Raw genomic sequence first — 57,671 nt, forward strand, 5'->3', positions numbered from 1 at the left:
GACTTCACTCGCCGCTTCCATAATATCGATAGTGATCCCCACGTCCCAATCGCCTTTGGCTGAGCCATCGCTGCGCTGAATAAACGGTTTTAACTTCACCTCAAAACCTATGTGCTTTAGTGCGTCTTGAAATTTCAATTGCCCATCGTCGCCCTTATGGATGGCATAAGCCACGGCCAACGCTATATCACCTTCATAACCTAAGTGCTGCCACAGTTTACGATAATTAAATTGGCGACCATAGGCTTCGCGGCAGGTGTAATAGATGTTTTGTACATCGACAAATAAAGCGATTTTCTTCACAGAGTACTCACGTCAGTAGCAGCTAAGGCATGACTATAACACAGACTGGTGTGGCGGTTTTGAAAGGCGCGAAAGTGTGAACTTTACTGAGTCATTTCCAGCGCGAGCATGTTCTATGTACTTACATTTTACGCTCATAATGCCAATGAACCGTTTGATTTATCAGCATTGCGACTTCATATACTACTGAAAAATAATCCCTTTAATGCCAAGTTTAACCAGCGTGCCTAAACTCAGGCTATGGGCAAAGATTAACGCAGGATTGAATCGAGCAGGGAAATCACTTGAGTACCTTAGCGGCCTTGATGATGCTTTTGATATTCGCCCGGTGACATGCCGCTGAGTTTTTTAAAGTAACGGCCCATATGGCTTTGATTAGCGAAGCCATTATTGAGGGCGATATCGGTCAAGGATTGCCTTGAATGACTTAAGCTTTGTTTGACCTTTTCGATGCGCACTTGCAGCAAATACTCCTGCGGCGTCATCGCAAATTGGCATTTAAACATGCGGCAAAAATGGTACTCGCTAAGCTGGGCAATCTCGGCCAGTTCAGACAAGTAAATCTGCCGATGTGAATGGCAATAAATAAACTCTTTGATCGCTTTAGCCACTTTAGGTGCTAGCCCGCCCTTGATTGGCCCCACCGACAAATTAAAGCCGGAACTTTGTAGTAACGTCACCAGCACAGTGTCGGTTACCTGTTCCATCATCAGATGGTTATCACTGGTCTGCCAATTGAGCCCGGCAACTTGATGCCGAAATAGCGCCTCTAACCTCGGATTATCGACAAAGGTCAGCTCAGGTAAACGCACTTGGCGTGGATCTTTATCAAAGACTCGCACGGCCAGTTTCTTCAGATGTTCATCGCTAAAATACAAATGCATAAATTGCTGCGGTTGCCCCAGTTGCCAATGGCTTTGGCAGCCTTGGGGCATAAGGCAAAACTTACTGGGCGCGCCATAGTCGGCCTTGATATCGGTTCTGTGGGTTTCGTAGCCGCCATCCAGATACATGCTCAGCGTGTGTTGTGTGTCGTTTTGGTAATACAAACGCTCGCCCGCATTTTGATAATGGGCCCAAGATAAATCCTCCGTAATCACTTGTTTGCGAAGACAGGTTTTAGCTGATTTATCAAAACTGGTGTATTTGGGCTCCATGGGGTCCTTGTTTTCTCACTGGCTAAGTGTTTTATCTGTCCAAATTATCGCACTTATTAACGCCGCTCAACGTTCGCTCGCGATTAAAACCGCAATATCGTGTTATGACCCACAAGATGGTGACATAAGGATGAAAGCCATCGCTGTATAGTTCGCCTAATTAAGTATTTTATGAAGGTGAGGGGGACTCATTATGGCTGCTGTGATGTATTTGCTGATGATCTTTGTGTGGGGTTTTTCGTGGATTGCCATTAAGTGGCAGCACGGTGAGGTGGCGACGGAAGTCTCGATTTTTTATCGCTTCGCGATAGCGAGCCTGTTGATGTTCGCCTTCGGCTTTGCCTTTAACAAGCTGCAAGCGGTAAAGCTTAGGCAGCATCCTTGGTTTGCACTGCAAGGTGTGTGTCTATTTTGTTTGAACTTTATCGCGTTCTATACCGCAACCCATTATATCGCCAGCGGTTTAACGGCGGTGATTATGGCCACTGCGCCCATTTTTAATGCGATACATGGCCGCATTTTTTACGGCACGCCCACTACCCGCAACTTTTGGTTAGGAGTCAGTGTCGGTCTGGGGGGCATTATCTTACTCTTTGGCGCCGATTTGCTCGCGACTCAGTGGTCACAAACCTTAGTGTGGGGCTTACTGTTTTCGCTGCTAGGTACGTGGTTTTTCTCGATTGGCAATATGATCAGCATGCGTAACTCGCGCGATAATGTGTCGCCTTTTACCTCGACAGCATATGCCATGTGCTACGGCAGTGCGGCGTTACTGCTGATCATCTGGTTTAAAGGTTTAAGCTTTAGTTTACCGCTCACAACGAGTTATCTTGGCAGCCTGTTCTACTTAGCCGTTATCGCCTCTGTGATTGGCTTTACCGCTTATTTGATCTTGGTTGAGCGAATTGGCGCTAACGCAGCGGCGTATCTGTTGGTGATAACCCCTGTGGTGGCGCTTAGTGTATCGAGTGTGTTTGAGGATTATCACTGGACTTGGTATTCAAGTGTGGGACTCTTGCTGGTCGCGCTCGGTAACATGTTAACGCGCCGCCAACGACCGCTTGCTTGGTTTAAGTCTTCTACCACGCCAGCGCTGAAAGCCTAACGTCGCAGCTAGCGTCATGATGCACATGAGGAAAGGCTCGATTCGACGATTGTAAGTCAGTCGAGCCAGTACTTATTTGAAATATTGTGCCGGTGTGGTGCCGGTATATTGCTTAAAAAAGCTGATAAAGGCACTGTCACTGGAAAATTGTAAATTAAAGCCCACCTGCGCCACCGATTTCCCCGCTGCTAATTGTTCAATGGCCGAGAGTAAACGCCATTGCTGGCGCCATGCTTGATAAGCCATTCCCGTCTGTGCGCTAAAAATGCGGCTAATTGTGCGTTCACTGGCTCCGATTTCTACTGCCATATCCTTAAGATTAGCTGGCGGTTTTTGGTGTAGCTGCAGTTGCGCAAGCCAGGTTTTTAAACGTTTATCCTGTGGGAGGGGTAAAGCCAGATTTTCTTCCGCGGCGTTGCCCAATTCTTCGCAGAGCAGCAAAAAGGCATTGTGCTGAGTGCTTCTTGGTTTGTCCCAAGGCCAAAACGACATAGTGTCGATTAACGCTTTGAGTAGCGGGTTTACATGAAAAATAGTGACTTTATCGGGTAATGAAGTGACGGTTTCTGGTTCAAAGTAGAGTGAGCGATAGGCAACCACATTACGCATGGTGACGCTGTGCTTAACACCAGCTGGCAACCAAGCCGCACGCGTTGGCGGTAACACCATTTGAGTCTCGGCTAGGGTGAATCTCATCACGCCTGTGGGAGCGTACAGCAGTTGCGCCTTTCTGTGGTGATGTACTCCCGAGTCGTGTTCGCCCATATCTGCGGCAATGCCAATGACCAGATTATCCAGCTGGTCTGGATTAAATTGCTGTTCAGGTAGAATAAAGGCCATTTTGTCCTATTTTTGATGTTTTTTGTCTAAGTGTTGCTAATGGACACATTTGGATTTTATCTATACTGCGCCATCTTTGACAAGTATGGAGCGACATTTCGGTAAACCAACTCATTTGGATGACTGAAATGGACTAAAAATCATGAATATAAAACCACCATTAGGGCTCGTTGTGCTGCTAATGATGTTTCCGCAAATTATGGAAACCATTTATAGCCCTGCTTTGCCTAATATTGCAGAAAACTTTGCTGTGTCGGTTGCCGCTGCATCGCAAACTTTATCTGTGTACTTTATGGCCTTTGCCATCGGCGTATTTTGCTGGGGCCGCTTAGCCGACATTATTGGTCGCCGTAAAGCTATGCTCGCGGGATTAGTCTGTTATGCCATTGGCTCAGCATTAGCCTTGATGGTTAGCGACTTTAGCCTGTTGTTGATGGCCCGCGTATTGTCGGCCTTTGGCGCGGCAGTGGGGTCTGTGATTACCCAAACTATGATGCGTGACAGTTATAGCGGAGAGGAATTAGCGAAAGTATTTTCTGTAATGGGTATGTCACTTGGAATAAGCCCAGTTCTCGGATTGCTATTGGGCAGTATTCTCAGTGCGTATTGGGGATATCAAGGGGTGTTTGTCGCACTCATGGTCTCTGCAATCGTGTTGTTATTTTTGTCGGTAAAATATCTACCCGAAACTAAACCCGCACATACTCAGAAAATCGCGATAGGCGAGTTAGCGATTAAGATGCTTACCGATAGTGGGATTATTAACAACACCTTGTTGGTGGCGGCGTTTAATCTGATGTGGTTTAGCTACTTTTCACTGGCGCCATTTATGTTTGAGGCGCAAGGGTTATCGACGCTTGCCTTTGGTACCAGTGGCTTACTGTTAGGCTTTGGTACATTCCTTGGCAGTTATGTTAATAAAATAATGCTCGGTCGAGGCCACACTGGTGCACGACTGGTTCGCTTAGCCAGTGCTATTGCACTTGTCGGTGGATTGGGGATTTGGCTGATCCAATCGACCTTTATAGGGCTGAATAATGTTTACTTTTTAGCGCCTATGCTATTGATTGTGATTGCTTACGGTATCGCGATTCCGAACATACTCAGCTCGGCTCTGGCAAACTACCGCACCTATGCGGGCTCTGCTGGCGCACTCTTCGGACTGTTTTATTACATTCTGTTGGGACTGGGTTTAGGCGGCACGGGAATCGTTCACCATTTAGGTATGGTGATTACGTTAAGTGCACTGCTTTGTGTTGGATTAGGTTTACATTTTGGCTTAGCCAATAAAGTAAAAAATGCTTAAGACGTAAATGAGAAAAAGCCAAGGCACTGAGTGCCTTGGCTTTTTTTATGTGATTATTTACATTGATGAGTAGGCGTGAAGAGTTAGGCTTTAGGTGCAAGCTCCTGTTGTTTTGCCGCCGCCTCTTGGGGCGCTAACTCTTGTGCTTTAATTGCCGCTTCAAGCTTAGCTTCAACATAACCCGGTGAATGGGTCGCTGCCGAGATTAATCGATACATGGCAGGAATGACGAGTAGGGTCACAAAGGTGGCGAATGCCATACCGAAGAACACTACAGTACCCACAGCGATACGACTTTCTGAACCTGCGCCCGTCGAGAAAATTAACGGCACAGCGCCCACTAAGGTGGTGAATGCTGTCATTAGGATTGGCCGCAAACGACGGGATGAAGCGTCGATAATGGCTTTATCGAGTTCAAAGCCGCGGTCACGCAATTGGTTAGCAAACTCAACGATAAGGATACCGTTTTTGGTCACCATACCAATCAACATGATCATGCCGATCTGGCTGTAGATGTTGATCCCTTGACTTGTGAGTAGTAGACCTAAGAAACCACCAAACACGCCCATTGGCACAGTAAACATCACCACTAATGGGTTGATGAAACTCTCAAACTGCGCGGCTAAGACTAAGTAAGCGACCAGTAAGGCCAGACCAAATACGATGAAGATACTGCTTTGGTTTTCCTTAAAGTCTTTGGATTCGCCCGTGTAACCAATGGAAATATCTTTAGGCAATAATTCAATGGCTTTAGCATCAAGAAACTTTAAGCCTTCACCTAAGGTGTAACCTTCACTGACGTTAGCCTTGAGGGTGATCGATTTTTGCTTATTGGTGTGACTTAATCTTTGTGCCGAAGCAATCTCTTCGATATGGGTCACGGTATCAAGCGTCACTAATTCGCCTTTACCGGAACGCATGTAGATTTGGCTAAGATCGCCAACGTTGTTAAAACTGTTTTCATCACCGCGCAAGTACACATCGTACTCTTCGCCGCGATCCACATAGGTGGTTTCGGTGCGACCGCCGAGCATGACTTCTAAGGTTTGCGAGACGTCATCGACACTGATCCCCAATTCCGCTGCGCGCTCTTTATCAACCGTCACGATAAGCTCAGGCGTGGTTTCGGCGTAGTCTAAGTCGGCACCTTCCATCATAGGGCTGGCGTTGGCTTCTTCTTTGAGCACCTGCGCCCACTTAAACAGTTCGGCATAGTCCGAACCACCAAGCACAAATTGCACCGGTTCACTCGATTGGCCCCTAAAGCCTGGCATCATAGGGCGAACCATGACATCGGGAATGTCTTTCAATGCTTTGCTAATAATCCCAAGCGCTTGCTGTGCGGATTCGGTGCGTGTGCCCCAATCTTCAAGCTGCATGATCACAAAGCCTGTTTGATCGCCCGCACGGCCACCAAACGCGGGGGCTTGTACGCTGAAGGAGCGCAGCACACCTTGACCCAGCAAGGGCATGAGTCTGTCTTCGACTATGTCCATGTTGGCTGTCATACGGTTATAACTGGTGCCTTCGGCGCCTTTAACAAAGGCGAACAACACACCGCGGTCTTCCTGCGGCGCCAGCTGTGACGGCACTTGTTGCATTAACCAAGCACTGCCGCCGATACAGGCGAGAATAACTAAGGGCGCGAGTAGACGAAGTTTAATCGCCCGAGTAACGGCGACGCGATAGACGCTTTCCATGCGGGCAAAACCGCGATCGACCCAACGATTAAAGCGATTCGGTTTGACGTTGGCTTTAAGTAACTTGCTGCTCAGCACGGGCGTAAGTGTCAGTGCTACTAAGGAGGAAAACAGTACCGACACCGCCAACATCACGGAGAACTCGGTAAACAAGAGTCCAACCATGCCCTCCATAAAGGAAATCGGCAGGAATACCATGACTAATACCGCCGTGGTGGCGACAACGGCAAAGCCTACTTCGCGGGTGCCTTTATAGGCGGCGAGTAACGGCTCTTCGCCTTTTTCGATATGGTGGAAAATGTTCTCGACCACCACAATCGCATCATCGACCACTAGACCGATGGAGAGGATTAACGCCATTAATGTCAGTAGGTTAATCGAATAACCTAGCATGTTAGCGGCGATAAATGCCGAGATTAACGATACCGGAACCGTTACCGCAGGGATGAGTGTCGCCCGCGCTTGTCCGATAAAGATATACAGCACGAGTACCACTAAGGCGCCCGTGACATAAAGGGTGCTATACACCTCGTTAATCGAGCGGTCGATAAATACGGTAGAGTCGAAGTCGACCACTAGGCTAGTGCCTTCGGGCAGGAAGTCTTGTACGCGGTCGACTTCTTGGTGCACTTCTTTGGCTACGAGCAATGGGTTAGCATCGGACTGGGCAATAATGCCTAAACTGATGTTAACGATACCATCGCTTTTGAAGGTCGAGTTTTCGTTTTGTGCGCCGACAGCCACATCGGCCACATCTTTTAAGTAAATAGGCGTGCCATCGCTGGTGGTACGCACCACAAGGTAGTCAAAATCCTTTGGCGTGTAGTACAAGCGTTTGGTACGCACCGACATCACAGTAGTGTCGTTTCGCACTTGGCCGCCGGGTGTTTCGATGTTTTCTTTGCGCAGCGCGTTCGTTATGTCGGTGACTGTGACATTGCGGCCCGCCATTTGCTCGGGTCTGAGCTTGACGTACATGACCTTGTATAAACCGCCGGAAATACTGATGGAGCTCACGCCACTGATAAGGCTGAATCTGTCCTCTAACACGCGCTGGGCGTAATCCGTTAATTGAGTGCGGTCCATCACACTCGAACTTAAATTAACATAGACGGAGGGCTCGCCCGAACCGTTGTCTTTGGAGACAACAGGATCTTTCGCATCTTCAGGCAGCCTGCGCTGGGCGCGGGCCACAGCGTCACGCACATCACTTACGCCTTCGGTTAAGTTCCACCCGAGGAGGAATTTCACTGTGATACGCGAGCTACCATTACGGGTGGTCGACGTGATTTCGTCGATACCACTGATCCCCGTTAGTTCATCTTCTAGGGTTTTAGTGATCTGGCTTTCCATAATGGCCGCCGACGCACCCGAGTAACTGGTGCTAATGGTGACCACAGGGCTTTCGACGTCGGGCATTTCCCGTATCGACAATTTAGAGAAGGAGACTATGCCGAATACGCACAGCAGTAAGCTTAAAACGATGGCAACGACAGGGCGTTTAACCGAAACATCGGATAACCACATTATTTAGTCTCCGTAGCTTTTGGGCTTGAAAGCTCAGCCGCACGGGTAGATGCCTTGGCATCTAGCGTCACTTCATTGATTTTCAGGCCATCGCGCATATTCACTAAGCCTTGTACGACGACTTTGTCACCTATGTTCAAACCGTTTTCAATCAAGACTTGGTTATCGATACGCGCACCTAACTGCACTTCGGTGCGGTTGGCGATGTGATCGGCGCTAACCACGTACACGTAACGTTTAGTGCCTGAATATTCAAGGGCTTGTACTGGCACCATAGGTGCTGAAATTGCAGGGAACGTGATAGTGGATGACATCATCATGCCGGGTTTTAAGCGATTTTTTGGGTTGTCGAATTGCACCCGCACTTTAAGGTTTAATGTTTCTTCATTGACGCGTGGATCGATAGCGACAACTTTGCCAGTAAAGGTTTCATCCGGCCAAGCACGGCTGGTGGCCGCCACTTGCATTCCTATGCTCAATTGCGACAGGAAATGCTCTGGCACTTGTAAGTCGAGGCGCATGCTAGATAAATCATCCAGCGACATTAATTCAGTGCCTATGCTGACCATCTTGCCTTCGCTGAAATTAATCAGACCCGTATTGCCCGCAAACGGCGCAATCAGCGAGTGGTAATGTAAATCCGCTTGGGCTGAAGCTAAACGTGCTTGGGCGATATCCACACTGGCTTTTTGTGCGTCAATTTCGGTTTGGGTGATGGCGTTACGGCTGATCAGTTTTTCAAATTCTTTGAGTTTACGTTTTTCATCGTTGAGAAACGCATTGGCCTCGGCGACGGCGGCTTGGGTTTTCATATCATCGAGTTCGATGAGCAACTGGCCTTTTTTCACCGCTTGGTTTGAGGTCACGGCGACTTGCTTAATCTTACCTGTGACTTGCGGCGCGATGATCACTGCGCGTTCGGCAGCGAGTTTGCCGATAAGCGAGATAGATTGTGCTAACGGATATTCAACGACTTCCCCCGTGACCACTGGAACGGTACGCATAAGGTGGGGAGCGCTTTCGGGTTTGGCTGCTTGAAGGACATCACTAAAACTCACCGCTGTGGCGATAACCGCAAGCAGGGCAATGGCAATAATGGTTTTTTTCATTGTAATTATTATCTCGCGCAAAGGCAGTTGAAAAAGGTGATAGCTCTAATGGGGCTATTCTAGTGAATAACCTACCTGAGTTGGGTAAAAGTTTGTAAAGGTAAGCAAACGAAAATGAAAGAAATTGTGTTTTTTGAGCCTTGAACACAATTCAACGCGGCTTTTGCGGTTTTTTTGTGCAAAGGGCCAGTGAGAGAAGACCCACGTGTGCTAGGGATGGATCTCAGTACGCGTTTTTTCGACTGGGGCTTGAGTCGTTTCAACCTGAGGATATTGGCTTAAAATGGAAGCTAATCGACCATCGCTGCGCATACTTTCTAAGCCTTGATTAAAATCCGTTACCAACTGCTGATGATCTGTCACGGCCAGAGACACCCCTAAGTGAAATACCTCTGTCGCTATGGGTTGACCGACTTGTTCAAAGGCATCGTCATATTCAGCGGGGCCTTTCTTGATTAAGTATCTGGCTAGGTTATGGCCAATCAAGACTAAATCAATACGCTTTAAAAATAGCTTCTTGAGGTTCATTTCATCCGAATTACCTTCTTCGGTGGTGAGCCCTGCGGCGAAGATTTCGGGTGGATTAGCGTAACCGCGACCTATGCCAATCGTGTAGGGCTTGAGCTCAGAGAGCTGGCTGAAACTCAGCGGCGCATCTTTACGTTTATAAAACACGATTTGTACGGGTTGGATTGGCGCAGAATATTGGGCCCATTGCTCACGCTCTTTACGATACCAGAGTCCAATAATGCCATCGGCTTGGCCTGTTTTAACGAGTAGGGCTGCGCGAGCGAAGGGATAAAACTTGAGGCTGGCATTGTAGCCTTGGCGTTTAAAGGCTTCTTTGACCACTTGGGCGACGCCGCCCTGTTCGGGTAAAGCATCGGCATAAAAAGGAGGGTAATTAGTGGCGACTAAATGGAGTTCTCGACCCGCAAATGCGGGCTGGATAAAGCCGAGCATAAACAAGTAAAAGCCAGATAATGTGAGTAATTTTTTCCCCATTTCTACTCCAGCACTTAGGTGAGTCGCACTTGGCTTGAGTATAGTCAGAGTTAATAAAAACTGGCGAACTTATGGACATTAAGATGCGTGCATGTTGAGAGCCATGCAGATTAAGAACGCTACAGATTTAGAACCATGGTGGGCGCCTGTTTTACCCTTACTTATTTATTCCTGAGCGCCCTCGCTTATTCATGCATTAGGGCGCCAGGGCATTCACGATTAGGGCGAAGGCATTAGTGAGGCAGGTTATAGCGAAACCTGCTCACCCTGATACAGACCGCGGGTGAGTTTGCCGGCGTCAATAAGTAACAGTTCACCGGATTGACCATTCTTAATGCTGCTGTCTATAGCAATGATTTTATTGTGATAGAGGCCAAGCACTTGCTCCTGCGATGTGTGTCCAACGACAATATGCTCGACCTTGAAATAGTTCAGTATGCTATCGATATCCGACTCTTTCAGTTCATCTTTAAAGTAACCACGATACCAAGTTGGACCATTGGTAAAAAACAGAAAGTTGAGTAAATCATCTTTCTTCAAATCGGCTTTTTTATCATCTAAATGCTGACGAAATAGTTGGTTAGCCTCGCTGATATGTAATTTACGCTCGACCCATTCAGGGCTGATGCCGCCGTGCATAAACAAGATATTATTGATTTTGACTAAGGTGTGTTTGCTGCGAAGCCACTGGCCGATTTCGGTGTCTTTGTTGTAGAGCCCATCGTAGTGGCGTTTGAGTAAATCTGCCGAGACTTGATAGCGTTCGTTGACGTAGCGTAAGTCGCCGCGAAACACCATTTGCTCGTGGTTGCCCATGAGTAGATGTAAGCGCCCGCCCGCAGCTTGAGCTTCTTGATCTAAGGCATATAAAAACCACAATACTTCATTGACTTGATGGCCACGGTCAAACATGTCTCCCGTCATCACCATATGACCGTCATCAAAGGCCCAGTGGTTATCTTTGTCGATAATCTTATGGGCTTTTAGTAAGTTAATCATCACATCAAATTGGCCGTGCACATCGCTAAGGGCGACAACTTTACTTACATGAGTAAAGGTATCGGGCTCAACCGTGGCCGCTAGTGTGTGAAGATGGGGCTCTGGTAATTCACCGCAACTGGCAGGGCGGGTTAATTGCGCCTTCGCAATCGGCGTTTGTTTAAGCTCACTCTGGCAAATCCAATAGGCAGTGTCTTTTTGAGCATCGTTTAAAAACACATAAGGGCCATCGGTGACCGAGTTAGACATTGATATTAAAGCACTGGAGTCCGGCATTGGAGCGCCAACGTCAGCAGTTGCAAACACGGGTTGACTTGTTAAGGCTGTCATCGCGATCGTGACGAATATATTGGCGATGAATACAGGTGTGGCAAGTTTGCTTGTTAGCAATTTCAGACTACGAAGTGACACTGTGCCTTCCTTGATAATTGTAATAGTAACGGTGGTTTATGGTTGCAATCACCGCAGAAATTTTGCCCAAGTGAGATTCCTATCTTGCCAATCTGCAGGCTTAGGTTTAATGGTGATGTAATAAAAATGTAACTTACTTTGTTGACTATAACTTATCAAGTAAATCAGAGCACTAGCCAGTAAGCTATAAGTCCTACAGTGATTAAAATATTTAAATAAAGATAGAGTTTTATCAATCTGGAAGCATTTTGACTGTGTTTTAGGTTTTAAAGTCTTAGCTTTAGGCTTTAAATTCAAAGTTTGTCAGTGATCAAGTTAGTGTCTGTTCAGTCGCGCTTCTTTTAAATGCTTAGCGGTTAGTGACTATTTATCTTAAAGCCCGAGTAAAACTTAGCATCGATGAGATGATGTTTCGGCTCTGAACAGGGTCACATATTAATCCTCATTTTTTAATCAACAAGTTCTCCCGCATATTCCTTTAATCACATCAAGTTGATGTGATGATGACCCTTTTGCTTAAACGCTTTAATATCAGAAGGATGCTCAAAGAGTGAACGCTATTTCAGTCATGCGGGAAAATATGTCCATACAAAATGGAAAAGTGCACAGGTCAATTCCTGCATATGAGGTAAGCATATGGAGATGATGAGTGTAGGATATTGACCATTCCAACTGTTGTTACATTGTTATAAATATCAATCGCTTGTATTTTAAGCTGTTGCTGTAACTCGGTTGTTTAGCGGGATAGCTTAACACAAGGCATATTTTGTAACCGATTAGCGTGTTGCAAATGTGTTTCTTGGGTGGGTCATAGTTAAGTTATTGGTTTGTTGAGTAAAAATCAAGCTGTAGCCATTAAGATTTCCTTTTAGAATTGCGCATCGACGACTACTTAGTCGTTGGATTGAACTGCCTTCTAGACAGTTCACTTTATTGGACTCATTTTCATAGGGAATCACATGAAAAAAATCAGTTTTTTGGCTTCTGCAATCGCCTTAGTTCTTAGCGGTTGTGGTGGTAGCGACGATACTCAGGTTGCTGAACAAACCTTCCAAGTTAAAGCTATTGATGGTTACTTAAGTAATGCGGAAATTTGGGTGGGTGATACTTGCAGTACTAAGGTTGCCGTAACCTCTGCTGACGGCACTGCCGAGCTGCCTGTTAAATATCAAGACCAAAAACTGTGTGTTAAAGCTGTCGTTAATCAAACAATGGATAGCAGTCGCGGTATCGTCACTAACAACTTTGAACTTCAGGCCCCAGCAGGCTCCGCAGTAATTAGTCCAATGACTGATTTGGTCGTTGCCCAACTAGCTGCCAATAGTGGTATGACAGTTGAAGCTGCACAGCAGGCGGTTGTTACCAAGTTTGGGGCACTGGGTGCTAATGCTGACGTTTTGTTTGGTGATTATATTGCAGAAGCCGCTAAAGGCAGCAAAACGGCGCAAGGGATCACTGTTATTGGTGAAACTTTAGTTGATGAAAATGTCAACATTGACGGCTACTTGGCTGAGCTTATTAAGGTTGTAGCAGATAAAGTTGATTCCGATGATGCTTCTTTAGCTGACTTCGATCCTGTCATTGGTAAAGATGGTTCAGTTTCTGTTAACCACAGACCTCATATTGTGTTATCCACAAGTGAGCAAGACAAGCTAGAAGCGATTAGTGTCGCTTTAGGTGATGCAATTGAGCCTATCCAGTTGGCTGAAGCTTTCGCTGATAGTGATAATAATACGTTCACTCTGAGTGTGTTGCCCGAAGGCGAGGCTAAATTAGCCGAATTGGGTCTAGTATTTGATGCAAGCACTGGCATCTTGTCTGGAACGCCATTAAAAGCAGGCGAGATTGAACTGCAGGTTTATGCAACTGACATTAATAATGCGCGCTCATACCCTCTGGATATTGAGATTGAAGTTATTACTTCGAATAAAGCGCCTACTGTTGATAGCAATGAGAAAGTCGAGATCACTGCAGATCTGGCTAAGTTAGCGCTGATAACGGGTACAGCTGTTGATTCTGTGATTGAGCTAGATGAATTGTTTGATGATGCCGATAGCGATACCCTGAGCTTAACGGTTAACGCTAATATTCCTGGTTTAACCTTAGCAATTGTTCAGCAAGATGATTTAACAGTGAAAGGCAAGCCAACTGCCGCTGGTGATTTTGTTATTACCGTAACGGCTAACGATGGCAAAAATGCCCCTGTAAGCACAGAGCTTAAAGTTAGCATTGCTGAAAATCAGGTAACCCCAGAGCCAACTCATCCATTAGAAGGCAAGACTTGGTACAGGTTGGAACATGGCAACTATGATGGAGTTGAAGGGGATAATCTTAATTATTCTCGCGTTTGGTGTGACAGTTTCCGTTACCAAGACGGTAAGATTTTTGTTAATGCGCGTACCCCTGAAAACCGTACCACTTGTAGTGCAGCCAATCTTGAATTGACGGGTTCTAGTTACAAAGTTGAAGGTGACAAGCTGGTTGGTTCATACCGTTTTGAAGCCGATGGTCTGGTTAGCGAGGAGTTATTTGAGTTTGCTGTTCTTAAGTCAAATGATGATATTGCAACTGGCGCTAAGCTGATGATGTACACAGTTACTCGCAATGAAGCCACTAAGCGTGAACGTGAAATGTGGTTTAGTAATAAGCGTGACGTTGAAGCACGTATTGGTATTAAGTCAGATGATAAACCTCTGAAGCGTGAATTTCCGATGTATTTACCCGCCGCGTCAGCCAATACTGACAAATTAGGTAAAGTCACTGTACAAATGTATAAGCCAAATGCTTTACCACGTGTAGATGTATTCTTTGATAATCACAATGGCGAGTTTACTTGTAAGAGTGTTCGTGAGTTTTATGGTTCTGTAACCATAAGTGGTGATAACTTCGATGGGCCTTTACATCAGATGTATCAACCAGTCTCAACATCTTATTGTTCTGAAAACGATGGTACTGTTATCGGCTGGAACTTGCCGCCGTTAGCTGTTAATACCGTCTATAGCATCATACTGTTACCTAAAGCCAGTGAAGCCGAATGGATTGAGCCTGTGTACTTAAATGTTAAGTGGACTGGCGAAGGTAGCAACGAGTAATCCTCACTTATAAAGTAAATATTTAGAGTTATATTCAGCACCGCTTAACGAAGTTAAGCGGTGCTTTTTTGGATAAGTGGCTCAATAGAATGCTTAAGTCAGCGGCTATTAACTTCGGAGAGGGGCGTTCAGATACTATTTTTACAGTGATTTTACTGGTTTTTATGCAATGTAAAGTCCGTACTATACTGTTATGCTTCATAAGCTGCTGATAAAGAATCAGAAACCCCAGTCAAACGCGAGTAGCCGTATTTATCGTGTCCTCGTTTCGCTATCATGATCTGCTATAACGAACGAAATTTAATCTCGAAATGCCAATCGTCCTTGAAAACTTATAAAAACCTCTAATTGTGGTTTTTCTTTGTTCTTGATAACTCTGCTTAAAAATTAAAAGTTCATCAATTAAAAGCATATTAACTAAGACGCGATCAATGACGACTACTCACATTAGCATCAAGATTGCGACTCAAATTGCGCTTCAAGATGGCTTAACCACTGGGCGGGTTGGCCGTAGAAGCGGTTGATATTAATGGCGGTGATGTTGCCGTCATCACCCTCTATAGCCATCGAAGGGAAACCTTGGGCACCTATCAGATTCAATAATGCTCTGGACTCAACGATATGCTCATACAGCTTGTCTTCACCTTGGGCATAATGCTGCGCAAAGCTCATAGGGTCGAGCCCAAGTTCAGCGGCTAAGCTTGCGAGATTACCTTCATCACTGGCGCTGTGACCATCGCGGTAATGGGCCAGTTGTACTGAGTGTAGATAGGCCAAACTGTCGCCGCCCATAGCATCGACTGCGAGCATGGCTTTAATGGGGGGCGCCGAGTCGAGTACGACTGTGGTATCGCGCAGCAGACCATCGAAATAGTTCTCACCAAAAGGCTGTCCGGTTAGCTCGGCAATGCGCAGATCGTGGGGCATAACATAGTCGCGCCAGTTGGCATCGATTTGTTTGCGTCTTGGGCCTGTGAGCATACCGCCGCCGTGGAGCTTAATGGTAAAGCCAGCTTTGGCTGCAGCATCGAGTAACGGCGCTGCGGCATAACACCAACCACATAAAGGGTCGATAATCGCGTGCAGAGTACGCATTTTGGCCGCTGGTGTGCTGTTGGCCGTGCTAGCAGAATGAGTTGTTGGGTGAGTCATAGTATTAAACCTTGTGGCTTAAGTTCGTCGTTACATTAGCGACTTAAGCCCTTTGAAATCATCGATTAAAATCGTTAGTTTGGTACCGTTATTTAGGTGCAGTTATTTAGCTAAAAAAATGGCACGCAATCGAACACGTGCCTGTCTTTAACTGTTTGCACTTAACTATCTTTTACACCTAACTAGCTGTACCTCATCGCCGAGATAGGTATGGCTGGACTTACATAGGCCAGGTCATTTCGCCCATGTAAACTTTGGCACTGATCTCAAGCCCTGCATCGGCTGGCATTTGTGGGTATAGCGCCAGCATCTTTTGGATTAATTCGGCTGAATCTTTCGAGGCTTTTGCTGCGACTTCAAAAGCTTTTACATAGTCACGGGTAAAACCGATGGCGCGGGTATCAAATCGCGCTTCGCCTAAATAGTGTCCTGGGATCACTGTGGTCGGCAGCAGTTTTTCCATCGCATCTAAATGAGTGAACCATTCCTGACGCTCTGCGGTAGTTTGAGTGTCAGCCATCCAAACATGCGTGTTATCAAATACTTCTACGCCACCTGTAATGGTTTTTGCCGATGGCACCCACAGGAAAGTGTGTTTAGGGTGTTTATCATTGAAACCTTCGATAATCACTTGCTCACCGTCGATAGTGAAAGTGTCGCTGTGAATCGCCTTAGGTAACACTAATTCACTTGGCGCATTGTCCTTTAAAATCGGACCCCAGTAGGCGAGCTTGCCTTCCATTGAGGCTTTAATGGCATCGACTGTGGTTTGAGTAGCGACGATTTGTGCATCGGGGAAATTCTTTTTAATCACGGCTAAACCGAAATAAAAGTCAGGATCGCTATGACTGATATACACCTGAGTCAGTTTTTTACCGCTGGCCTTAATGGTATCAACCAAGGTTTGGGCATCGTTATTTTGAAATTGTGCATCGACTAACATCATTTCGTGTTCGCCGCTGATAAAGCTCGATGACACGGCAAAGATGCTGTTTTCGCCCGGATTAAAATGGCTCACTTGCAATGGTGCCGCATTGACCGCGCCGAGTCCCGCTAGCAGTAAGGTAGCGGCTAGACTGATTTTAGACGAGGCCTTCAATGTGGCGTTAACTGTGTTGCGTATAGCATAGGTCGATGTGTTCATTTTTGGCTCACTTATAGTCACAGGATGAAAGAGTAAAAAGGTTCGATTTAGCATTCATTGATTTGCAGCTGCTGCAAAAAGTGAGTTAAGTATAGGTTGCAATAATCAATAGATAAATGCGAGTATCTGCCCATGTTTGTTGCATTAATCGGACGAATAGCCGGATGTACTCTTAGTGATTATTCATGTGGGGCGCGAGTATGTGAGTGAGCCTTCGAGTGATTGAACGTTATTGATTGAACGTGAGTGGAGATAAATCATGGACAGACTCGAAGCGGCTAAGGTGTTTGTCACTATTGTCGAGCGCGGCAGCATGGTCAGCGCCGCTAATGCCTTAGATATGTCGCGTTCTATGGTGACCCGTTACTTGAGCGAAATGGAAGAATGGTCCGGCGCTAGATTGTTGCATCGTTCGACGCGCAGTCTCAGCTTAACGCCAGCGGGTGAGCAAGTGCTGGATTATTGCCATCGACTGCTCGAACTGGCGAACGAAGTGCCAGCGGTGAGTCATGCTTCGGTGGCGATTCCGCGCGGATTATTGCGCATTAGCTGCTCCCAGTTTTTGGCGCATCAGATTTTAGCGCCCGTGGTGCACCAATACTTAGCCAGTTATCCGCAGGCGAGTGTGAATATCCACGTGAGTAGCCAAACTGTCGATCTGGTCGCCGAGCGGATTGATCTGGCGATTCGCATCACCAATGAACTCGATCCCAATCTTATCGCAAGGCGCTTGGGGGAATGTGAATCTGTGGTGTGCGCTGCACCGAGTTATCTTGCCGCGCGTGCCGCCGTGCTGCATCCCGAAGATTTGACCCAGCATAATTGCTTAACCTATTCCTACTTTGGCGATGTGATGTGGCGGTTTTATCAAGCCGATGTGGCTGCGAAACAGGCTCAGGCGCTGAACTCCGATCCTAAGTTAAACCAAGGTCAGGCGTTTAATGTGCCTGTGAATGGTAATTTTAGCGCCAATGATTCTATGGTGGTGCTCAATGCTACGCTGGCAGGTGAGGGGATTGCTATGCAACCGCTGTGGGCGGCGAGACCCTATTTAGATTCGGGTCAGTTAGTGCCATTGTTAACTGAGTTCATGCCGCAGTCACTGGGTGTATATGGCGTATATCAATCCCGCAAACACATGCAACCCGCACTCAGGGTGATGATGGACATGCTGGTGGCTTATTTTGCCAGTTTGAAAAGCTGAGTCGTTTTATCGGAACTATTCGACAGCATCCAATAAAAACAAGTCGATAAAGCGAGTCCAGAAAAACTATTCATAAAAACTAGCTCATAAAAACTTCCCCATAAAAAGCATCCAATAAAAAGGAGCGCAGATCCTTCGACCTGAGCTCCTTTTTGGCTTAATCACTTTATGCCGTGTTGGTTATTTTTAACTTAGCCCACTAGGTCTGCAAATAACCGCAATCGCCATGGATGGCGTGAATGCCATTTATGCAGGAGCAATAAAGGGCCTTGCCTAAAGTGCGTTACATTCCCGCTGAATCCTGCATCTTCAGGTTGTTTGGGTATATAAGTGCTAAAACGACTACTTAATCATGCGCTTGTATTTCAAGCGGTGTGGCTCAACCACATCGGCGCCATAGGTGTTTTTCAACCATGCCGAGTATTCTGTGTAGTTACCTTCGTAGAAGTTCACTTGGCCTTCGTCACGGTAATCCAGAATGTGGGTCGCGATACGGTCGAGGAACCAACGGTCATGCGAAATCACCATAGCGCAACCTGGGAATTCCAGAATCGCTTCTTCCAGTGCGCGCAGGGTTTCAACGTCTAAGTCGTTGGTGGGTTCGTCGAGGAGCAAGACGTTACCGCCCGCTTGCAGCAGTTTGGCTAAATGCACGCGGTTACGTTCACCACCCGACAAGGTGCCGATGACTTTTTGCTGATCGCCACCACGGAAGTTGAAGCGGCCCACATAGGCGCGGCTCGGGATTTCCATGTTGTTGATACGCATGATGTCTTGACCACCGGAGATTTCTTCCCAAATGGTGTTCTTATCATTCATCGAATCGCGGAACTGCTCAACCGATGCCAGTTGCACAGTATCACCCAGCTCAATACTGCCGCTGTCTGGCGTTTCAGCGCCGGATAACATGCGGAACAGGGTTGATTTACCCGCGCCGTTGGCACCGATAATACCGACGATCGCGCCCTTAGGCACAGAGAACGACAGATTGTCGATGAGTACGCGGTCACCGTAAGATTTGGTCAGGTTATTCACTTCAATAACCTTGTCGCCTAAACGTGGTCCGGGCGGAATAAACAGCTCGTTGGTTTCGTTACGTTTTTGGTAATCGTTAGTGTTCAGTTCTTCAAAGCGCGCCATACGGGCCTTGCCTTTAGACTGACGGCCTTTGGCGCCTTGACGTACCCATTCCAATTCTTTGGCAATGGTTTTTTGACGAGCGCTTTCGGTAGCCGATTCTTGCTTCAGACGGGCATCTTTCTGCTCAAGCCATGAAGAATAGTTACCTTCCCACGGAATACCTTCACCGCGGTCGAGTTCTAAAATCCAGCCAGCGGCATTGTCGAGGAAGTATCTGTCATGGGTAATCGCGACCACAGTACCTGCATATTCCTGCAAAAAGTGCTCAAGCCACGCCACAGATTCAGCATCCAAGTGGTTGGTTGGTTCGTCCAGTAACAGCATTTCTGGCTTTTCAAGCAGCAAACGACATATCGCTACGCGGCGACGTTCACCACCGGATAACACTTCGATTTTTTCATCCCAATCCGGCAGACGCAGGGCGTTGGCGGCGCGCTCAAGGACGTACTCTAAGTTATGGGCATCTTGGGCTTGGATAATGGCTTCGAGTTCGCCTTGCTCTTTTGCAAGGGCGTCGAAATCGGCGTCCGGCTCGGCGTAGGCAGTATAAACGGCATCGAGGCGAGTTAGGGCATTTTTTGCCTCTGCAACCGCTTCTTCAATCGCTTCACGCACGGTTTGATTCGGATCGAGTTTAGGTTCCTGCGGCAGGTAACCGATTTTCAATCCCGGCATTGGGCGCGCTTCACCTTCAATTTCGGTGTCGATACCCGCCATAATGCGCAGTAGTGTCGACTTACCTGAACCGTTGAGGCCGAGTACGCCAATTTTGGCGCCGGGGAAAAAGCTTAAAGAAATATCTTTAAGGATCTGCTTCTTAGGCGGAACAATTTTACCCACCCGCAGCATGCTGTAAACAAACTGAGCCATTTTTCTCTATCTTAAGTGACTAATGATGCGGCTAATTCTACTCGATTGCGCGCCGAACTCAACTCGACAATGAGCCAAGTTCAAGCTAAATCCATAGGAATTTCATGTTTCAAATACTGGGATTGTGGTCGCGTTCCGAGTAGAATACCGCGCAACCCTACCTATAAGAATTGGCAGCTGGAGTAAGCAATGCTGAAAAAAGATATGAATATCGCAGATTATGATCCGGAACTGTTTAAGGCAATTCAGAATGAAACTCTGCGTCAAGAAGAGCATATTGAGCTGATTGCTTCTGAAAACTACACCAGTCCACGCGTGATGGAAGCGCAAGGTTCACAGTTAACCAATAAGTACGCTGAAGGCTATCCAGGCAAGCGTTACTACGGTGGTTGTGAGTATGTGGACGTAGTTGAAACCTTAGCGATTGAACGTGCTAAAGAATTGTTTGGCGCAACTTACGCTAACGTACAACCTCATTCAGGTTCACAGGCAAACAGCGCTGTTTACATGGCATTGTTAAAACCTGGCGATACCGTACTGGGCATGAACTTAGCCCACGGTGGTCACTTGACCCACGGTTCACCCGTTAACTTCTCTGGCAAACTGTACAACATCATTCCTTACGGTATCGACGAGTCTGGCAAAATTGACTACGACGAAATGGAACGTCTGGCCGTAGAACATAAGCCTAAGATGATGATCGGCGGTTTCTCTGCCTATTCTGGTATCGTTGACTGGGCAAAAATGCGTGAAATCGCAGACAAAATAGGTGCTTACCTATTTGTCGATATGGCGCACGTTGCCGGTCTTATTGCTGCTGGCGTTTATCCAAACCCAGTACCACACGCACACGTTGTGACATCAACGACTCACAAAACCTTAGCGGGTCCTCGTGGTGGCGTGATCCTGTCTGCTGCTGACGATGAAGACTTGTACAAAAAGTTGAATTCAGCGGTATTCCCAGGCGGTCAAGGTGGCCCATTAATGCACGTTATCGCCGGTAAAGCGGTTGCGTTCAAAGAAGCACTAGAGCCAGAATTTAAAGTGTACCAACAGCAAGTTGTTAATAACGCTAAAGCTATGGTTGAAGTGTTCCTTGAGCGCGGTTACAAAATCGTCTCTGGCGGAACCAGCAACCACTTAATGTTAGTTGACCTGATTGGTCGTGACTTAACGGGTAAAGAGGCCGATGCCGCCTTAGGTAGCGCTAACATTACCGTGAACAAAAACTCAGTGCCAAACGACCCACGTTCACCCTTTGTGACCTCAGGTGTGCGTATTGGTACGCCAGCCATTACGCGCCGCGGCTTTAAAGAAGCGGAATCGAAAGAGCTGACTGGCTGGATTTGTGACATCCTTGATGATGCAAGCAATCCTGCTGTGATTGAGCGTGTTAAGGGCCAAGTATTGGCACTGTGTGCACGTTTCCCTGTTTACGGCTAATTTGCTGACGCATCTACGCTAAGTAGATGACTGGCTGAGAGTGATCGCTTGCTGACTAGGTAATTACATGAGGTACTTACATCAGGTACTTAGCATCCGATAGTTAACCTCAGCCCATAAATAGGATAAAATCCCATGGCCGCATCAAGCGGCCATTTTTATTGGTAAAATCTTAGGCTTAAATCCATTGCGTTTAGCTGAGATTTTAACAGGTAAAGCCATTAACGCTTTACTCACATTCACTGGCAGGAGGCTCAATGCATTGTCCATTTTGCAGCGCGACAGATACTAAAGTCATCGATTCTCGATTAGTGGCAGAAGGCCATCAAGTGCGCCGTCGCCGAGAATGCACCGAATGCCATGAAAGATTTACCACCTTCGAAGGCGCCGAATTAGTCATGCCTAGGGTGATTAAGCGCGACGGTTCACGCCAACCCTTCGATGAAGAAAAACTCCAAGGTGGCATGCTGCGTGCCGTTGAAAAACGCCCCGTGTCTATGGATGAAATCGAGCAAGCACTCAGCAAAATCAAGTCCACCCTGCGCGCCACGGGCGAGCGGGAAGTGCCGTCTGAAATGGTCGGCAACCTGATGATGGAGCAATTGATGAACCTCGATAAAGTCGCCTACATACGTTTCGCTTCTGTGTACCGCGCCTTCGAAGACGTCTCTGAATTTGGCGAAGCCATCGCCAAACTGCAAAAGTAGTCATTCAGCTTTTGTCGCCTAAAAAGGCAGACATGCAGTTGCTAAAAGCATGAAAAGACAGGTTTTATAAGACAGGTGAAAGCCGAAACCTTTAATAACAGGGTTGAACATGAGCTTGAACATAAGTTGGTCCGTACTCGATACCCAAATGATGAGCCGCGCGATTCAATTGGCGCGTAAGGGCTTTTACACCACAAGACCCAATCCCAGTGTGGGCTGCGTTATCGTTAAAGATAACCAAATTGTCGGTGAAGGTTATCATCAAAAAGCGGGTGAACCCCACGCCGAAGTGCATGCGCTACGTATGGCTGGCGAACACGCCCGCGGCGCAACGGCCTATGTCACCTTAGAACCCTGCAGCCATTATGGGCGCACGCCGCCCTGCGCCTTGGCACTGATCAATATTGGCGTTAAACGTGTAGTCGTGGCGGTGGAAGATCCTAATCCGCAAGTGGCTGGTCGCGGTATTCAAATGCTGCGTGACGCCGGCATTGAAGTGGATGTGGGATTACACCGCGATGAAGCCTATGCCTTGAATTTAGGTTTTATGAAGCGGATGGAATCTGGATTGCCCAGAGTCACAGTAAAATTAGCCGCGAGTCTCGATGGTAAAACCGCGCTGTCGAATGGTGTGTCTAAATGGATAACTGGCACAGAATCCCGCCGCGACGTGCAGCGATTACGCTTACGTTCCTGCGCGCTGGTGACGGGGATCGAAACTATATTGGCAGACGATCCTTCGCTCAATGTGCGATATCAAGAACTTGGTGGCTTAAAAGACAGTCTAACCGAGGCGCAATTACTGCAACCATTAAGAGTGATACTCGACAGCCGTGCCCGTTTGCCGTTATCGGCCGCATGTTTGGCTATCGTATCGCCCATATTGTTGGTCTCGACCGTGGCTTATCCCGCAGAGTTTCAAGCACAATTACCCTCCCATGTGAGTTGCCTCCTGTTACCCGCAATTGCAGGTCGTGTCTCGCTTCCTGAACTATTAAACTATTTAGGCCAAAGTTGTAATCACGTGCTGGTGGAAGCGGGTGCAACCCTAGCGGGCGCTTTTTTAGCAGAGGGGCTTGCCGATGAGTTAGTGCTATACCAAGCGATGAAAATCCTCGGTGGGCATGGGCGTAATCTGTTGCAATTGCCCGATTATCAAACCATGGTGCAAATTCCTGCATTAACTTTGGTTGATGAGCGCAAATTAGGGCCAGATACCCGTTTAACCTTGAGCGTTAAGCTTGATAGTTCTTTATTTAATTAAGTGAGTTAACCATGTTTACTGGGATTATTGAAGCCGTCGGCACCCTGCGCAAACTGGAGCGTAAAGGCGATGATATTCGCCTGACCGTGGCGAGTGGCAAACTGGATTTAAATGATGTGCGCTTAGGCGACAGTATTGCCACTAACGGTGTGTGCTTAACGGTTGTGCAGCAATTGGCCGACGGTTATATGGCCGATGTATCAGCGGAAACCGTGAGTCTAACCGGTTTTGCTCACTATAAAGTGGGCACTAAGGTGAATCTTGAAAAGGCCGTCACCCCAACCACACGTTTAGGCGGACACATGGTCAGCGGCCATGTCGACGGTATTGCAACGGTTGAGCAACGCTTAGTGCGTGGTCAAGCTATCGAGTTTTGGTTAGCCGCCCCCGCAGAGCTTGGGCGTTATATTGCCCACAAGGGTTCCATCACCATTGATGGTGTGAGTCTGACGGTTAACGAAGTGGATGGCAGTCGATTCCGCTTGACCATAGTGCCGCATACCGCGGGGGAAACTACCTTAGTCGACCTACAAGCGGGTGATAAGGTGAATATCGAAGTGGATTTAATCGCCCGTTATCTAGAACGCTTGATGAGTTTTGATGGCAAAGACAGCAAGAGCGGTGGCGTCACCATGGAAATGTTAGCCCGTGCTGGGTTTGTGCGTTAGTGCACAGGAGCAGATTATTTAACTTAAGCTTATCGGCAGCTTAGGTTATTTAGGTATAGAATTTCATAACAACAGCAAAATCATAAGGTCCTACAATGGCGCTGCACAGTATAGAAGAGATCATCGAAGATATTCGTCAAGGCAAAATGGTTATTTTGATGGATGACGAAGACAGAGAAAACGAAGGTGATTTGATCATGGCGGCCGAAATGGTCACGCCAGAAGCGATTAACTTTATGGCGAAATATGGCCGTGGACTCATTTGCCAGACCATGACTAAAGCCCGTTGCCAGCAGTTAAATCTGCCCTTAATGGTGACGAATAACAACGCCCAGTTCTCGACTAACTTTACGGTATCTATTGAAGCAGCCGAAGGCGTGACTACCGGTATTTCGGCCCACGACCGCGCGGTAACGGTAAAAGCGGCCGTGGCTAAAGAGGCTAAAGCGTCTGATTTAGTGCAACCTGGGCATATCTTCCCGTTAATGGCACAGGACGGCGGCGTATTAACCCGCGCAGGTCACACTGAAGCCGGTTGTGATTTAGCCCGTCTTGCGGGACTTGAGCCATCGGGCGTTATCGTTGAGATTTTGAACGAAGACGGCACTATGGCACGCCGCCCAGATTTAGAGATTTTCTCCGAGTTGCATGGTATCAAAATCGGCACCATCGCGGCATTAATTGAGTATCGCAACACCAAAGAAACCACGGTTGTGCGTGAAGCTAAATGCAAACTACCGACCCGTTTCGGCGAGTTCGACATGGTGACTTTCAGAGACACTATCGACAATCAACTGCATTTTGCCTTAGTCAAAGGTGAGGTGAAGAGTGATTGTTTGGTGCGCGTGCATCTGCAAAACACCTTCAACGATTTACTCCATTCAGAGCGCGATCAGCAACGCAGCTGGCCACTCGAAAAGGCGATGGAGCGTATTTCAGCAGAAGGTGGCGTATTGGTTTTACTAGGGAATCAAGAACATCCCTGTGAAATCCTCTCTAAGGTGAAAGCCTTTGAAGCCGAAGATCAAGGCCAAGCGCCTGCTTCTGCAAAATGGCAGGGAACGTCGCGCCGTGTGGGTGTGGGTTCGCAAATCCTCGCTAGCCTTGGCGTGACTAAGATGCGCCTGCTCAGCTCGCCTAAACGTTACCATTCACTTTCGGGCTTCGGCCTTGAAGTGACTGAGTATGTGGCGGACTAAAACCCAAAGTTACACTGAAGTAAAATTAACAATTTCTGATAATTTGCATAGGGCTCTGGGCAATTGGCTGTGATATCATGTCGCCACTTTTCGCCCCGAGCTGGGTGCTTTAGCTAAATTAGGTAAGATAATGAACGTAGTTCAAGGTAATATCGAAGCGAAAAATGCCAAAGTTGCGATTGTAATTTCGCGTTTCAACAGCTTTTTAGTTGAGAGCTTGCTTGAAGGTGCACTTGACACGCTGAAACGTTTTGGCCAAGTCAGCGACGACAATATCACTGTTGTCCGTGTACCAGGTGCGGTTGAGTTGCCGCTAGCTGCGCGTCGCGTAGCTGCCAGTGGTAAATTCGACGGTATTATCGCATTAGGTGCGGTGATCCGTGGTGGTACTCCTCATTTTGATTTTGTTGCAGGCGAATGTAATAAAGGTCTAGCTCAAGTTGCTTTAGAATTTGATCTGCCTGTTGCTTTCGGTGTTTTGACCACAGATACCATTGAACAAGCTATTGAACGTTCAGGTACCAAAGCGGGTAACAAAGGCGGCGAAGCTGCTTTAAGTCTGCTTGAAATGGTCAATGTTCTGCAAGAACTTGAACAACAGTTGTTATAGTAGGAAAAATAATGAAGCCTTCTGAGCGCCGCAAGGCCCGCCGTTTAGCCGTTCAAGCCATCTATTCATGGCAACTAAGCGGGAATAATATTGCCGATGTCGAGCATGAGTTTTTAACTGAACAAAGCCTCGACGGTGTTGATGTAGCTTATTTTCGTGAGCTATTTTCAGGCGTTGCAACGAAGAAAACCCAATTGGATGAGCTGATCATCCCGCATCTGGAACGCCCGATTGATGAAGTGTCTCCAGTAGAGAAAGCCATAGTTCGTTTAGCGACCTATGAGCTGACTTTCCGTAAAGATGTGCCATATAAGGTCGCGATTAACGAAGCGATTGAGTTGGCAAAAGCTTTTGGTGCGGACGAGAGTCATAAGTTTGTGAACGGACTGCTCGACAAACTGGTTGCACGCAAGTAATAAAGACAAACGGTATCTTAGGATACCGTTTTTCATTGCTAACAAAGGTGGCCGATGTAAGTCGTGCCAAACTGTACAGTGAAAGAATTCCAATTAATTGAATGTTATTTTAGCAACCGCGGCCCCACTCGCCGTGATGTGAAGCTTGGCATCGGTGACGATTGCGCTTTAGTGCAACCCGCAGAAAACAAGTCGATTGCTATCTCCTGTGACACCTTAGTCGAAAATGTCCATTTCTTCCCCGATATGCCTCCTGCTGCCTTAGGTTACAAAGCCTTAGCGGTAAATTTATCTGATCTGGCTGCCATGGGCGCTGAGCCCGCGTGGATGACGCTTGCCTTGACGCTACCCGAAGTCGATGAAACTTGGCTCAGTGGTTTTAGCGAAGGTTTATTTGAAGCGGCCGATTACTATGGCATCGCCTTAATTGGCGGCGATACGACTCGTGGCCCACGGGCGATTAATATCACAGTACACGGCCAAGTCCCACAGGGTAAGGCACTCACGCGTCATGGTGCTAAAGCCGGTGATTGGATTTATGTCACGGGCACGCTCGGAGATTCGGCCTTAGGTCTGGATATCATTCGCGGCGCGCAACAGGCCAGAGCTGAGCACAAAGAATTCCTGATCAATCGCCATTATCGTCCAACACCAAGAGTCTTAGCGGGCCAAGCTTTGCGCTCGCTAGCCTCCAGTGCTATCGACCTTTCCGACGGGTTTATCTCGGATATCGGTCATGTGCTTAAGGCTTCGGCAGTTGGTGCGGTTGTAGATGTTAATTGCATCCCGCTTTCGCGCGCGATGCAAGATACCGTCAGCGAGGAGCATGCCTTAGGTTATGCACTGACAGGCGGCGAAGATTACGAATTGTTGTTCACCGTTCCTGAGGCGCAAAAAGGCGCGCTTGAGACGGCATTAAGCCATGCAGGAGCAAAGTTTGTTCGTGTTGGGCAAATTTGTGCGGGCAGTAAGCTCAAGTTACAACTCAATGGTGAGCCGTTTACGCCGCCGTATCATGGTTTCGAGCACTTCTAATGAAATGGTTGTCAAAGGATCAGGCGTTAACGCGCCTGTCATTAAAAAATCCTGTCCACTTTTTGGCACTCGGTTTCGGTAGCGGACTCGCCGCTAAAGCGCCCGGTACTTTCGGTACCATAGCTGCTATTCCTCTCTATTTACTGATGGCGCCATTACCGCTTGCTTGGTATATCGGCTTAACTTTAGTCAGTGTATTTGCAGGATTTTATATCTGCGGTAAAGCGGCACATGACATGGGCGTACACGACCATGGCGCGATTGTGTGGGATGAAGTGGCTGGACTGTTGATCACTATGATAGCGGCACCTGCGGGCTGGATTTGGCTGTTAGTGGGCTTTGGTTTATTTCGCTTTTTTGACATCATCAAACCTTGGCCAATCCGTTGGCTCGATGCCAAAGTCGAAGGTGGTTTTGGCATTATGATTGATGATGTCTTAGCGGGCGTATTTGCCTTTATCTGTCTGCAAGGGCTAGTCTGGTGTGTTAGCTAACATGATAGCTAACTTGGCATGATAGTTAACATGGCCAACAACTAACCCTTAACTTTTGATTTCGCATTTTTCTGATTGAAGCTTGATTGAAGGGATTAGCTGAACATCCCTTATCCCTTTTCTGCTTGATTCTACTATTGCAGCAGTTCCCTTGCGTTCGCTAGGGTATTGCTAGTGATAGTATCGCCACCTAACAGCCTTGCAAGTTCTTGAATACGCTGCTCACGATCGAGCGACTTCATTGTAGTTTCTGTACTGCCCGCCTTATTAAACTTATCGACGAACATGTGTTGATGACCATTGCCCGCAACTTGCGGCAAGTGAGTCACGCACAGTACTTGGGTCGATTCCCCTAAGCTGCGTAACATGCGGCCAACCACTGCGGCGGTGGGGCCGGAAATCCCTACATCCACCTCATCGAAAATCAATGTTGGCGTGGCAACTTTCTTAGCGGTAATCACTTGGATCCCTAAGCCTATCCGTGAAAGTTCACCGCCAGATGCGACTTTCGAAATCGGTTGTAAGGGTTGGCCAGGGTTAGTGGTTACCATAAATTCGATATTGTCACTGCCGTTGGCTGACATTTGCTCTGGGTGGAAATTGACTTCGATAGTAAATTTACCCTTAGGCATATTCAGTTCGTGGATTGACTGAGTCACGAGTTTGTCGAGTTCTTTGGCATATCTAGCGCGGCTTTGGCTGAGTTTTTGTGCGTTGCTAAGGTAAGCGGCTCTACTGGCATCGACCTGTAGTTGAATTTCTTCGAGCTTGCTTTCGTCACTGTCTAAGGTGCTCAGTTCTGCCTTTAATGCCAAATGATGTTCGGCTAGTTTATTTGGGCTGACATGGTGCTTACGCGCCAGTTGCATGGCTTTTGATAGCCGTTCTTCTAAATAGGCAAAGTGGGTTGGATCGAGTTCAAGCTTACTCAAATAGTGCTGTAATTCGCCTGCGCTTTCTTGCACTTGGATTAAGGCATCATTGAGCATAGTGTTGATATTGCTTAATGCAGGATCGTAGCTTTGCAGATCTTCGGCGAGGGAAACGACTCGATTAAGCAGCGATTCTATATTGTTCTCTTCGCCTTCAGTGAGTATATCTAAGCTCGCCTGACAGGTATCAATCAACTCAGTGCCATTGGCAAGACGTTTGTGCTCTTGCTCAATTTCATCGAACTCATCGACTTTAAGATCAAACTCATCAAGTTCTTCTACTTGATATTGCACTAATTGCTTACGGGCAATACGTTCATGCTGGGAGGCTTCGAGTTGTTTTAGATCGGCCTCAATTTGCTTGCAGCGTTGAAAGCTGGCGGCAACCGTATCGATAAGTAATCTGTGGTTGGCATAACTGTCGAGCAGGGTGAGTTGATGTTCACTTTTTAACATTGCATGGTGCGCATGTTGACCGTGAATACCGATAAGCAACTGACCCAGTAATTTGAGCTGCGTCAGTGGCACTGGATTACCATTGATGTAGGCGCGCGAGCGGCCATCGCTACCAATAGTTCGACGTAGGATGCACTCATCATCGAGTTCAAGATCGTTATCTTCTAACCAACGTTTTGCCAGTGGAATATCATCCAAGGAAAAGCGAGCGCTAACCTCGGTTTTATTAGCTCCTGGGCGAACACTGCTGGCATCGGCGCGATTGCCTAGGCACAGGCCTAGCGCATCGATGGCGATCGATTTACCTGCACCAGTTTCACCTGTGATGCTGGTCATACCGGGGCGAAAATCCAGTTCTAAAAAACGGACGATAGCGAAGTTATTAATGCTGAGTTGGCAAAGCATAGTGAATTCCTGTCGAAAAACATACCAAACCACTGTATTGATAAACAGTATATACTGATTTTATATACAGTAAAGTGGCTTGGGTAAATAATCGGCATTATCGGCAGTAAATATTTTTAATTAACTGATTATGCATGGGTTCTTACTAAGCTTTCTAAGATAGGCAAACTGAAGAAAGTAACTAAGGTGCCAAATAGAATGCCCTGAGCACTGGTAGAAGCCTGAGTGTTATAGCGCTGGGCGAGCAAGTACACGCTAGCGGCTGTGGGTAGTGCGCTCAAGATCACGCCCATGATCAGGTAGTCGCCGCTCACGCCAAAACGGCTAAGCATAAAGTAGACGAGTGCCGGTTGGACAACTAGCTTGAAGAGGTTGATAAGGCTCAGTTCGATAAAATTCTTGGGGCTAAATACGCTGCTATCTTTCTGGTATCGCATCGCTTTGGCGAGCACCATACCGATGGCAAACAGCGCGCACGGGCTTGAGGTATTGCCAATTTGCTGGATCATGAGCGCCAGCCCTGAGGGCAGTTTTATCTCTAGCGCCGAAATGCCGACGCCAATCAAGCTACCAATAACGATAGGGTTTTTACCGACCGCCATCGCCATTATGACTAAGGCGTGGTGTTGTCTTTGGGTGTTAGTGGCCAGTTCCATCGAGACTAAGGCGACGGCAAACATCAGCACGGATAATAAGCTGGCAATCGCGGCGGCAACTAAGGCACTTTGCTGCTGCGGGAATAAGATGATAAGCAGTGGAATACCAATAAATGCCGTATTACCAAAGGTGGCATTGAGGGCTCGAATGGCGGCAACCGCATGCTGTTTAGGGTTAGCGATCAGCGAGAGCCCAAGGCAGACAAGATAAGTAATCACCATAGCCGTGCTGTAGCCCGCAATAAATCCCCATTGCAAAATTTCATCAATCGGCTGCTGGGCGAGGGCGATAAGCATGATCGCAGGGAAAGCAATATAGTACACATACTGGTTTAGCACTTGATCCGTATCGACGGGCAAGAGTTTTAATTTTTGCACTAGTGTGCCGAGCAACATGATCCCGAAGACGGCAAACAGAGGGGTTAAAATGGTCATTTCCCTCACTCATCCTTACGATTAAATTTTAATAAACTCAGCCACCACCGTCATTTCTACTATCGTTATGATTTTAGGTGGGCGTTTGCCTTTTTTATGTCACGTTAGAACCAGAACTAGCGCCAGCGCAGTAAAACTCGCCACAAAATAACATATCATTTCAGTCTATGGCTATTGCGCTATGGTCGTATAAGTGGATTAATTGATGTTTAAAACACAATGACTTAGCGTACGCTGTGATTGTTGATGACTTTATATAGTGCCTAAAGTGGGCAGCTAGAACAGAATTAGGACATGCAATGAGTGATGATTTAGGCGCTGAACTACAACTTGTCTATCTTTTTGTGCATTTAGTCAATGCGGGCAGTTTTTCACAGGCGGCGAAGGAGCTTGATATGCCCATTGCCACAGTGAGCCGCAAGTTAGCTAAGTTGGAAGAGAAGCTCGATAAGCAGCTTTTTATGCGCAGCACCCGCAAGTTACGATTGACGGAGGAAGGGTTGGCACTCTTTCAACGCTACCAGAGTGTGGTTGCCCAATTTGATGAACTGAGTGGTGCGGGCAGCGATAAACCCGAGGGCACCCTGCGCATCGCCGCGCCAATTTCGATTATTTCCATCGTGTTTATTCAAGCTTTGAATGAATTTGGCCGACTGTATCCCGATATCCGTTTGCACATTTCCCAGAGCAATGAGTTAGTCGATTTGATTGATAAGGGCATAGATGTGGCGATTGTCGGCGGGGCTCAGCCTGATTCTTCTTGGGTGTCGAGCACCTTAGGTGAGCTGGATTATTGCCTGTTTGCCACGCCAGAATACTTGGCTCAGGCACCTAAACTTGAGCATCCCGATGATCTCGAAGCCCATCAACTGATAAAAGTCTGGCCGCTGTTTAATTGGCATTTAAAGCATCCGAGCGGTGAGTCTTTCTATTTTAATGGTCCAACTAAGCTGACTCTCACGGATTTGCACGGTGCGATTCAGGCGACCTTAGGCCATGGCGGGATCTTGTATGGTCCTGAACTGTTTGTAAAACAGCAGATTAAAGAAGGGAAACTTAAAGTATTATTGCCAGAATGGATTGGCGAGCAGAGGCGGATTTCGATTTTATATCATCAGCGCAGCCAGCAGCCGCTAAAGGTCAGAGTCTTTATTGAGTTTATGCAGTCAAAGGCGCCAGAGTTATTCTCTATGCGTTGATTTAACGAGGGGAACGGATGCTTAACGTCTTTTAGGTTTTACCGTGTTTTTGCTCATGGTATTTTGCGTTTGTTTCGCGTCCTGCAGGCTGGAGCGTGTCGCGGGTAATATGCCGAGTTCCAAGAAGTATCCCACTAAACGCCGCAGTTCGAATAAAGAGCCGATACGCTGTTGATCTTTGATGGTCAGTTTCCAACTGTCGGTTCGTCCTTCGCTATTGGTTAAGACAAATCCTTGATAAACAATCTTTTTCATTGGAATAGCTCAATATTGGCTGATGGAACTTGCTAGCTTTGGTTTTACTCGTTTTGGGCTTGCTTGAAAGTGATTGCAGTCGAGCTTAGAGGCTTATTGTTTAGAAACATTATTTAGAAACATTATTTAGAAACATTATTTAGAAACATTATTTAGAAACATTATTTAGAAACATTGCTTAGACATACTGTTTAGAAATAAGGGTGCTTGAGTTACCCCAAGCACCCCATCAATTAAGCGACGCTGATGCCGATATTAGATACGCCCGCTTCGATAATGTCTTTGCGTAAACCTTTGACCAGTTCCGCCGTGATCTTTGGATTTTCTTCGATAATTTCCAGCAGAGAATTTTGTAATTCTTTCTCTTCTTCCATGACTTCATGGGCAAAAACAAAATCATCTAATGCTTCATCGACTAAATCGACATCGCTGATGGCTTCGATATAGTTAGCCACTGTGCTCGATGACAGTTTGCTGATATTGACGATATCTTCTTCAATCTTGCCTTGAATCGCACCCAGTAAGGTCGATATGGCGACCACAGCGTCCATGGCTGGATAGACGCCATAGGCTTCAAAATCAGCGGGTTCTGGGGTGTTATCTTCAAGACGTTGCAGATGCACATCGATATTGAATTTAAGCTTAGGATCGTACAGGGATTGCCACATTAGCTCTAATGCAGTGCTTAACACTGCAGGGTCACCAAACTCACAGACTTCGGAAAACAGTTGATAGTTGGGCAACATGCGTTGGCAAAGTGCAGTGGCGAAGAGTTGTTTTTGTGGCAGTGTTAACGCCTTAAGACGTTTAAAGAAGCCCGTTTTTTTGGTCATCTGTTATTTCCGCTGATAGCTGTGATATCACTTGATTTGCCGCAGATTCTACCTTAGTTAACTCATCAAGTAACTCTAGTATTTCGGGTTCGAGATCTTCGACCGCTGTTTCACGTTTTAGCGCCGATTCTATTTCTTGGCATAATCTTTGGGTTGTTGGCACGCCGCAGTAGCAGCTCGCACCATGAAGTTTATGGATAGTACTGAGCATGACGGGATGATCGTTTTGACTCAGCGCCGTCTGAATTGTCGTCACGGTTAGCGGCAAGGAGTCGAGCAACATTCTCAGCATGTCTAAGGCGAGGTCTGCCTTATGATTGGCTTGGGTTAAGCATAAATCCCAGTTCAGCGTATGCAGGTCAAAATGGGTGAATTTGGGGCGAGTGATCCAGCGATGGATAACGTCTTTGAGCGCCGCTTCATCAATAGGTTTCGGTAAATATCCATCCATGCCACTGCCTAAGATCAGCTCGCGTTCTTCGGCAATCGCATGGGCCGTCACGGCAATAATCGGCGTGTTACGGTTCATCGAGCCTTGGCGAATTTGCTTAGTGGCGCTGATACCATCTGTGCCTGGCATCTGAATATCCATAAAAATCAAATCGAAGGTGCGAGTCTTCGCCTGTTTAACTGCTTCATCGCCACTGTTGACCGCAACTACCGTTGTCACTAACTCGCTGAGCAAGGTGTCGATTAGCTTTAAGTTAGCAAAGTTATCATCCACCGCCAGTACGGTTAAGGATTGGCGCGCCGCCGGCGTGGCTATGGTCACTGGGGCTATGATGTCGTATTCCATCGGTGGATAGAGTAAGTTGCGGGCAAGTTGATGCTCACTGACGGGCAGAGACAACACCACATCGGCATTCGGGCGGATAAATTGGGTTAAGGCATCCTGTTCTTGGCAATCGTATAGCACCACAAGACAATCGGTTTTGGTCTTCGCCAAGTTAAGTGTACTTACCAGTTGTCCTGCATCGCTAAATCCATGGCAACTCAAGAGAACATAGTCGTATGGCGCTTCGGCCGTGTTGAGTGTGGTCAGCAAGCTTGGGATATGCTGATGGTGAGTCACTTTGGTATCCCATTGATTCAATTGGCGACTCAAGACAGCATGAGTCAGCACTCGGGGCTCATAAAACAGTATGGTTTTGTCTTTGAGTTTTTCGAGCGGCAGTGAGTCACCGATTTGGAACTGACCTAAGCCGAGCGGCAAACTGAACCAGAAGTTTGAGCCTTTCTCTGGGGATGAGGTAAAGCCAATTTGGCCGCCCATTTGATTCACTAAACGCTTAGTGATCACTAAACCTAAGCCTGTACCGCCAAAGCGGCGGGAAATCGACGAATCGGCTTGGCCAAAGGCTTGGAATAAAAAGTCTTGCTGGCTTTCATCGATACCGATACCAGTATCGACCACATCACAGCGCAGTACTACTTGTTCTTCCGACTGGCTTTGCAGTTCGATTTTGACCATCACGCTGCCAGAGTCGGTGAATTTAATCGCGTTACCGACCAAGTTATTGATGATTTGGCACACACGCATTGCATCGCCATTCACATTGTCGGGTACGTTAGGAGCGATATCGACGACGAGTTCTAGGCCCTTCGCCTGAGCGCTGCCCGAGATTAGCGTGATGGTATCGCCTATGGTTTCTCTTAGACCGAAGGGCATGTTTTCCAACACCATTTTACCGGCTTCGAGTTTAGAAAAATCGAGAATATCGTTGATGATGCCCAGCAGGTTAGTGGCGCTGCGCTCAATGGTTTTGATGTAATCCACTTGGCTCGAATGCAAAGGGGTTTTCACCAATTGCCGTGCAAAACCAATAACCCCATTGAGCGGCGTACGTAACTCGTGGGACATGTTGGCTAAGAATTCTGATTTAATTCGGCTGGCTTCTAGGGCGCGTTTTTTCGCTAAATCTAACTCGACGTTTTGGATTTCAATCTGCTCTAAGGTTTCCCGCAGATCCGAAGTCGCTTGGTCGATATTTTGCTGCATCTCATCATGGTATTCCGACAGCGAACCTGCCATGGCATTGATGCCGCGTTTGAGTAAGTCGAGCTCACCAATCAAGTTGCCATCTAAGCGGGCGTCCAACTTACCTTCACGGATTTTAGCGACGACGCGCACCATTTCAGTAATGGGCTGAGTGACGTTTTTCACCAGCCGGAAAGTGAACAACAGGTTCAACTGCACCCCGATCAACACGATTATAAAGGCGGCGACGGCGGCTCTATGTTGCTCGAGCAAGGCGCGTTCTTTATTGATGATGATGGAGATATAACCTAACAGCTGACCATCGTCGGTTTGGATATCGTAATTTGCGGGAGCGGCGCTGGGCCCGGTGGAGAAAATCGGTGTCCGTAAAATCAGGCTGTCGCCCACATGCTCTATTTCGGTTTTATGCAGTGTGTTAAGCGCTTCTTTGTAGCGCATAATTTCAAAATCTTTGTGGTAATGCGAGGTCACAAAGAGCTGATTATTGGCATCGAAAATCGCGATGGATTTCACTAAGGTGGATTTGTTGAGCTGCGCTGCGGCGAGTAAGCGTTTGGTCGCCTCGCGATCATTGGCCACTAAACCTATTTCACTGGCAATCGACAGCGGCTCGATAATATTGCTGCCCTGTTCGACGAGCGTATCTTCGAGCTCATAAAAACGGTTTATGGTAAAGTAGCTGCCCAGAAGGATACCGACCAAGATTGTTGGCGCGAGCGCCAGTACAAGAACCCAAGAACGTAGGCTGTATTTGGTCATGTTGTTGACTGGGTTCATAGCAGCGGCGGTGTTTCCTGTGACAGAGACTAAGATAATTTTATAAGACTGCCAGAAAGAGGGCGGTCTTTGCCAGTATTTTATTGATTTAGAGGCCGAAATGGCGCAATTTTTTAAAGCAAAACCAAATAGTTCCAAACAGTTGTCGGCTAAGTTATCGCTGAGCGTCAATCAGCTCGATCACTTAGGGGCAGGTATAGCACAACATCAAGGTAAAGTCGTGTTTATCCCCGGCGCACTGCCCGATGAAACCGTGACGGTACAGCTCACCGAGCAAAAGAAAAATTATGCCCGCGCTAAGTTAATCAAAGTCGATACACCTAGCTCGGAGCGCGTCGAGCCCGAGTGTCCACACTATCACACCTGCGGCGGCTGCGACTTACAGCATATGTCATTATCGGGCCAGCGTGAGCATAAAGAAGCGGCGCTGCTGGATATTATGGCTAAGTTTGCCGGCGCCGATGGCGGCGCGTTATCGCCCGCATTAACGGGGGAAGGTTGGCATTATCGTCGCCGTGCCCGTCTTGCGACTTTATTTGATAAAAATACCAAACACTTAAGCTTAGGTTTTCGTGCTGCTAGTAGCAGCCACGTGGTGCCTATCAGTCAGTGTCAGGTGTTAGCTAAGCCGTTATCGGACTTGATCGTCCCCTTTGCTAAGTTGCTAAATCAATTGTCGGCTAAAGCCAGCTTAGGTCACCTTGAGTTAATTGCCGCCGATAATGGTCACTTTGCCGTGCTGCGTATCACTAAGGCGCTCAACGATAAAGATCTCGCTAAGCTGTCAGCCTTTGCTGAGCAGCATCAAATTCACATTTGTCTGCAGGACAACGAAGGCCAATTCCAAGGCGTTGGCGCCGAGTTAGTGTTACCGGTTTATCAGCTGTTAGATGACAAAGCTGAGTCGGATGCGGTGAGTTTAAGCTTCACCCCAGGTAACTTTGTGCAAGTGAACGGACAGATTAATAAGGCCATGGTCGCTCAAGCGATGGATTGGTTAGCGCCAGCGCCTGATGAGCGCATTTTGGATTTGTTCTGCGGCATGGGGAATTTTAGTTTGCCCTTAGCGAAAATGGGCGCTGATGTGATTGGCGTCGAAGGGGTTGCCGAGATGGTGACTCAGGCACGGGTGAACGCTAAAGCTAACAATTTGGATAAACTGACCTTTTACCATGGCGACTTAAGCGCGGATTTATCCCTTGAGCCTTGGATGGGCAAAATTGATAAATTACTGCTCGATCCCGCCCGAGCGGGTGCTTTTGAAAGCTTGCAATGGCTGAAGAAAATGAAGCCGCGCAAAGTCGTGTATGTATCTTGTAATCCTGCGAGCTTGGCCCGCGATAGCGCTGTACTGTTAGAACGCGGTTACCGCTTACAGCAATTGGGACTTATCGACATGTTCCCACAAACACACCATATCGAAGCCATGGCACTGTTTGAATTAACCAAGTAATTTGCGCTGGCAAAGTAAGCAAAGCGTTTGAATAACGTAAAAAATGTGATTATTACGTCGGTTGGGTTTGGCAAGTTCGCGCCAATGCTGAAGATAGGAGAGCTGAAGTGGTGCCCACTTTCTCTCTGAGCACGGATAAGGAAATAAATTAGATGGTCTCTGTTCGCGAAGCGCACTTTAATGATCCCGATTTTCACTTAGAAGATTGGGTGGCTCGCTATGTCGGTCATGCCGATGAAGCGCAGATGCTGCTCTCCTTGATAGGGCAGATTGACGCCTTACCAGCCAAGAGTCCTGCGGCGAAGAGAGAACTGCTCGAACGTGCTCGAGAGATGATCGAAATCCTCGCACCGCTGAACATGGACATTGAAACCCTGCAAGCGGCGATTCTGTTTGTGGTGTTCGATGCTGGGTTACTGACCGAAGAGGCCATCAAAGAGAAATTTGGTGAGCCGCTGGCGCGTTTAGTGGCGAGCGTTGTGACCATGAATGCCATCGGCGCGTTGAAAATCAATCCCAACAGCCGCTCAACCGAGCCGCAAATCGACAATATCCGCCGCATGTTACTGGCGATGGTTGAAGATGTGCGTGCAGTGGTGATTAAACTGGCCGAGCGTGTGTGTTTGCTGCGGGCGGTGAAAAATGCCGACGAAGAAACTCGCGTGCTACTGGCCCGAGAAATTGCCGATATTTATGCGCCGCTGGCCAACCGTTTAGGCATAGGCCAATTAAAGTGGGAGCTGGAAGATATTTCTTTTCGCTACCTGCATCCAGATACCTATAAAGACATCGCTAAGCAGTTAGACGGCAAACGACTGGATCGTGAAGTCTTTATCGACAAGTTTGTCAGTCAATTGCAACAAAGATTAGATGAAGATCAAATTCGCGCTAAGGTCTACGGCCGGCCAAAACATATCTATAGCATCTGGCGCAAGATGAAGGGCAAACACCTCAAATTTGATGAGTTGTTTGACGTGCGCGCCGTGCGTATCGTGACCGAACGTCTGCAGGATTGTTATGGCGCATTAGGTGTGGTGCATACGCTTTGGCACCATATTCCGCGGGAATTTGACGACTATGTCGCTAACCCAAAACCTAACGGTTATCAATCGATTCATACCGTAGTGGTGGGGCCTGAGGGCAAAACCGTTGAAATTCAAATTCGTACCCAAGACATGCATGAAGATGCAGAGCTGGGTGTGGCCGCGCATTGGAAATACAAAGAAGGTAATAATCATTCCGGTAAGCAAAGCGGCTACGAAGAAAAAATTAACTGGCTGCGTAAAATTCTGCAATGGCAGGAAGACGTGGTCGAAAGTGGCAACTTGGTCGAAGAAGTGCGCAGCCAAGTGTTTGAAGACAGAGTCTATGTGTTCACCCCAAGCGGTGAAGTCGTCGACTTGCCACTGGGCTCAACCGTGCTCGACTTTGCCTATTACATTCACTCCCAAGTGGGACATAAATGTATTGGTGCTAAGGTCGATGGGCGTATTGTGCCGTTCACCTATCAGGTTGAAACGGGCGAGCGTATCGAGATCATCACCTCGAAACAGCCCAACCCCAAGCGCGACTGGCTTAACCCTAACTTAGGTTATATCCGTACCTCGCGGGCGCGTTCGAAAATCCAGCATTGGTTTAAGCAGCAGGACAGAGACAAGAATATTGTCGCCGGCAAAGAAATGCTCGAATCTGAATTGGCGCGGGTGAGCCTTAAAATTAAAGACGCGGCCATCGCGGTCGAGCGCTTTAATATGGCGAGCATGGAGGACTTACTGGCGGCGATTGGCGGCGGTGATGTGCGTCTGCATCAAGTGGTTAACCATATTCAGAGTCGTCTGCGACTCGACGAAGTGTCAGAAGAAGATGCCGTCGAAGAATTAGTTAAGAAAGGCCAGCATAAGCCGACCTCCAGTGGCCGTGGTCAGGTTGAAGTCAACGGTGTGGGTAACTTGCTTAACCATATCGCCCGTTGTTGTCAGCCAGTTCCCGGTGATGAAATCTTAGGTTTTATTACTAAAGGCCGTGGCATTTCTGTGCATCGCGCTGATTGTGAACAAGTTAAAGAGTTAATGCGGGTTCACCCAGAGCGCGGTGTCGATGTGGTCTGGGGCGAAAATTACTCCGGCGGTTATCGCATGCGTCTGCGGGTATTAGCCCACGATCGCAGCGGTTTATTACGTGACTTAACCTCAGTGCTAGCTGCCGAAAAGTCCAATGTACTGGCCATGAGCTCGTCATCGGATACTAAAAACCAGACCGCCGCGATTGAGTTGGAACTGGAGCTTTATAACCTCGATGGTTTATCGCGGGTGTTATCGAAACTGACCCAGGTCGATAGCGTGATCGAGGCAAGACGACTTTAAGGCTTGTAACGCCTTTCGAAGCGAGCGATATCTAGAAACCATCTAGAAGCAAGAGATAAAGGATTGAGGCGGTAGGGAGGCTGTTCATCGTTCTGAGCAATGGTTTGCCATGGCATTTGCTCCCCGACGCGCAGCCAGTCCATCCGTGGATGCTCGACCGCCCCGTCCATGGGGCGGACGGTCGTCTCGCAAATCACCCTTGCTCACCTTTCACGTATCAGCGTAACCAGTAGGTTCAAAAATTAAGTCATAAGTATTCTGTTAAATTGTTCAACCTGATTAGGCTTGAGCGAAGTCATTCGATTGAACATAAGAAACTTTTGGACAAAAGCTTGTTAGATTTTTTACTCAAATCCATTAGTTTCGGATTAAAATTTCTATGGGGTGATGCCGTCAACACGTGCGGCTTTGAGAGTATTAAAAGCTACTTGTATTTTTTGTTTACGAAACTATTTCCCAATTTTACTCATAGCTTTCATGTAGCTGTCTAGTTGCCCCATTGAACTTAACATTCTAAATGGATTGCTTCTAGCTGCTTCATCCTTATGGGCTTTGGTTATGCTACACCAAGGACATAAATCGCTCTCTGCTACTAGTGGTTCTAAGCAACTATTACAAGTATTAGGCGCAATTAATATATCGCTCTGAGAGAATGTAAAAACATTACCAGACTCATTTTTCATATATGGTTTCGGGTGGCTTTTACCAATAACTAACTCATACCAAGTTAATTCATTCTTTTTAGCAATTTCTTTCGTCAAATTGATGTTTTCTTTAGGGTATTTTGAACCAATGATAATACTAGTTACCAAATCACTGGGAATGTATAAAATATCGTTCCCAGCTACTTTCTCTGATACTTTTTTCATATCAACAAACCTGCATTCTTGCTCGTATTTCCAGTTATCATATTTAGCAAAATATGATTCAACAAAAACATATTCTTGTAAGGCATAAGAGTGACGTGGTTTTTTTAAAACTGCGGCTCTTTGAAGGATAGGTTGAAGGTGCTCACTTGGTGCATTTCTATATGTAACATCCCAAATTGGGTTACCTATAAAGTGCTCTTGCAACTTATCTAAATCAAACTCTAATACGAATCCTGTATGATTATTTGCATAATGTGCCCACATAGGAGAAACAATCGGAGATTTAGAAAAACATGTCGTTGGGCTTTGGGGAATACCAGAAATAATATCATTATAAAAAGCAAGTTGATCAGCTGGAGTGTTCAAATCCATGCCAAGGAAAAGCTCATAAGGATCATTGTAATCCTGAGGTAAAGAACATTTTACACCGCAAAATCCTTTTTTTTGGAAAACTAGTTCAATTACATTATTTGAAAAGTATTTATATATTTTTGACATTTGAATCGATCATCCATATACGAAAAACAAACGCCCGCCTAAGGGCTGACAACTCTCATCCAAACTCAAACTGTAGTGGCAAAGCCAAATTGGTCATCAATACATAATTACTTTGTTCCATTACTAAATTTTGGTCAATAGTTAGTTGCCAAATACAGTAGTGAGTTAGGCGGTTGACACGTTTTGGGGCAATAGCTTTTTAGCTAAACGAGCAGCGAGAGGGTTAGTTAAGATTGGCATTGTTGCACCAGTGACCGTTGGCGACATCGATGTCGCCGTCGAGCCCTCAGGGATGCTTCTTTTAAAAAAAAATAGGCGGCGAGTCACTGGGGAAACAGTGGCAATTCATGCAGCACAACTGACGACAAAGTTATCTTGCTTTGGGGCAAATATGTGTAACTGGCAATATTACGAACTGTCTCTAGGGGGAAACTAACTCGACAATATATTGCTTCCCCTGCTTTTCCCTATCCCGAGTTCTGGTTAATCAACAACGCCATGCTAATCGATCATGAATATGGCTCATGTTGTATGTGAAATAAAACCGTTTTTGTTCATGTGCCGAACCACGTATAAATGATTCCAAGCGAAATATTAGACAAGCTTGAAGTTGCACCCTAGCTAAGCCATCAGGACTAAAGTCATCGGCACTTAAGTTAAAAGTAAGTCGCCCCTAAACGACTGTGAGACAACTGAGTAAGAACCTCAGGACAGAAACTCAGACAGAACACGAATAATGTCTATCAGAGTCGGGTCTAGAAGCTAGAAGCGCAGGGCATAAACTCAGGTTTGAAATCAGACAATGGGATACTGGATCACTATGGATAAGCATTTTACATTTACGATTAACAGCATTTGTCTTGATGAAAATTATCATCCCTCAGACAAGACGCGTATTACGACCAACTTTGCTAATTTGGCCAGAGGCAGTCATCGCCAAGCGAACTTACGCAACGCGTTAAAGATGATTGATAACAGTTTTAATGCCTTAGCTCATTGGGATAATCCTAAAGGCGATCGTTATAGCGTCGAGCTGGAAATCATCTCCGTTAATCTGGATATTGACGACAGTGGTCAAACTTTCCCATCGATTGAAATTTTGAAAACCAATATTGTTGATCATAAAACCAATAAACGTATTGAAGGCATTGTAGGTAATAACTTTTCATCTTACGTACGCGATTATGACTTTAGCGTATTACTGGCAGAACATAATAAGGGCCAAGCCAAATTTAGTATTCCAGATGATTTTGGTGGTCTACATGGCAAGCTATTTCAGTCTTTTGTTAATTCTGATGCTTACAAACAGAATTTTAATAAGCCACCGGTTATCTGTCTCAGTGTTTCGGATAATAAAACCTACCATAGAATTGAGAATCAGCATCCCGTATTAGGGGTTGAATATCAGCCAAATGAATCGTCTTTAACTGAGCAATATTTCAAAAAAATGGGCTTACAGGTGCGCTATTTTATGCCGCCAAATAGCGTGGCGCCGTTAGCTTTTTATTTCTTTGGTGATTTACTCAATGATTACACTCACCTTGAGTTGATAAGCACCATCAGCACTATGGGAACTTTTCAAAAAATCTATCGCCCTGAGATTTATAACGCCAATGCTGTTGCAGGGAAATGCTATCAACCCAATTTGAAAAACTTGGATCATTCATTAACTCAAATTGTTTATGATCGAGCAGAACGTAGCCAATTGGCTAATGAGCAAGGCAAATTTGCAGCGGAGTACTTTATCAAACCCTACCAAACGTTTTTTGAACAATGGTCTGCTAATTACCTTTAGTCGCTCTGCACTTAATCGTCACGCTCAATAATTAACCCAATACGGCATCATTATCATGAAAACACGACTTAATAAAACATCGCTTAACCAAACCCTGTTACCGACTTCAACCGCAGGCAGTTTGCCTAAACCTGTGTGGCTGGCAGAGCCTCAAACACTTTGGTCTCCTTGGAAATTACAAGGTGAGGAATTAATTGCAGGTAAACACGATGCACTGCGTTTGTCATTACAGGATCAACTACACGCAGGGATTGATATTGTCAGTGATGGCGAGCAAACGCGGCAGCATTTTGTCACTACCTTTATTGAGCACCTCAACGGCGTTGATTTTTCAAAACGTAAAACCGTGAAAATTCGCGATCGTTATGATGCGAGTGTACCCACGGTTGTCGGCCCAGTGAGTCGCCAAAAGTCCGTGTTTGTTGAAGATGCCAAATTTTTACGCAAGCAAACTACGCAACCAATTAAATGGGCGCTGCCTGGCCCAATGACCATGATAGATACGCTTTATGATGACCATTATAAAAGTCGCGAAAAGCTTGCGTGGGAATTTGCCAAAATTCTAAATGAGGAAGCCAAAGAATTAGAAGCGGCGGGTGTTGATATTATCCAATTTGATGAGCCTGCCTTTAATGTGTTTTTTGATGAGGTAAACGAGTGGGGGATTGCCTGTTTAGAGCGAGCCATTGAAGGGCTTAAATGCGAAACTGCGGTGCATATTTGTTATGGTTATGGCATCAAAGCCAATACTGATTGGAAAAAAACCTTAGGGTCAGAGTGGCGCCAATATGAAGAAGCATTTCCTAAACTGCAAAAGTCTAATATCGATATCATCTCGCTAGAATGTCACAACTCCCATGTGCCAATGGAGCTACTTGAACTCATTCGCGGTAAAAAAGTCATGGTCGGCGCGATTGATGTTGCCACCGACACGATTGAAACCGCAGAGGAAGTGGCTGACACCCTACGAAAAGCCCTTAAATTTGTCGATGCTGACAAGCTTTATCCTTGTACTAACTGCGGTATGACGCCTTTATCTCATCAAGTCGCAAGAGGCAAACTCAACGCCTTAAGTGCAGGCGCAGAGATCGTCAGAAAAGAACTCTTGGCATTAAGATAAGACGCGATAAGTGCTGCTGTCTTTTTTACAGCAGTATGTTTTATAGCGGCATAAGTCTAGCTTTGTTGAAAAGGTATCGACGTCGGTATTAAAAAAAACGGGATTGGCATCTTGATGCCAATCCCGTTTTTATTTCTAAGCTCATGCATTTAGTGCTTACATTTAGTGCTTACATTTAGTGCTTACATTTAATGCTTACAGTTAGTGCTTAGGTTTATGTATTGTCTTGGCGCTTATTCACCAAGCTTTGGCGTGCGTGGCGGGATCATGCGCCTTTCACCTGTCGACTCAAATGCACCTGCAAATTTAAGCAGGTTATTATCGTCATAGGCACGGCCCGCGAAGGTTAACCCCACTGGCATACCAATATCGGCCATCACGCCCATAGGCACAGTCACAGTCGGTACCCCTAAGTGACGAATCGCGAGGTTACCGTTAGCGACCCAAACTCCGTTGCTCCAAGCTATATCGGCAGAAGCCGGATTCACATGGGCATCGGCTGGGCCGACATCTGCCACGGTTGGGAACAGCACTGCATCCAGCTTTAGCCCGTCCATCCAGTCTTCGAGATCTAGCTTACGCGTCTTCTCTAAGCCACGCAGACCATCGGGAATACTGTCGATCTGGTCATAGGATTTAAGACCACGCTTAGCCATGTTGACGTACTCTTCCATGCCTGCCGCTAAGTCACCTTCACGGTTTGGCAAGGTGCCTAAGTCGTGGGGGAAAATCAAATGCCCAACAACATCAGCAAGTTTGTTGAGTTTAGGGTCATTGTTAGCACGCAGGAATTCATCGAATGCCCAACCCGAGAGTTCCCATAATTCATCATTGAGGAACTGAGGCGTGACTATGCCACGGTTAAACACGGTCGGCGCGCCAGGGCGGTCGCCTTCACAATTGGAAACCAGCGGAAAATCGACTTCAATCACTTCGGCGCCGGCAGCTTCTAAGGCTTTACGAGCCGCTTCCCACAAATCGATAACCGATTGGCGAGTGTGGATACGTTGGCCCGTTGGGCCACCGATACCTGGGTTTTCGCTGGTTCCCGCCAATTCATCCTTATTGATGTACATGCGCGGCACACCAAAACGCTTACCTTTAAGTGTGTCTGCTTGAGCGGCAAGCTCCAGATAAGATGCTGGACGGACAGTTGATGCTTTAGGGATTTGAACCCAAGGTTGTAGACGCCAGAGGTCGCCACGGGTAATTGGGTCATCGGCCACAATGACATCCAACACTTCGAGCATGTCTGCCATAGTGCGAGTGTAAGGCACGACGACATCCATGGTCGGCGTTAACGGCCAGTTACCGCGCACGGAAATCACGCCCCGTGACGGCGTATAGGCACACAAACCGTTGTTCGATGCCGGACCACGGCCACTCGACCAAGTCTCTTCGGCAAGGCCAAATGATGAGTAGCTCGCCGCTGTGCCCGTGCCAGCGCCATTGGAAGAGCCCGAAGCGAATGGTGCAGTAAGATACTCAGCATTGTATGGGCTTTCAGCGCGGCCATAGTGACCACGCTGCATACCTCCATTGGCCATAGGTGGCATATTGGTTTTGCCTAAGCATATGGCACCCGCGGCGCGTAGGCGCTCAACGGCGAAGGCATCGTACTGGGCCACTAAATCCTTAAAGGCTGGGCTGCCAGACGCCGCCGTCAGTCCCTTCACCAAATAGCTATCCTTGGCGGTATAAGGAATACCCTCAAGTGGGCTCAGTGTTTCACCACGGGCGCGGCGAGCATCTGACGCCTCAGCTTCTTTGAGCGCATCGGGATTGTGGACCACTAACGCATTAAGCTTGGTCTGCGTAGCTGGGCCGTCATACGCCTCAACCCGTGCGAGATAAGACTTCACCAACTCCACTGCTGTGGTGCGGCCGGATTCGAGTGCTGCACGCAGCTCGGCAATAGAAACTTCAGTGACTTCAAACATCTTACGCCCTCCCGCAGAAAGCCAATTGTGTTGCAACAACAGTGACATCAATGGTCATAGTGTTCTCCTTAGGTTGACTTACTTTCCAGAGGGGATCTGTTGGGTAATACAATGGATATTGCCACCACCTAATAGGATTTCGCGGGCAGGCACACCGATAATCTCATACTCGGGGAAAATTTCCTGCAGCTTTTGGGCGGCGATATCGTCGGTTGCAGGGTCAAGCAGTGGGAATACGATACGCTTATTGGTGATTAAAAAGTTCACATAAGAACCCGCTAAACGCTCACCTGCCGTGCGTGGCACGCCAGTGCCTTCGGTCACGCCCAGTGATTCTTCTTCGGTGCAATACAGCGGACCCGGTTGTGGCAATAGATGGATTTTTAACTTACGGCCTTGTGCATCAACGGTATTTTGCAGTACATCTAGCGCAGCTTTTGAGCGCGGATACTGGGGATCGGTTTCATCATCAGTCCAGTGCAAAATCACTTCGCCTGGGCGCGCAAAACAGCACATGTTGTCGATATGACCATCGGTCTCATCCATATACACACCATCTTGCAACCAGATAAACTGCTTAACATTCAAATAGTCACGCAGTAAGTCTTCAATCTGTTCTTTCGTCAGATCTGGGTTGCGGTTGGCGTTGAGTAAACATTCGGCACTCGTCATACAGGTGCCTTCACCGTCAACATGGATAGAACCCCCTTCGAGGATCAGCGGCGCGCTGTAACGGGCAAATCCATGTTGCTTAAGCATTTGCTGTGCAACTTGTTCGTCTTTATCCCATGGGAAGTACAAACCACCGTTATGGCCGCCCCAAGCGTTAAAGCCCCAGTCAACGCCACGGCATTCGCCATTATCATTCACGACTACGGTTGGCCCAGTGTCACGCGCCCAGCAATCGTTACTGTCCATTTCAACCAAAGTGACGTGCGACGGCATCACTTTTTGAGCTTCAGCTAAAAAGGCTTTAGGTACACCCATATACACGGGCGTCGCTCCACCAATGGCATCGGCCACTTTAGCAAAGGTCGCTTGAGCATAAGCCCCAGCAGAGCGCCAGTTGTCAGGACGATGTGGCCAAATCATCCACACCGCTTGCTGCGCTGCCCATTCGGCGGGCATGTGGAAACCATCTTGAGATGGCTTAGTCGTTAACGGCGTGGCATCCACATTCGCGTTTGTCATGAATTTTGTCTCCAGTAATGCTCAAATCTATAAGGGTGTACGCCCCATTTTGGGCGACAGAATAGAAATACACCTAACATAATCAAATAAATCGAATGACCGTATTCATCACGCTGCGCTCATCACGAGCATTTATTACATGCATTCATCACATTTATAGTTAGGCCGAAATTGTTAGGTCTTCACTCAGTGAGTTTTAGCTTCATTGAAATATTGCTGCGTATCTTATCATTTAAGATGGCTTGCGCTAAATACTTGTATGCAGGACATAGATGAGAATTTGTAGGGTCGTTAAGTCGTCAGTTTATTGCTCATGGGGTGAATATCATCACTACATGGCGCGAATGCACTTGTAGTTAAAATAAGATCTATTAAATAAGAACCCTAAGCTCTGATCTCAGCATCAAAATAGCGCTTTTATGTTACCTCGCTTATCATCGCGTTATTATAGCCTTTCATTAACTAGCACTGCTGAGGCGTATTCTTTTTGTTCATCCTCAGCACTAGCCCGTTTAAGTATTCATCTTTTAAGGATATCAGCATGACTTCCCACACAGAGCCATTAACTTCATTTTCGACCTCGGGACTTTCTGTAACGGGCCTTTCAGCTACAGATGTTGAGCCGCTGCTTAAAATTATGGAAAAACTGCGCGACCCACAAACAGGTTGCCCCTGGGATAAAGCACAAACCTTTCAAACCATAGTGCCTTTTACCTTAGAAGAAGCCTATGAGGTCGCCGATACTATAGAGCGCTTAGCCTGGGATGAGTTACCCGATGAACTTGGGGATTTATTATTTCAAATCGTATTTTATTGTCAGCTTGGTAAAGAGCAGGGGTTGTTTGATTTTGCCACTGTGATTGAGAAAATCAGCGACAAGTTGACGCGCCGTCATCCCCATGTGTTTGGCGAGCAAAATCCGCAAATAGGCGATAGCGCCCAAGCGATGAAAGCCAATTGGGAGGCGATTAAAGCGACTGAACGCGAACAAAAGGCCCAGCAAGTGGCGGGTGAAACCCAAGCTGATGCTGTGGTTTCTGCGTTAGACAATATTCCGCGTACCCAACCTGCGCTGTCACGCTCAATCAAAATTCAGCAGAGGGTGGCGCGAGTCGGTTTCGATTGGGCCGAACTTGAGCCCGTGGTCGCTAAAATCCACGAAGAAATCGATGAAGTTTTGCATGAAGTGAATCAAACTGAGCAAGACCAAGCGAAAGTGCAGTCCGAAATGGGCGACTTGCTATTTGCCGTGGTGAATCTAGCTCGTCATCTTAAGGTCGACCCAGAGCAAGCGTTGCGCCAAGCTAACCTTAAATTTGAACGCCGTTTTCGCGGCGTAGAACAGTTGGCGAGTGAGAGCGGTAAAAGCATGCAAGAGCACACATTAATGGAGCTCGATGCCTATTGGGACCAAGTAAAAGCGACGGAGACGAGATAAACGGCAAATTATCCCGATTGGTGTTTGTCGAATCGCGCCGCCTTTGGTATACTACTGCCCCGTCCTAGTGCTTTCTTACAAGCACGTATTTTCAAACTCATTTTCTCAGGTTCAGCATGACTACAAGGTATATCTTCGTTACTGGTGGCGTTGTTTCATCACTAGGTAAAGGCATTGCAGCAGCATCATTAGCTGCAATTTTAGAGGCCCGCGGTCTCAATGTAACCATCATGAAACTGGACCCTTACATTAACGTTGATCCGGGTACCATGAGCCCAACCCAACATGGCGAAGTATTTGTTACTGAAGACGGTGCAGAAACAGATCTCGACTTGGGTCACTACGAGCGCTTCATCCGTACTAAGATGAATCGTCGTAACAACTTCACTACCGGTCGTATTTACGAAGAAGTATTACGTAAAGAACGTCGTGGCGATTATTTGGGCGCAACCATTCAGGTTATCCCACACATCACTAATGCGATTAAAGAAAAAGTATTAGCAGGTGGCGAAGGCCATGATGTGGCTATCGTCGAAATCGGCGGTACTGTGGGTGATATCGAATCCTTGCCGTTCCTAGAGTCTATCCGTCAGCTCGGCGTTGAGCTGGGTCGTGATCGTACTCTGTTCATGCATTTAACCTTAGTGCCTTTCTTAGGTGCTGCAGGCGAAGTGAAAACTAAGCCAACTCAACACTCAGTGAAAGAGCTGCGTTCTATCGGTATTGCACCAGATGTGCTGGTTTGCCGTGGTGACCGTGCGATTCCTGCTAATGAAAAAGCCAAAATCTCGCTGTTCTGTAACGTCGAAGAGCGTGCGGTTATTTCATTAAAAGATGTTGATAGTATTTATAAAATCCCAGCTTTGTTACGTTCGCAAGGTTTGGATGACTTAGTGGTTAAGCGTTTCGGTTTAGAATGCCGTGAAGCGGATCTGTCTGAGTGGGAAAATGTGATTTATCAAGAAGCTAATCCAAACGGCGAAGTCGTTATTGGTATGGTGGGTAAATACATTGAACTGCCAGATGCATATAAGTCAGTTAACGAAGCATTAAAACACGCTGGCCTTAAAAACCGCGTATCTGTGACCATCAAGTACATTGATTCACAAACCGTAGAAGCCAAAGGCGAAGAAGTCTTACAGGGCTTAGACGGTATCTTAGTACCAGGCGGTTTTGGCGAGCGTGGTGTTGAAGGTAAGATACTGGCGGCAAAATTTGCCCGTGAAAACAATCTACCGTATTTCGGTATTTGTTTAGGTATGCAAGTTGCCCTGATTGAATTTGCGCGTAATGTTGCTGGCATGGCTGATGCACATTCAACTGAATTCAATAAAGAAACACCATTCCCAGTCGTGGGTTTGATCACTGAATGGATTGACGAAGAAGGTAACGTCGAGCAGCGCCATGAAGCGTCTGACTTAGGTGGCACTATGCGTTTAGGCGCTCAATTGTGTCATTTACTCGATGGTTCTAAAGCGGCTCAAGCCTACAAAGGCAACAGCTGTGTAGAACGTCACCGTCACCGTTATGAAGTGAACAACAAATACAGAGAGCGTTTAGAACAAGCTGGCATGATCTTCAGCGGTTTGTCTTCTGATCGTAAGCTGGTGGAAATGATCGAATTAAAAGATCACCCATGGTTTGTTGCAGGTCAATTCCATCCTGAGTTCACCTCAACTCCGCGCGATGGTCACCCATTGTTCGAAGGGTTTATTGCTGCGGCAAGTGCGCATCAAAAACGTGATCTGAAGTAAGAATATTTGAGGCCGGACCCGCGACAGTGGGGCCGGCCTTTTGCTACACTCGTCGCTACTTGAAACATAAGAATTTAATACCTCTGGGTATAAACAGCATGCGTATCAGTTGCATCTGTATGGACGCAAACCGTAAATGGAATTTTGTTATTTTCTGCGGTATGTGACTTCCATTTATTCCCATAGGTATTGGTTTTTTCTTTTATCTTTAAACTTAAATCGAGGGTGTTATGGCTAAGATTATTAACGTGATTGGTCGCGAGATTATGGATTCTCGTGGTAACCCAACTGTTGAAGCCGAAGTGCATTTAGAAGGTGGTTTTGTGGGTATGGCTGCGGCGCCTTCTGGCGCATCTACCGGTAGCCGCGAAGCGTTAGAATTACGTGATGGCGATAAAAGCCGTTATTTAGGCAAAGGCGTATTAACGGCTGTTGCCAATGTAAACGATTTAATCCGCACTGCGTTATTAGGCAAAGATGCCACTGCACAAGCTGAGCTTGATCAAATCATGATCGACTTAGACGGCACAGAAAACAAAGACAAGTTAGGCGCAAACGCGATTCTGGCTGTGTCTTTAGCGGCTGCCAAAGCGGCTGCAGCATTTAAAGGTATTCCTTTATACGCGCACATCGCTGAATTGAACGGCACGCCAGGCCAATATTCTATGCCTGTGCCTATGATGAACATCTTAAACGGTGGCGAGCACGCGGATAACAACGTTGATATCCAAGAATTCATGGTGCAACCAGTTGGCGCGAAAACCTTCCGTGAAGCACTGCGCATGGGCGCTGAAATCTTCCATACGCTGAAAAAAGTATTGCACGACAAAGGTCTAAGCACTTCTGTGGGTGATGAAGGTGGTTTTGCACCTAACTTAGCCTCAAACGCTGATGCGTTAGCCATTATCAAAGAAGCGGTTGAACTGGCTGGCTACAAGTTAGGTACGGATGTAACCTTAGCGCTAGATTGCGCCGCATCTGAATTCTATAAAGACGGTAAATACGATTTAGCGGGCGAAGGCAAAGTATTCGACTCGAACGGTTTCTCTGATTTCTTAAAATCATTGGCTGACCAATATCCAATCGTGTCTATCGAAGACGGCTTAGACGAATCAGATTGGGATGGTTGGGCTTACCAAACTCAAATCATGGGCGACAAGATCCAATTAGTGGGCGACGATTTATTCGTTACTAACACTAAAATCTTAACCCGTGGTATCGAAAACGGTATTGCTAACTCAATCCTTATCAAATTCAACCAAATCGGTTCATTGACTGAGACTTTAGCGGCCATTCGCATGGCGAAAGAAGCGGGTTATACAGCAGTGATTTCACACCGTAGTGGTGAAACTGAAGATTCAACCATTGCTGACTTAGCCGTAGGTACTGCTGCTGGCCAAATCAAAACCGGTTCACTGTGTCGTTCTGACCGTGTTGCTAAGTACAACCAATTGCTGCGCATCGAAGAGCAATTAGGTGAAAAAGCGCCATACCGTGGTTTGAAAGAGATCAAAGGTCAGGCGTAATTTAAACTTTGATGTAAAAAGGCCACCACTTGGTGGCCTTTTTTGTTGTACTATCTGCTGTATATTTTTTTAATCCAAGATACTGACGCTAATTCCTCCATGAAATTTTTTGTCATTGCACTCATAGTGCTACTCGGTTTACTGCAATTTCGTCTTTGGTCGGGAGATAATAGTCTTCCTGAATATTTCGTCCTGCAAAAACAAATTGCCGCGCAGCAAGAAGGTAACGCCAAACTTAATGAGCGTAACCAAGTGCTGAAGGAAGAAATCATCGATTTGAAAAGTGGTACCGAAGCCATAGAAGAACGTGCGCGTAACGAACTTGGCATGGTCAAAGAAGGTGAAACCTTCTATCGCGTCGTGGGTGGTGATCGCTCAGTATCGAGTCCATCCCAGTAATATGGAGTTAGGATGTCAGAGCTAGGACATTTAGATCTTGGATTAAGCGAGCAATCCAATCCAGGCAGTCAATCTGAGCCGGTAATGCAAACTGAATTGCAGCGCCAAGCTGAGCCTATCACTCAAGCTGTGGTGGCTATCGTTCCCGCTGCGGGCATTGGTAGCCGCATGGGCGCCGACAGACCTAAACAATATCTAGAAGTGTGCGGCCAGAGTATTCTCGGCCATACTTTAGATAAGCTGTTGTCTCACCCGCACATTTCCCACGTCATCGTCGCCTTACATCCGAATGATAATATCTTCAATACCCTGCCACAGGCCGTGCATCCCAAATTGACCACAGTATTAGGCGGCGGTGAGCGCGCAGATTCTGTGTTGGCGGCGCTGCAAATTGCGCCCGAGCAGAGTTGGGCCTTAGTGCATGATGCGGCAAGACCTTGTTTAACCGCGACGGATATCGACAAGTTACTCGCATCCAGAGTGCAATTTCCCCAAGGCGCGATTTTGGCCATGCCAGTGCGCGATACCATGAAGCGCGCCAATAAACAGGGCGAAATCAGTGCCACTGTCTGCCGCGATAATTTATGGCATGCACTGACGCCGCAGTTATTTCAGGCAGCGCAGCTAAAAGATTACCTCAATGCCGCTCTGGCGGCAGGCGCGGTCGTGACAGATGAGGCTTCGGCGATGGAATGGGCGGGCATTTCACCCGGACTCGTTTCGGGCCGTGCTGACAATATAAAAGTGACGCATCCCGATGATTTGGGATTGGCCGAATTGTTTTTAATGCGTGCCGCAAAATAGTCATAATCCAAATAAAACAATACGTTAGGAATATTAAATGAAAATCCGTATCGGCCATGGTTTCGATGTGCATAAATTTGGTGCTGCACGACCCCTCATTCTTTGCGGCGTCGAAGTGCCCTATGAAACTGGCCTAGTCGCTCATTCAGATGGTGATGTGGTACTGCATGCGATTTCCGATGCGATTCTCGGCGCAATGGCGCTGGGTGACATAGGTAAACATTTCCCCGACACAGATGCCGCCTATAAAGGTGCTGATAGCCGCGTATTGCTGCGTCATTGCTATGCTTTAGCGAGGGCGAAAGGCTTTGTGCTGGGTAATCTTGACGTCACTATCATAGCGCAAGCCCCTAAAATGGCGCCGCACATTGAGGCAATGCGCCAAATATTGGCCGCAGATTTAACCTCGGAACTTGACGACATTAACGTCAAAGCGACCACGACTGAACAGCTAGGATTTACCGGGCGTAAAGAAGGTATTGCGGTAGAAGCCGTGGTATTGATGACCCGTAAACACGATTAACTTAAGAGTAAAAAAGTCCCATGAGCGAATTACATTATCTGTATGGCAAGCCTTTAGGTACAGCAGATTTAAGAACCCAAAATAGCGATTTTATCGTGAAAGAGATTTTACCTTTTAGCCCAACGGGTGAAGGTGAACATCACATGCTGCATGTACGCAAAGAAGGGCTAAATACAGTACAAGTCGCTGAAATGATCGCTAAGTTCGCTAAGGTGCATCCAAAGGAAGTGACCTACGCTGGGCAAAAAGATAAAAATGCCATCACAGAACAATGGTTCGGTGTGCGTATTCCGGGTAAAGAAACGCCGCTTTGGAAAGATCTCAATAGCGAGCGTTTGACTATATTGTCGAGCAGCCGTCACAGCAAAAAACTGCGAATTGGTGCTTTAGTCGGTAACCGTTTTATTCTTACCCTGAGAAATGTCACCCAAGTCGAAGACATTATCAGCCGTATCGAAAAGGTCGCTCAAGTGGGCGTACCCAATTACTTTGGTGAGCAACGCTTTGGTCACGATGGTAAAAACTTAGTTTTTGGTCGCCAAATGATGGCGGGTAAAAAAGTCAAAGATAGAAATAAGCGCAGCATGTATTTGTCTGCGGTGCGCTCAAATCTGTTTAACACAGTAGTGTCGTACCGTTTAGCCAACCATGGCACTAAGCCGCTAGCGGGTGATTGTGTGATGTTGGCGGGCAGCAAAAGCTTCTTCGTTACGCCTGAATGGGATCTCATCGTATTGAAACGTCTGATTGAAAAAGACATTCAACTATCAGCACCATTATGGGGCCGCGGCATGATGCTGCCTCAAGGCGAAGCTGCTGCGGTGGAAACCTTGGCCATGAGTGAGTTGGCTGACGATTGCTATGGCCTTGAACATGCGGGATTAGAGCAAGAGCGTCGTCCGTTACTGCTTGAGCCCCAAGCCCTTAAATACGAACAAACCGCCGATGGTCTCGTGCTGGAGTTTGTGTTGCCTGCGGGCAGTTTTGCCACCTCCTTGTTGAGAGAGTTAGTCAATTATCAAGATGTTAAAGAGCAGCAATGGCAAGCGACACTGGTGCAGGAGCCTGCACCCGAGGCAACGAATGCCAACGTAGCGGCTGATACAATTGAAACTAAGACTGAAGCTGCGCCTAACACTGAAGCAGAGTCATGATCCGCATCTTAGTGAGCAACGATGACGGGGTTAATGCTCCTGGGATCAAAGCCTTAACTGAGGCCTTGACCGAAATTGCGACTGTGCTGACAGTGGGGCCAGATCGTAATTGTTCTGGTGCGAGCAATTCATTAACCTTGACTAATCCATTAAGAATTAATAGGTTAGATAACGGTTACATTTCTGTTCACGGTACACCGACTGATTGTGTGCATTTGGCTATCCGAGAATTGTACGATGGCGAACCCGATATGGTGGTGTCTGGTATCAATGCGGGCGCGAACATGGGCGATGATACCTTGTATTCGGGGACTGTCGCCGCCGCGATGGAAGGGCGCTTTTTAGGTTTTCCTGCAGTAGCGATTTCGCTCAATGGCCGAAAATTCGAACATTATCAATCGGCAGCGGTTTATGCTCGGCGGATAGTTCAAGGCTTGTTGGCCCAGCCTTTGGCAAAGGATCAGATTTTAAATGTGAATGTGCCAGACTTGCCGCTTGATCAAATTAAAGGCATTAAAGTGACTCGCCTTGGCGCTCGTCATAAGGCTGAAGGCATAGTACGAACGCAAGATCCCGCTGGACGTGAGATCTTCTGGCTCGGCCCACCAGGACAAGAGCAGGACGCCACTGAGGGCACTGATTTTCATGCTATCGCCAATGGCTATGTGTCAATTACGCCTTTGACGGTTGATTTAACTGCCTACGGACAACTAACGGCATTGCAAAATTGGGTAGATAAAATATGACTCGAGTTGCCTTAACATCGGCGGTGAACTTAGCTAAAAAGCTTCATGATGCGGGGATCCGCAATCAAGCCGTGTTAAAGGCGATATCGCATACGCCGCGGGAAATGTTTCTCGATAATGCGCTAGCCCATAAAGCCTATGAAAATACCGCTTTACCGATTGGCCAAGGGCAAACCATCTCGCAGCCTTATATCGTCGCCCGTATGACCGAACTCTTACTGCATAAGATGCCCCAGCGGGTATTAGAAGTGGGCACGGGATCGGGTTATCAGGCGGCAATTTTGGCGCAATTAGTGCCGCAGCTTTGTACTATCGAGCGAATAAAAGGCTTACAAATTCAAGCGAGACAGCGCTTAAAACGATTAGATTTGCATAATGTGTCGTTTAAATACGGTGATGGCTGGTTAGGTTGGGCGAATCGTAGCCCGTTCGATGCCATTATGGTGACCGCTGCCGCTTCGACTATACCTGAGGCCTTACTGTCTCAATTAGCCGAGGGCGGAGTGTTAGTTCTGCCAGTCGGCGAAGATACCCAGCAATTGATGCGAATCACTCGTACTGCAGACCGCTTCAGTTCGGAAACAATTGAAACGGTTAAATTTGTCCCTTTGATTAATGGAGAGTTAGCTTAACCTTGTGTTGTGCTACTGTCTCCACTGAACAGCTTGTCTTGCAACGAGGGCATTGTTTTCTCATCATAAACAGTAATACAGCCTCACCAAGGAGTTTTTATTGTTGAATGCGGGTTTAGTCTTAAACCTCTGCTTTATATTTCTGCTTGCAGGCTGTAGCTTTCAGGCCAGCCGACCCGCGCCCGTCGAAAATATTTCCCATAGCTACTCTAAAAATAACAAAGGCCACATTAAATCGAATTCATATAAAGTTAAGAAAGGCGACACGCTTTACTCTATTTCTTGGGGAGCAGGAAAGGATTTTTCTGAAATAGCTAAACTTAATCAATTAGATAACCCTTATACAATTTACCCCGGACAGATTTTATATTTAACGAATGCTAAGTCGAGTAGTCAGTCAAAATCTACAACTTTAGATGGAAGGAAAACGAGCTCCTCGGGTAATAATTCTAGTAAAAATGATAAAAAACAAACAGATAATCAAGTTTCTCAAACCGGCGCTAAGTCAAGTAATGATCTGAAAAAAACACTTGATCAGAAAGCTAAGCCCGCGTACCTTGTAACAAGTTCCCAACAAAATGTTAACTCGATCATGGTTCCACCGACTTCGACACTACCAACCAGTGTGAGTCAGTGGGAGTGGCCAGTAAGAGGGAAGTTAATCGGGACTTACTCTGCCAATGAGCAGGGAAATAAAGGCATTAAGATCGCGGGGAATCGGGGAGATATCATCAAAGCTGCTGCAGATGGGCGGGTGGTATACGCAGGAAGTGCTCTTAGGGGTTACGGTAATTTAGTGATTATTAAACATAGTGACGATTACCTTAGTGCTTATGCTCATACGGACAAGATCTTAGTCAAAGAAAAGCAACATGTCCTCGCAGGGCAGACAGTTGCAAAAATGGGCAGTACAGGTGCCAATCGGGTAATGTTACATTTTGAAATTCGTTACCATGGACAGTCTGTAAACCCACTTACTTATTTACCCAAACAATGATTGCTTGGGGCCTTGTTGGCAAATGGAGGATAGGAAATTGCACTAATTCAGTAGTTTAATCAGGTTTGGGAGATTTAATCATGAGCCGCATAAAAAGCACTGCCGCAGAAGCACTAGTAGATTTATCCGTAGACACTGTTGACTTCGATCTTGAAAAAGAAGAAGTTGCATCCGATTTAGTTCAAGAGCTAGGAATAGAACAACAGGTTCAAGATGACCTACAAAAAAATCTTGATGCCACTCAACTTTACCTTGGTGAGATTGGTTTTTCCCCACTGCTTAGCGCAGAAGAAGAAGTTTACTTTTCCCGTAAAGCCTTAAAAGGCTGTGCAAAATCCCGTAATCGCATGATCGAAAGTAATTTACGTCTGGTCGTAAAGATTGCCCGTCGTTACAACAATCGCGGCTTAGCACTGCTTGATCTTATCGAAGAAGGCAACTTAGGCTTAATTCGTGCCGTTGAAAAGTTTGACCCAGAAAGAGGTTTCCGTTTTTCAACCTACGCGACTTGGTGGATCAGACAGACCATTGAGCGCGCCATTATGAATCAGACTCGTACAATTCGATTACCTATTCATGTTGTTAAAGAACTCAATGTTTACTTGCGCACCGCTCGCGAGTT

Annotated in this window: 47 protein-coding genes (2 of these 47 cut by a window edge); 29 read left to right on the forward strand and 18 right to left on the reverse strand. The window is 46.8% G+C overall.

The genetic code is table 11. The features are described from left to right. Both KV201_RS13505 and KV201_RS13510 read right to left on the reverse strand, forming a co-directional pair. Nucleotides 1–303: the 5' portion of an NYN domain-containing protein gene (locus KV201_RS13505; RefSeq protein ID WP_006082658.1), read on the reverse strand. 171 nt of this gene lie to the left of the window's left edge; 303 of the gene's 474 nt are visible here — the first part of the coding sequence; it begins with the start codon at nucleotides 301–303; its stop codon lies beyond the left edge, outside the window. A 293-nt stretch (nucleotides 304–596) separates the two neighbouring features. Then, the gene (locus KV201_RS13510) at nucleotides 597–1,460 is read right to left on the reverse strand and encodes a helix-turn-helix transcriptional regulator (protein WP_226059627.1); all 864 of its coding nucleotides are present in this window, start codon (nucleotides 1,458–1,460) and stop codon (nucleotides 597–599) included. 193 nt (nucleotides 1,461–1,653) lie between these two features. Here KV201_RS13510 and KV201_RS13515 point away from each other — a divergent pair, with 193 nt between their 5' ends. Further along, nucleotides 1,654–2,565 carry a DMT family transporter gene (locus tag KV201_RS13515; protein ID WP_226059628.1) on the forward strand — a complete coding sequence of 304 codons (912 nt, stop codon included), beginning with the start codon at nucleotides 1,654–1,656 and terminating at the stop codon, nucleotides 2,563–2,565. 72 nt (nucleotides 2,566–2,637) lie between these two features. Here KV201_RS13515 and KV201_RS13520 read toward each other — a convergent pair whose 3' ends face one another. Next, complete coding sequence (locus KV201_RS13520; protein WP_226059629.1) at nucleotides 2,638–3,405, reverse strand: helix-turn-helix domain-containing protein; 768 nt, start codon at nucleotides 3,403–3,405, stop codon at nucleotides 2,638–2,640. A 142-nt stretch (nucleotides 3,406–3,547) separates the two neighbouring features. On the opposite strand from KV201_RS13520, the gene KV201_RS13525 reads away from it, so the two are divergent. Beyond that, nucleotides 3,548–4,711 carry a multidrug effflux MFS transporter gene (locus KV201_RS13525; RefSeq protein ID WP_226059630.1) on the forward strand — a complete coding sequence of 388 codons (1,164 nt, stop codon included), beginning with the start codon at nucleotides 3,548–3,550 and terminating at the stop codon, nucleotides 4,709–4,711. An 83-nt stretch (nucleotides 4,712–4,794) separates the two neighbouring features. Here the strand turns inward: KV201_RS13525 and KV201_RS13530 are convergent, their stop codons facing one another. From KV201_RS13530 to KV201_RS13545, 4 genes are all read right to left on the reverse strand, one after another. Beyond that, a complete protein-coding gene (locus KV201_RS13530; protein WP_226059631.1) occupies nucleotides 4,795–7,938 on the reverse strand; it encodes a multidrug efflux RND transporter permease subunit in 3,144 nt (1,047 codons plus the stop codon). Continuing rightward, nucleotides 7,938–9,047 carry an efflux RND transporter periplasmic adaptor subunit gene (locus KV201_RS13535; RefSeq protein WP_012587082.1) on the reverse strand — a complete coding sequence of 370 codons (1,110 nt, stop codon included), beginning with the start codon at nucleotides 9,045–9,047 and terminating at the stop codon, nucleotides 7,938–7,940. The genes KV201_RS13530 and KV201_RS13535 overlap by 1 nt, the downstream gene beginning before the upstream one ends. A gap of 210 nt (nucleotides 9,048–9,257) precedes the next feature. Beyond that, entirely contained in the window at nucleotides 9,258–10,052 is a 795-nt protein-coding gene (locus KV201_RS13540; protein WP_226059632.1) for an ABC transporter substrate-binding protein, read from the reverse strand. A 246-nt stretch (nucleotides 10,053–10,298) separates the two neighbouring features. Then, nucleotides 10,299–11,327 (reverse strand): metallophosphoesterase, encoded by a 1,029-nt coding sequence (locus KV201_RS13545; protein ID WP_226059655.1) that lies wholly within the window; start codon nucleotides 11,325–11,327, stop codon nucleotides 10,299–10,301. Nucleotides 11,328–12,421: 1,094 nt separating this feature from the next. Here KV201_RS13545 and KV201_RS13550 point away from each other — a divergent pair. After that, nucleotides 12,422–14,554, forward strand: coding sequence for a hypothetical protein (locus tag KV201_RS13550; RefSeq protein ID WP_226059633.1), 2,133 nt, complete (start codon nucleotides 12,422–12,424; stop codon nucleotides 14,552–14,554). A gap of 453 nt (nucleotides 14,555–15,007) precedes the next feature. Here the strand turns inward: KV201_RS13550 and KV201_RS13555 are convergent, their stop codons facing one another. Together KV201_RS13555 and KV201_RS13560 are read right to left on the reverse strand one after the other, a co-directional pair. Then, entirely contained in the window at nucleotides 15,008–15,706 is a 699-nt protein-coding gene (locus tag KV201_RS13555; protein WP_226059634.1) for a DsbA family protein, read from the reverse strand. Between the two features lie 220 nt (nucleotides 15,707–15,926). Continuing rightward, nucleotides 15,927–16,850, reverse strand: a complete 924-nt coding sequence (locus tag KV201_RS13560; RefSeq protein WP_226059635.1) for an MBL fold metallo-hydrolase — start codon at nucleotides 16,848–16,850, stop codon at nucleotides 15,927–15,929. Between the two features lie 259 nt (nucleotides 16,851–17,109). On the opposite strand from KV201_RS13560, the gene KV201_RS13565 reads away from it, so the two are divergent. Then, nucleotides 17,110–18,054 (forward strand): LysR family transcriptional regulator, encoded by a 945-nt coding sequence (locus KV201_RS13565; protein WP_226059636.1) that lies wholly within the window; start codon nucleotides 17,110–17,112, stop codon nucleotides 18,052–18,054. Nucleotides 18,055–18,396: 342 nt separating this feature from the next. Here the strand turns inward: KV201_RS13565 and ettA are convergent, their stop codons facing one another. Beyond that, complete coding sequence (gene ettA / locus KV201_RS13570; RefSeq protein ID WP_226059637.1) at nucleotides 18,397–20,064, reverse strand: energy-dependent translational throttle protein EttA; 1,668 nt, start codon at nucleotides 20,062–20,064, stop codon at nucleotides 18,397–18,399. A 189-nt stretch (nucleotides 20,065–20,253) separates the two neighbouring features. Between ettA and glyA the strand changes: the two genes are divergently transcribed. The 9 genes from glyA (at nucleotide 20,254) to KV201_RS13615 (ending at nucleotide 27,900) form a co-directional block, all read left to right on the forward strand. Continuing rightward, complete coding sequence (gene glyA / locus KV201_RS13575; RefSeq protein WP_006082644.1) at nucleotides 20,254–21,507, forward strand: serine hydroxymethyltransferase; 1,254 nt, start codon at nucleotides 20,254–20,256, stop codon at nucleotides 21,505–21,507. Nucleotides 21,508–21,764: 257 nt separating this feature from the next. Next, on the forward strand, nucleotides 21,765–22,214 hold the full coding sequence (gene nrdR / locus KV201_RS13580) for a transcriptional regulator NrdR (RefSeq protein ID WP_105251748.1): 450 nt from the start codon (nucleotides 21,765–21,767) through the stop codon (nucleotides 22,212–22,214). 109 nt (nucleotides 22,215–22,323) lie between these two features. Continuing rightward, on the forward strand, nucleotides 22,324–23,478 hold the full coding sequence (ribD, locus tag KV201_RS13585; protein ID WP_226059638.1) for a bifunctional diaminohydroxyphosphoribosylaminopyrimidine deaminase/5-amino-6-(5-phosphoribosylamino)uracil reductase RibD: 1,155 nt from the start codon (nucleotides 22,324–22,326) through the stop codon (nucleotides 23,476–23,478). Nucleotides 23,479–23,489: 11 nt separating this feature from the next. Beyond that, nucleotides 23,490–24,146, forward strand: a complete 657-nt coding sequence (locus tag KV201_RS13590) for a riboflavin synthase (RefSeq protein WP_226059639.1) — start codon at nucleotides 23,490–23,492, stop codon at nucleotides 24,144–24,146. 95 nt (nucleotides 24,147–24,241) lie between these two features. Beyond that, nucleotides 24,242–25,345: a bifunctional 3,4-dihydroxy-2-butanone-4-phosphate synthase/GTP cyclohydrolase II gene (gene ribBA / locus KV201_RS13595; RefSeq protein ID WP_006082640.1), complete on the forward strand. Its 1,104-nt coding sequence runs from the start codon at nucleotides 24,242–24,244 to the stop codon at nucleotides 25,343–25,345. Between the two features lie 130 nt (nucleotides 25,346–25,475). After that, nucleotides 25,476–25,955 (forward strand): 6,7-dimethyl-8-ribityllumazine synthase, encoded by a 480-nt coding sequence (gene ribE, locus KV201_RS13600; protein ID WP_006082639.1) that lies wholly within the window; start codon nucleotides 25,476–25,478, stop codon nucleotides 25,953–25,955. An 11-nt stretch (nucleotides 25,956–25,966) separates the two neighbouring features. Beyond that, on the forward strand, nucleotides 25,967–26,371 hold the full coding sequence (nusB, locus tag KV201_RS13605) for a transcription antitermination factor NusB (RefSeq protein ID WP_006082638.1): 405 nt from the start codon (nucleotides 25,967–25,969) through the stop codon (nucleotides 26,369–26,371). Nucleotides 26,372–26,449: 78 nt separating this feature from the next. Beyond that, on the forward strand, nucleotides 26,450–27,406 hold the full coding sequence (gene thiL, locus KV201_RS13610) for a thiamine-phosphate kinase (protein ID WP_037392620.1): 957 nt from the start codon (nucleotides 26,450–26,452) through the stop codon (nucleotides 27,404–27,406). Next, a complete protein-coding gene (locus KV201_RS13615; protein ID WP_006082636.1) occupies nucleotides 27,406–27,900 on the forward strand; it encodes a phosphatidylglycerophosphatase A in 495 nt (164 codons plus the stop codon). The genes thiL and KV201_RS13615 overlap by 1 nt, the downstream gene beginning before the upstream one ends. Before the next feature lie 134 nt (nucleotides 27,901–28,034). Here the strand turns inward: KV201_RS13615 and recN are convergent, their stop codons facing one another. After that, nucleotides 28,035–29,693 carry a DNA repair protein RecN gene (gene recN / locus KV201_RS13620; protein ID WP_006086873.1) on the reverse strand — a complete coding sequence of 553 codons (1,659 nt, stop codon included), beginning with the start codon at nucleotides 29,691–29,693 and terminating at the stop codon, nucleotides 28,035–28,037. Between the two features lie 128 nt (nucleotides 29,694–29,821). Further along, nucleotides 29,822–30,784 (reverse strand): AEC family transporter, encoded by a 963-nt coding sequence (locus KV201_RS13625; RefSeq protein WP_226059640.1) that lies wholly within the window; start codon nucleotides 30,782–30,784, stop codon nucleotides 29,822–29,824. 299 nt (nucleotides 30,785–31,083) lie between these two features. Between KV201_RS13625 and lldR the strand changes: the two genes are divergently transcribed. Beyond that, nucleotides 31,084–31,983: a LysR family transcriptional regulator LldR gene (gene lldR / locus KV201_RS13630; protein WP_006082633.1), complete on the forward strand. Its 900-nt coding sequence runs from the start codon at nucleotides 31,084–31,086 to the stop codon at nucleotides 31,981–31,983. Between the two features lie 21 nt (nucleotides 31,984–32,004). On the opposite strand, the gene KV201_RS13635 is transcribed toward lldR, so the two are convergent. The 3 genes from KV201_RS13635 to barA form a co-directional block, all read right to left on the reverse strand. Next, nucleotides 32,005–32,238, reverse strand: coding sequence for a DUF3319 domain-containing protein (locus KV201_RS13635; protein ID WP_006082632.1), 234 nt, complete (start codon nucleotides 32,236–32,238; stop codon nucleotides 32,005–32,007). A 233-nt stretch (nucleotides 32,239–32,471) separates the two neighbouring features. Next, entirely contained in the window at nucleotides 32,472–33,071 is a 600-nt protein-coding gene (locus KV201_RS13640) for a YjaG family protein (RefSeq protein ID WP_220590851.1), read from the reverse strand. After that, a complete protein-coding gene (gene barA / locus KV201_RS13645; RefSeq protein ID WP_226059641.1) occupies nucleotides 33,046–35,847 on the reverse strand; it encodes a two-component sensor histidine kinase BarA in 2,802 nt (933 codons plus the stop codon). Before barA ends, KV201_RS13640 begins: the two co-directional genes overlap by 26 nt. 100 nt (nucleotides 35,848–35,947) lie before the next feature. Between barA and rlmD the strand changes: the two genes are divergently transcribed. Together rlmD and relA are read left to right on the forward strand one after the other, a co-directional pair. Then, a complete protein-coding gene (gene rlmD, locus KV201_RS13650; protein WP_226059642.1) occupies nucleotides 35,948–37,300 on the forward strand; it encodes a 23S rRNA (uracil(1939)-C(5))-methyltransferase RlmD in 1,353 nt (450 codons plus the stop codon). 152 nt (nucleotides 37,301–37,452) lie between these two features. Beyond that, complete coding sequence (relA, locus tag KV201_RS13655; RefSeq protein WP_226059643.1) at nucleotides 37,453–39,663, forward strand: GTP diphosphokinase; 2,211 nt, start codon at nucleotides 37,453–37,455, stop codon at nucleotides 39,661–39,663. Between the two features lie 449 nt (nucleotides 39,664–40,112). Here relA and KV201_RS13660 read toward each other — a convergent pair whose 3' ends face one another. Then, on the reverse strand, nucleotides 40,113–41,030 hold the full coding sequence (locus KV201_RS13660; protein WP_226059644.1) for a DUF2971 domain-containing protein: 918 nt from the start codon (nucleotides 41,028–41,030) through the stop codon (nucleotides 40,113–40,115). Between the two features lie 820 nt (nucleotides 41,031–41,850). On the opposite strand from KV201_RS13660, the gene KV201_RS13665 reads away from it, so the two are divergent. Further along, nucleotides 41,851–42,825: a DUF1852 domain-containing protein gene (locus tag KV201_RS13665; protein WP_226059645.1), complete on the forward strand. Its 975-nt coding sequence runs from the start codon at nucleotides 41,851–41,853 to the stop codon at nucleotides 42,823–42,825. Between the two features lie 55 nt (nucleotides 42,826–42,880). Beyond that, a complete protein-coding gene (locus KV201_RS13670) occupies nucleotides 42,881–43,945 on the forward strand; it encodes a methionine synthase (RefSeq protein ID WP_226059646.1) in 1,065 nt (354 codons plus the stop codon). A 233-nt stretch (nucleotides 43,946–44,178) separates the two neighbouring features. Here KV201_RS13670 and KV201_RS13675 read toward each other — a convergent pair whose 3' ends face one another. Both KV201_RS13675 and aguA read right to left on the reverse strand, forming a co-directional pair. Then, nucleotides 44,179–45,885: an amidase gene (locus KV201_RS13675; protein ID WP_226059656.1), complete on the reverse strand. Its 1,707-nt coding sequence runs from the start codon at nucleotides 45,883–45,885 to the stop codon at nucleotides 44,179–44,181. Between the two features lie 78 nt (nucleotides 45,886–45,963). Next, nucleotides 45,964–47,076: an agmatine deiminase gene (gene aguA, locus KV201_RS13680; RefSeq protein ID WP_226059647.1), complete on the reverse strand. Its 1,113-nt coding sequence runs from the start codon at nucleotides 47,074–47,076 to the stop codon at nucleotides 45,964–45,966. Between the two features lie 541 nt (nucleotides 47,077–47,617). Between aguA and mazG the strand changes: the two genes are divergently transcribed. From mazG to rpoS, 11 genes are all read left to right on the forward strand, one after another. Beyond that, nucleotides 47,618–48,514, forward strand: coding sequence for a nucleoside triphosphate pyrophosphohydrolase (gene mazG / locus KV201_RS13685; RefSeq protein ID WP_226059648.1), 897 nt, complete (start codon nucleotides 47,618–47,620; stop codon nucleotides 48,512–48,514). Nucleotides 48,515–48,630: 116 nt separating this feature from the next. After that, entirely contained in the window at nucleotides 48,631–50,268 is a 1,638-nt protein-coding gene (locus KV201_RS13690; RefSeq protein ID WP_006082617.1) for a CTP synthase, read from the forward strand. Nucleotides 50,269–50,498: 230 nt separating this feature from the next. Next, the gene (eno, locus tag KV201_RS13695; protein WP_006082616.1) at nucleotides 50,499–51,794 is read left to right on the forward strand and encodes a phosphopyruvate hydratase; all 1,296 of its coding nucleotides are present in this window, start codon (nucleotides 50,499–50,501) and stop codon (nucleotides 51,792–51,794) included. A gap of 99 nt (nucleotides 51,795–51,893) precedes the next feature. Further along, a complete protein-coding gene (gene ftsB / locus KV201_RS13700) occupies nucleotides 51,894–52,193 on the forward strand; it encodes a cell division protein FtsB (RefSeq protein WP_086010657.1) in 300 nt (99 codons plus the stop codon). A gap of 12 nt (nucleotides 52,194–52,205) precedes the next feature. Next, nucleotides 52,206–52,997: a 2-C-methyl-D-erythritol 4-phosphate cytidylyltransferase gene (gene ispD / locus KV201_RS13705; RefSeq protein WP_226059649.1), complete on the forward strand. Its 792-nt coding sequence runs from the start codon at nucleotides 52,206–52,208 to the stop codon at nucleotides 52,995–52,997. A 37-nt stretch (nucleotides 52,998–53,034) separates the two neighbouring features. Then, nucleotides 53,035–53,520: a 2-C-methyl-D-erythritol 2,4-cyclodiphosphate synthase gene (ispF, locus tag KV201_RS13710; protein ID WP_226059650.1), complete on the forward strand. Its 486-nt coding sequence runs from the start codon at nucleotides 53,035–53,037 to the stop codon at nucleotides 53,518–53,520. 20 nt (nucleotides 53,521–53,540) lie between these two features. Continuing rightward, nucleotides 53,541–54,674 (forward strand): tRNA pseudouridine(13) synthase TruD, encoded by a 1,134-nt coding sequence (gene truD / locus KV201_RS13715; RefSeq protein WP_063882520.1) that lies wholly within the window; start codon nucleotides 53,541–53,543, stop codon nucleotides 54,672–54,674. Beyond that, nucleotides 54,671–55,420 carry a 5'/3'-nucleotidase SurE gene (gene surE / locus KV201_RS13720; RefSeq protein WP_006086855.1) on the forward strand — a complete coding sequence of 250 codons (750 nt, stop codon included), beginning with the start codon at nucleotides 54,671–54,673 and terminating at the stop codon, nucleotides 55,418–55,420. The genes truD and surE overlap by 4 nt, the downstream gene beginning before the upstream one ends. Next, entirely contained in the window at nucleotides 55,417–56,052 is a 636-nt protein-coding gene (locus KV201_RS13725; RefSeq protein ID WP_006082610.1) for a protein-L-isoaspartate(D-aspartate) O-methyltransferase, read from the forward strand. The genes surE and KV201_RS13725 overlap by 4 nt, the downstream gene beginning before the upstream one ends. Nucleotides 56,053–56,152: 100 nt before the next feature. Further along, a complete protein-coding gene (locus KV201_RS13730) occupies nucleotides 56,153–57,049 on the forward strand; it encodes a peptidoglycan DD-metalloendopeptidase family protein (protein WP_226059651.1) in 897 nt (298 codons plus the stop codon). Nucleotides 57,050–57,129: 80 nt separating this feature from the next. Further along, nucleotides 57,130–57,671 carry the 5' portion of an RNA polymerase sigma factor RpoS gene (rpoS, locus tag KV201_RS13735; protein WP_006086853.1) on the forward strand. 439 nt of this gene lie beyond the right edge of the window, so only the first 542 of its 981 coding nucleotides appear in the window; the start codon lies at nucleotides 57,130–57,132; its stop codon lies beyond the right edge, outside the window.

Origin of the sequence: Shewanella sp. SR1 (assembly GCF_020447145.1) — a bacterium.
GTDB lineage: Bacteria > Pseudomonadota > Gammaproteobacteria > Enterobacterales > Shewanellaceae > Shewanella > Shewanella baltica.

What these genes read in the sequence shown, in the direction of transcription:
- KV201_RS13510 (WP_226059627.1), bottom strand. Translation starts at nt 1,460, where the DNA reads ATGGAGCCCAAATACACCAGTTTTGATAAATCAGCTAAAACCTGTCTT.
- KV201_RS13515 (WP_226059628.1), top strand. Translation starts at nt 1,654, where the DNA reads ATGGCTGCTGTGATGTATTTGCTGATGATCTTTGTGTGGGGTTTTTCG.
- KV201_RS13520 (WP_226059629.1), bottom strand. Translation starts at nt 3,405, where the DNA reads ATGGCCTTTATTCTACCTGAACAGCAATTTAATCCAGACCAGCTGGAT.
- KV201_RS13525 (WP_226059630.1), top strand. Translation starts at nt 3,548, where the DNA reads ATGAATATAAAACCACCATTAGGGCTCGTTGTGCTGCTAATGATGTTT.
- KV201_RS13530 (WP_226059631.1), bottom strand. Translation starts at nt 7,938, where the DNA reads ATGTGGTTATCCGATGTTTCGGTTAAACGCCCTGTCGTTGCCATCGTT.
- KV201_RS13535 (WP_012587082.1), bottom strand. Translation starts at nt 9,047, where the DNA reads ATGAAAAAAACCATTATTGCCATTGCCCTGCTTGCGGTTATCGCCACA.
- KV201_RS13540 (WP_226059632.1), bottom strand. Translation starts at nt 10,052, where the DNA reads ATGGGGAAAAAATTACTCACATTATCTGGCTTTTACTTGTTTATGCTC.
- KV201_RS13545 (WP_226059655.1), bottom strand. Translation starts at nt 11,327, where the DNA reads ATGCCGGACTCCAGTGCTTTAATATCAATGTCTAACTCGGTCACCGAT.
- KV201_RS13550 (WP_226059633.1), top strand. Translation starts at nt 12,422, where the DNA reads ATGAAAAAAATCAGTTTTTTGGCTTCTGCAATCGCCTTAGTTCTTAGC.
- KV201_RS13555 (WP_226059634.1), bottom strand. Translation starts at nt 15,706, where the DNA reads ATGACTCACCCAACAACTCATTCTGCTAGCACGGCCAACAGCACACCA.
- KV201_RS13560 (WP_226059635.1), bottom strand. Translation starts at nt 16,850, where the DNA reads ATGAACACATCGACCTATGCTATACGCAACACAGTTAACGCCACATTG.
- KV201_RS13565 (WP_226059636.1), top strand. Translation starts at nt 17,110, where the DNA reads ATGGACAGACTCGAAGCGGCTAAGGTGTTTGTCACTATTGTCGAGCGC.
- ettA (WP_226059637.1), bottom strand. Translation starts at nt 20,064, where the DNA reads ATGGCTCAGTTTGTTTACAGCATGCTGCGGGTGGGTAAAATTGTTCCG.
- glyA (WP_006082644.1), top strand. Translation starts at nt 20,254, where the DNA reads ATGCTGAAAAAAGATATGAATATCGCAGATTATGATCCGGAACTGTTT.
- nrdR (WP_105251748.1), top strand. Translation starts at nt 21,765, where the DNA reads ATGCATTGTCCATTTTGCAGCGCGACAGATACTAAAGTCATCGATTCT.
- ribD (WP_226059638.1), top strand. Translation starts at nt 22,324, where the DNA reads ATGAGCTTGAACATAAGTTGGTCCGTACTCGATACCCAAATGATGAGC.
- KV201_RS13590 (WP_226059639.1), top strand. Translation starts at nt 23,490, where the DNA reads ATGTTTACTGGGATTATTGAAGCCGTCGGCACCCTGCGCAAACTGGAG.
- ribBA (WP_006082640.1), top strand. Translation starts at nt 24,242, where the DNA reads ATGGCGCTGCACAGTATAGAAGAGATCATCGAAGATATTCGTCAAGGC.
- ribE (WP_006082639.1), top strand. Translation starts at nt 25,476, where the DNA reads ATGAACGTAGTTCAAGGTAATATCGAAGCGAAAAATGCCAAAGTTGCG.
- nusB (WP_006082638.1), top strand. Translation starts at nt 25,967, where the DNA reads ATGAAGCCTTCTGAGCGCCGCAAGGCCCGCCGTTTAGCCGTTCAAGCC.
- KV201_RS13615 (WP_006082636.1), top strand. Translation starts at nt 27,406, where the DNA reads ATGAAATGGTTGTCAAAGGATCAGGCGTTAACGCGCCTGTCATTAAAA.
- recN (WP_006086873.1), bottom strand. Translation starts at nt 29,693, where the DNA reads ATGCTTTGCCAACTCAGCATTAATAACTTCGCTATCGTCCGTTTTTTA.
- KV201_RS13625 (WP_226059640.1), bottom strand. Translation starts at nt 30,784, where the DNA reads ATGACCATTTTAACCCCTCTGTTTGCCGTCTTCGGGATCATGTTGCTC.
- lldR (WP_006082633.1), top strand. Translation starts at nt 31,084, where the DNA reads ATGAGTGATGATTTAGGCGCTGAACTACAACTTGTCTATCTTTTTGTG.
- KV201_RS13635 (WP_006082632.1), bottom strand. Translation starts at nt 32,238, where the DNA reads ATGAAAAAGATTGTTTATCAAGGATTTGTCTTAACCAATAGCGAAGGA.
- KV201_RS13640 (WP_220590851.1), bottom strand. Translation starts at nt 33,071, where the DNA reads ATGACCAAAAAAACGGGCTTCTTTAAACGTCTTAAGGCGTTAACACTG.
- barA (WP_226059641.1), bottom strand. Translation starts at nt 35,847, where the DNA reads ATGAACCCAGTCAACAACATGACCAAATACAGCCTACGTTCTTGGGTT.
- rlmD (WP_226059642.1), top strand. Translation starts at nt 35,948, where the DNA reads ATGGCGCAATTTTTTAAAGCAAAACCAAATAGTTCCAAACAGTTGTCG.
- relA (WP_226059643.1), top strand. Translation starts at nt 37,453, where the DNA reads ATGGTCTCTGTTCGCGAAGCGCACTTTAATGATCCCGATTTTCACTTA.
- KV201_RS13660 (WP_226059644.1), bottom strand. Translation starts at nt 41,030, where the DNA reads ATGTCAAAAATATATAAATACTTTTCAAATAATGTAATTGAACTAGTT.
- KV201_RS13665 (WP_226059645.1), top strand. Translation starts at nt 41,851, where the DNA reads ATGGATAAGCATTTTACATTTACGATTAACAGCATTTGTCTTGATGAA.
- KV201_RS13670 (WP_226059646.1), top strand. Translation starts at nt 42,881, where the DNA reads ATGAAAACACGACTTAATAAAACATCGCTTAACCAAACCCTGTTACCG.
- KV201_RS13675 (WP_226059656.1), bottom strand. Translation starts at nt 45,885, where the DNA reads ATGTTTGAAGTCACTGAAGTTTCTATTGCCGAGCTGCGTGCAGCACTC.
- aguA (WP_226059647.1), bottom strand. Translation starts at nt 47,076, where the DNA reads ATGACAAACGCGAATGTGGATGCCACGCCGTTAACGACTAAGCCATCT.
- mazG (WP_226059648.1), top strand. Translation starts at nt 47,618, where the DNA reads ATGACTTCCCACACAGAGCCATTAACTTCATTTTCGACCTCGGGACTT.
- KV201_RS13690 (WP_006082617.1), top strand. Translation starts at nt 48,631, where the DNA reads ATGACTACAAGGTATATCTTCGTTACTGGTGGCGTTGTTTCATCACTA.
- eno (WP_006082616.1), top strand. Translation starts at nt 50,499, where the DNA reads ATGGCTAAGATTATTAACGTGATTGGTCGCGAGATTATGGATTCTCGT.
- ftsB (WP_086010657.1), top strand. Translation starts at nt 51,894, where the DNA reads ATGAAATTTTTTGTCATTGCACTCATAGTGCTACTCGGTTTACTGCAA.
- ispD (WP_226059649.1), top strand. Translation starts at nt 52,206, where the DNA reads ATGTCAGAGCTAGGACATTTAGATCTTGGATTAAGCGAGCAATCCAAT.
- ispF (WP_226059650.1), top strand. Translation starts at nt 53,035, where the DNA reads ATGAAAATCCGTATCGGCCATGGTTTCGATGTGCATAAATTTGGTGCT.
- truD (WP_063882520.1), top strand. Translation starts at nt 53,541, where the DNA reads ATGAGCGAATTACATTATCTGTATGGCAAGCCTTTAGGTACAGCAGAT.
- surE (WP_006086855.1), top strand. Translation starts at nt 54,671, where the DNA reads ATGATCCGCATCTTAGTGAGCAACGATGACGGGGTTAATGCTCCTGGG.
- KV201_RS13725 (WP_006082610.1), top strand. Translation starts at nt 55,417, where the DNA reads ATGACTCGAGTTGCCTTAACATCGGCGGTGAACTTAGCTAAAAAGCTT.